Annotated in this window: 56 protein-coding genes and 2 pseudogenes (2 of these 58 cut by a window edge); 52 read left to right on the plus strand and 6 right to left on the minus strand. The window is 39.5% G+C overall.

Annotation, left to right across the window (positions count from 1 at the left end):
- The 3 genes in view from gcvT to gcvPB are tightly spaced (at most 20 nt apart) and all read left to right on the plus strand, a layout consistent with a single transcriptional unit that may run on beyond the window.
- Positions 1-689, plus strand: the 3' portion of a protein-coding gene (gene gcvT, locus SB717_RS08020; RefSeq protein WP_074677480.1) for a glycine cleavage system aminomethyltransferase GcvT. 412 nt of this gene lie to the left of the window's left edge; only the last 689 of its 1,101 coding nucleotides appear in the window; its start codon lies beyond the left edge, outside the window; it ends in the stop codon at positions 687-689.
- A 20-nt stretch (positions 690-709) separates the two neighbouring features.
- On the plus strand, positions 710-2,056 hold the full coding sequence (gene gcvPA, locus SB717_RS08025; RefSeq protein WP_410903550.1) for an aminomethyl-transferring glycine dehydrogenase subunit GcvPA: 1,347 nt from the start codon (positions 710-712) through the stop codon (positions 2,054-2,056).
- Complete coding sequence (gene gcvPB, locus SB717_RS08030; RefSeq protein ID WP_410903551.1) at positions 2,049-3,527, plus strand: aminomethyl-transferring glycine dehydrogenase subunit GcvPB; 1,479 nt, start codon at positions 2,049-2,051, stop codon at positions 3,525-3,527. The genes gcvPA and gcvPB overlap by 8 nt, the downstream gene beginning before the upstream one ends.
- Before the next feature lie 44 nt (positions 3,528-3,571).
- On the opposite strand, the gene SB717_RS08035 is transcribed toward gcvPB, so the two are convergent.
- Positions 3,572-3,955 carry a rhodanese-like domain-containing protein gene (locus SB717_RS08035; protein ID WP_013085006.1) on the minus strand — a complete coding sequence of 128 codons (384 nt, stop codon included), beginning with the start codon at positions 3,953-3,955 and terminating at the stop codon, positions 3,572-3,574.
- Positions 3,956-4,185: 230 nt separating this feature from the next.
- On the opposite strand from SB717_RS08035, the gene SB717_RS08040 reads away from it, so the two are divergent.
- The 5 genes and pseudogenes from SB717_RS08040 (at position 4,186) to SB717_RS08060 (ending at position 9,870) form a co-directional block, all read left to right on the plus strand.
- The gene (locus SB717_RS08040; protein ID WP_410903552.1) at positions 4,186-5,019 is read left to right on the plus strand and encodes a lipoate--protein ligase family protein; all 834 of its coding nucleotides are present in this window, start codon (positions 4,186-4,188) and stop codon (positions 5,017-5,019) included.
- 311 nt (positions 5,020-5,330) lie between these two features.
- Positions 5,331-6,767: pseudogene (locus tag SB717_RS08045) on the plus strand (vitamin B12-dependent ribonucleotide reductase); the annotation flags it as partial.
- Between the two features lie 285 nt (positions 6,768-7,052).
- Positions 7,053-8,174, plus strand: a pseudogene (locus SB717_RS08050) (hypothetical protein); the annotation flags it as partial.
- Between the two features lie 280 nt (positions 8,175-8,454).
- Positions 8,455-8,886, plus strand: coding sequence for a transcriptional regulator MntR (gene mntR / locus SB717_RS08055; RefSeq protein WP_013085004.1), 432 nt, complete (start codon positions 8,455-8,457; stop codon positions 8,884-8,886).
- Between the two features lie 102 nt (positions 8,887-8,988).
- Complete coding sequence (locus SB717_RS08060) at positions 8,989-9,870, plus strand: patatin-like phospholipase family protein (RefSeq protein ID WP_016765549.1); 882 nt, start codon at positions 8,989-8,991, stop codon at positions 9,868-9,870.
- A 30-nt stretch (positions 9,871-9,900) separates the two neighbouring features.
- Here SB717_RS08060 and SB717_RS08065 read toward each other — a convergent pair whose 3' ends face one another.
- Together SB717_RS08065 and SB717_RS08070 are read right to left on the minus strand one after the other, a co-directional pair.
- A complete protein-coding gene (locus SB717_RS08065; protein ID WP_013059160.1) occupies positions 9,901-10,299 on the minus strand; it encodes an SA1362 family protein in 399 nt (132 codons plus the stop codon).
- 48 nt (positions 10,300-10,347) lie between these two features.
- Positions 10,348-11,304, minus strand: a complete 957-nt coding sequence (locus SB717_RS08070; RefSeq protein ID WP_028410652.1) for a DUF1385 domain-containing protein — start codon at positions 11,302-11,304, stop codon at positions 10,348-10,350.
- A 293-nt stretch (positions 11,305-11,597) separates the two neighbouring features.
- Here SB717_RS08070 and SB717_RS08075 point away from each other — a divergent pair, with 293 nt between their 5' ends.
- The 26 genes from SB717_RS08075 (at position 11,598) to spo0A (ending at position 33,772) form a co-directional block, all read left to right on the plus strand.
- Entirely contained in the window at positions 11,598-12,134 is a 537-nt protein-coding gene (locus tag SB717_RS08075) for a YqhR family membrane protein (protein ID WP_074677472.1), read from the plus strand.
- A gap of 121 nt (positions 12,135-12,255) precedes the next feature.
- Positions 12,256-12,693: a type II 3-dehydroquinate dehydratase gene (aroQ, locus tag SB717_RS08080; RefSeq protein ID WP_013059157.1), complete on the plus strand. Its 438-nt coding sequence runs from the start codon at positions 12,256-12,258 to the stop codon at positions 12,691-12,693.
- Position 12,694: 1 nt separating this feature from the next.
- The gene (locus tag SB717_RS08085; protein ID WP_074677471.1) at positions 12,695-13,753 is read left to right on the plus strand and encodes a M24 family metallopeptidase; all 1,059 of its coding nucleotides are present in this window, start codon (positions 12,695-12,697) and stop codon (positions 13,751-13,753) included.
- A 19-nt stretch (positions 13,754-13,772) separates the two neighbouring features.
- Positions 13,773-14,330 (plus strand): elongation factor P, encoded by a 558-nt coding sequence (gene efp, locus SB717_RS08090; protein WP_013059155.1) that lies wholly within the window; start codon positions 13,773-13,775, stop codon positions 14,328-14,330.
- A 139-nt stretch (positions 14,331-14,469) separates the two neighbouring features.
- Positions 14,470-14,751, plus strand: a complete 282-nt coding sequence (locus tag SB717_RS08095) for a YqhV family protein (protein ID WP_028411599.1) — start codon at positions 14,470-14,472, stop codon at positions 14,749-14,751.
- A 65-nt stretch (positions 14,752-14,816) separates the two neighbouring features.
- Positions 14,817-15,764 carry a stage III sporulation protein AA gene (gene spoIIIAA / locus SB717_RS08100; protein WP_410903553.1) on the plus strand — a complete coding sequence of 316 codons (948 nt, stop codon included), beginning with the start codon at positions 14,817-14,819 and terminating at the stop codon, positions 15,762-15,764.
- A gap of 6 nt (positions 15,765-15,770) precedes the next feature.
- Positions 15,771-16,283, plus strand: a complete 513-nt coding sequence (gene spoIIIAB / locus SB717_RS08105; RefSeq protein WP_410903554.1) for a stage III sporulation protein SpoIIIAB — start codon at positions 15,771-15,773, stop codon at positions 16,281-16,283.
- A 19-nt stretch (positions 16,284-16,302) separates the two neighbouring features.
- Positions 16,303-16,509 (plus strand): stage III sporulation protein AC, encoded by a 207-nt coding sequence (gene spoIIIAC / locus SB717_RS08110; protein WP_013059151.1) that lies wholly within the window; start codon positions 16,303-16,305, stop codon positions 16,507-16,509.
- A 20-nt stretch (positions 16,510-16,529) separates the two neighbouring features.
- Positions 16,530-16,913, plus strand: a complete 384-nt coding sequence (gene spoIIIAD, locus SB717_RS08115; protein WP_013059150.1) for a stage III sporulation protein AD — start codon at positions 16,530-16,532, stop codon at positions 16,911-16,913.
- 24 nt (positions 16,914-16,937) lie between these two features.
- A complete protein-coding gene (spoIIIAE, locus tag SB717_RS08120; RefSeq protein ID WP_013059149.1) occupies positions 16,938-18,122 on the plus strand; it encodes a stage III sporulation protein AE in 1,185 nt (394 codons plus the stop codon).
- Positions 18,119-18,748, plus strand: coding sequence for a stage III sporulation protein AF (gene spoIIIAF, locus SB717_RS08125; protein ID WP_410903555.1), 630 nt, complete (start codon positions 18,119-18,121; stop codon positions 18,746-18,748). Before spoIIIAE ends, spoIIIAF begins: the two co-directional genes overlap by 4 nt.
- Positions 18,745-19,407 (plus strand): stage III sporulation protein AG, encoded by a 663-nt coding sequence (spoIIIAG, locus tag SB717_RS08130; protein WP_029714779.1) that lies wholly within the window; start codon positions 18,745-18,747, stop codon positions 19,405-19,407. Before spoIIIAF ends, spoIIIAG begins: the two co-directional genes overlap by 4 nt.
- Positions 19,408-19,414: 7 nt before the next feature.
- Positions 19,415-20,065 (plus strand): SpoIIIAH-like family protein, encoded by a 651-nt coding sequence (locus tag SB717_RS08135; RefSeq protein WP_234483709.1) that lies wholly within the window; start codon positions 19,415-19,417, stop codon positions 20,063-20,065.
- A gap of 352 nt (positions 20,066-20,417) precedes the next feature.
- Positions 20,418-20,924, plus strand: coding sequence for an acetyl-CoA carboxylase biotin carboxyl carrier protein (accB, locus tag SB717_RS08140; protein WP_029714777.1), 507 nt, complete (start codon positions 20,418-20,420; stop codon positions 20,922-20,924).
- Between the two features lie 12 nt (positions 20,925-20,936).
- A complete protein-coding gene (gene accC, locus SB717_RS08145; protein ID WP_098622856.1) occupies positions 20,937-22,289 on the plus strand; it encodes an acetyl-CoA carboxylase biotin carboxylase subunit in 1,353 nt (450 codons plus the stop codon).
- A gap of 29 nt (positions 22,290-22,318) precedes the next feature.
- A complete protein-coding gene (locus SB717_RS08150) occupies positions 22,319-22,720 on the plus strand; it encodes an Asp23/Gls24 family envelope stress response protein (protein ID WP_013059143.1) in 402 nt (133 codons plus the stop codon).
- 221 nt (positions 22,721-22,941) lie between these two features.
- Positions 22,942-23,334 carry a transcription antitermination factor NusB gene (gene nusB, locus SB717_RS08155; RefSeq protein WP_013059142.1) on the plus strand — a complete coding sequence of 131 codons (393 nt, stop codon included), beginning with the start codon at positions 22,942-22,944 and terminating at the stop codon, positions 23,332-23,334.
- 84 nt (positions 23,335-23,418) lie between these two features.
- A complete protein-coding gene (gene xseA / locus SB717_RS08160; RefSeq protein WP_410903556.1) occupies positions 23,419-24,759 on the plus strand; it encodes an exodeoxyribonuclease VII large subunit in 1,341 nt (446 codons plus the stop codon).
- Positions 24,760-24,762: 3 nt separating this feature from the next.
- A complete protein-coding gene (locus SB717_RS08165; RefSeq protein ID WP_013059140.1) occupies positions 24,763-24,996 on the plus strand; it encodes an exodeoxyribonuclease VII small subunit in 234 nt (77 codons plus the stop codon).
- A complete protein-coding gene (locus tag SB717_RS08170) occupies positions 24,996-25,892 on the plus strand; it encodes a polyprenyl synthetase family protein (RefSeq protein WP_410903557.1) in 897 nt (298 codons plus the stop codon). The genes SB717_RS08165 and SB717_RS08170 overlap by 1 nt, the downstream gene beginning before the upstream one ends.
- Before the next feature lie 320 nt (positions 25,893-26,212).
- The gene (gene dxs / locus SB717_RS08175; protein ID WP_029714772.1) at positions 26,213-28,114 is read left to right on the plus strand and encodes a 1-deoxy-D-xylulose-5-phosphate synthase; all 1,902 of its coding nucleotides are present in this window, start codon (positions 26,213-26,215) and stop codon (positions 28,112-28,114) included.
- Positions 28,111-28,938, plus strand: coding sequence for a TlyA family RNA methyltransferase (locus SB717_RS08180; protein ID WP_029714773.1), 828 nt, complete (start codon positions 28,111-28,113; stop codon positions 28,936-28,938). The genes dxs and SB717_RS08180 overlap by 4 nt, the downstream gene beginning before the upstream one ends.
- 161 nt (positions 28,939-29,099) lie before the next feature.
- Entirely contained in the window at positions 29,100-29,549 is a 450-nt protein-coding gene (ahrC, locus tag SB717_RS08185; RefSeq protein ID WP_013059136.1) for a transcriptional regulator AhrC/ArgR, read from the plus strand.
- Positions 29,550-29,565: 16 nt separating this feature from the next.
- A complete protein-coding gene (gene recN / locus SB717_RS08190) occupies positions 29,566-31,293 on the plus strand; it encodes a DNA repair protein RecN (protein ID WP_029714775.1) in 1,728 nt (575 codons plus the stop codon).
- A 182-nt stretch (positions 31,294-31,475) separates the two neighbouring features.
- Entirely contained in the window at positions 31,476-32,756 is a 1,281-nt protein-coding gene (gene spoIVB / locus SB717_RS08195; RefSeq protein WP_029714774.1) for a SpoIVB peptidase, read from the plus strand.
- Positions 32,757-32,983: 227 nt separating this feature from the next.
- Complete coding sequence (gene spo0A / locus SB717_RS08200; protein ID WP_013084985.1) at positions 32,984-33,772, plus strand: sporulation transcription factor Spo0A; 789 nt, start codon at positions 32,984-32,986, stop codon at positions 33,770-33,772.
- 392 nt (positions 33,773-34,164) lie between these two features.
- Here the strand turns inward: spo0A and SB717_RS08205 are convergent, their stop codons facing one another.
- Both SB717_RS08205 and SB717_RS08210 read right to left on the minus strand, forming a co-directional pair.
- Positions 34,165-35,496 carry a peptide MFS transporter gene (locus tag SB717_RS08205; RefSeq protein WP_410903558.1) on the minus strand — a complete coding sequence of 444 codons (1,332 nt, stop codon included), beginning with the start codon at positions 35,494-35,496 and terminating at the stop codon, positions 34,165-34,167.
- Between the two features lie 313 nt (positions 35,497-35,809).
- A complete protein-coding gene (locus SB717_RS08210) occupies positions 35,810-35,962 on the minus strand; it encodes a YycC family protein (protein ID WP_410903559.1) in 153 nt (50 codons plus the stop codon).
- A gap of 124 nt (positions 35,963-36,086) precedes the next feature.
- Between SB717_RS08210 and SB717_RS08215 the strand changes: the two genes are divergently transcribed.
- On the plus strand, positions 36,087-36,815 hold the full coding sequence (locus SB717_RS08215; protein WP_410903560.1) for a glycerophosphodiester phosphodiesterase: 729 nt from the start codon (positions 36,087-36,089) through the stop codon (positions 36,813-36,815).
- 13 nt (positions 36,816-36,828) lie between these two features.
- On the opposite strand, the gene SB717_RS08220 is transcribed toward SB717_RS08215, so the two are convergent.
- On the minus strand, positions 36,829-37,080 hold the full coding sequence (locus tag SB717_RS08220) for a DUF2627 domain-containing protein (protein ID WP_028411584.1): 252 nt from the start codon (positions 37,078-37,080) through the stop codon (positions 36,829-36,831).
- Positions 37,081-37,256: 176 nt separating this feature from the next.
- Between SB717_RS08220 and SB717_RS08225 the strand changes: the two genes are divergently transcribed.
- From SB717_RS08225 to SB717_RS08305, 17 genes are all read left to right on the plus strand, one after another.
- Positions 37,257-39,326, plus strand: a complete 2,070-nt coding sequence (locus SB717_RS08225; RefSeq protein ID WP_410903561.1) for a sigma-54 interaction domain-containing protein — start codon at positions 37,257-37,259, stop codon at positions 39,324-39,326.
- Positions 39,327-39,564: 238 nt separating this feature from the next.
- Positions 39,565-40,476: a phosphate butyryltransferase gene (gene yqiS / locus SB717_RS08230; RefSeq protein WP_074677465.1), complete on the plus strand. Its 912-nt coding sequence runs from the start codon at positions 39,565-39,567 to the stop codon at positions 40,474-40,476.
- A 12-nt stretch (positions 40,477-40,488) separates the two neighbouring features.
- A complete protein-coding gene (gene bcd / locus SB717_RS08235; RefSeq protein WP_013059125.1) occupies positions 40,489-41,592 on the plus strand; it encodes a branched-chain amino acid dehydrogenase in 1,104 nt (367 codons plus the stop codon).
- Positions 41,593-41,688: 96 nt separating this feature from the next.
- Complete coding sequence (gene buk / locus SB717_RS08240) at positions 41,689-42,768, plus strand: butyrate kinase (RefSeq protein WP_372491348.1); 1,080 nt, start codon at positions 41,689-41,691, stop codon at positions 42,766-42,768.
- 28 nt (positions 42,769-42,796) lie between these two features.
- Positions 42,797-44,218 carry a dihydrolipoyl dehydrogenase gene (gene lpdA / locus SB717_RS08245; protein WP_098622861.1) on the plus strand — a complete coding sequence of 474 codons (1,422 nt, stop codon included), beginning with the start codon at positions 42,797-42,799 and terminating at the stop codon, positions 44,216-44,218.
- Between the two features lie 20 nt (positions 44,219-44,238).
- Positions 44,239-45,231, plus strand: a complete 993-nt coding sequence (locus tag SB717_RS08250) for a thiamine pyrophosphate-dependent dehydrogenase E1 component subunit alpha (RefSeq protein WP_074677462.1) — start codon at positions 44,239-44,241, stop codon at positions 45,229-45,231.
- Positions 45,232-45,243: 12 nt separating this feature from the next.
- Positions 45,244-46,227, plus strand: a complete 984-nt coding sequence (locus tag SB717_RS08255) for an alpha-ketoacid dehydrogenase subunit beta (RefSeq protein WP_098622862.1) — start codon at positions 45,244-45,246, stop codon at positions 46,225-46,227.
- Positions 46,228-46,242: 15 nt separating this feature from the next.
- The gene (locus SB717_RS08260) at positions 46,243-47,502 is read left to right on the plus strand and encodes a dihydrolipoamide acetyltransferase family protein (RefSeq protein ID WP_074677460.1); all 1,260 of its coding nucleotides are present in this window, start codon (positions 46,243-46,245) and stop codon (positions 47,500-47,502) included.
- A 157-nt stretch (positions 47,503-47,659) separates the two neighbouring features.
- Positions 47,660-49,696: an acyl-CoA mutase large subunit family protein gene (locus SB717_RS08265; protein ID WP_410903562.1), complete on the plus strand. Its 2,037-nt coding sequence runs from the start codon at positions 47,660-47,662 to the stop codon at positions 49,694-49,696.
- A complete protein-coding gene (gene scpA / locus SB717_RS08270; protein ID WP_193424384.1) occupies positions 49,689-51,839 on the plus strand; it encodes a methylmalonyl-CoA mutase in 2,151 nt (716 codons plus the stop codon). The genes SB717_RS08265 and scpA overlap by 8 nt, the downstream gene beginning before the upstream one ends.
- A 16-nt stretch (positions 51,840-51,855) precedes the next feature.
- Positions 51,856-52,851: a methylmalonyl Co-A mutase-associated GTPase MeaB gene (meaB, locus tag SB717_RS08275; protein WP_098622865.1), complete on the plus strand. Its 996-nt coding sequence runs from the start codon at positions 51,856-51,858 to the stop codon at positions 52,849-52,851.
- 194 nt (positions 52,852-53,045) lie between these two features.
- A complete protein-coding gene (locus tag SB717_RS08280; protein ID WP_013084970.1) occupies positions 53,046-53,483 on the plus strand; it encodes a BrxA/BrxB family bacilliredoxin in 438 nt (145 codons plus the stop codon).
- A 281-nt stretch (positions 53,484-53,764) separates the two neighbouring features.
- Positions 53,765-54,568 (plus strand): transporter substrate-binding domain-containing protein, encoded by an 804-nt coding sequence (locus SB717_RS08285; RefSeq protein ID WP_026106695.1) that lies wholly within the window; start codon positions 53,765-53,767, stop codon positions 54,566-54,568.
- Positions 54,569-54,599: 31 nt separating this feature from the next.
- Positions 54,600-55,259, plus strand: a complete 660-nt coding sequence (locus SB717_RS08290) for an amino acid ABC transporter permease (RefSeq protein WP_013059114.1) — start codon at positions 54,600-54,602, stop codon at positions 55,257-55,259.
- Positions 55,252-55,974: an amino acid ABC transporter ATP-binding protein gene (locus SB717_RS08295; protein WP_057243198.1), complete on the plus strand. Its 723-nt coding sequence runs from the start codon at positions 55,252-55,254 to the stop codon at positions 55,972-55,974. The genes SB717_RS08290 and SB717_RS08295 overlap by 8 nt, the downstream gene beginning before the upstream one ends.
- 160 nt (positions 55,975-56,134) lie before the next feature.
- The gene (locus SB717_RS08300) at positions 56,135-57,085 is read left to right on the plus strand and encodes an aromatic acid exporter family protein (RefSeq protein WP_410903563.1); all 951 of its coding nucleotides are present in this window, start codon (positions 56,135-56,137) and stop codon (positions 57,083-57,085) included.
- A 97-nt stretch (positions 57,086-57,182) separates the two neighbouring features.
- A protein-coding gene (locus tag SB717_RS08305; protein WP_410903564.1) for a L,D-transpeptidase crosses the window boundary here: on the plus strand, positions 57,183-57,671 show its 5' portion. The gene runs 36 nt beyond the window's last position; the window shows 489 of its 525 coding nt (coding positions 1-489); it begins with the start codon at positions 57,183-57,185; its stop codon lies beyond the right edge, outside the window.

Genomic DNA, 57,671 nt, shown 5'->3' on the forward strand with positions numbered 1-57,671 from the left:
TTAATCAATCTGATGAAACTGCGCAGCTAGCTTTACAAGGTCCCGTAGCAGAAAAAGTTTTACAAACGTTAACGAACGAAAATTTATCTTTATTAAAGCCATTTACATTTGCTGATGATGTAGAAGTAGCGAATGTAAAAGCTCTCGTTTCACGTACTGGGTATACGGGGGAAGATGGCTTTGAAATTTATTGTTCTTCAGCTGACGCCTCTCACTTGTGGACGGCTATTTTAGAAGCAGGCAGTGATGAAGGTGTGTTGCCTTGCGGATTAGGAGCTCGCGATACGCTTCGTTTTGAAGCTACTTTGGCTTTATATGGCCAAGAGCTTTCAAAAAATATTACGCCCATTGAAGCTCGAATTGGATTTGCAGTAAAAACGAACAAAGACAGCTTTATTGGAAAAGAAGTGTTAAAAGAACAGCGTGAAAGCGGGGCACCGCGTAAGCTGGTAGGAATTGAAATGATTGATAAAGGTATACCAAGACACGGTTACGAAGTATTTGCAGATGAAGAACAAATTGGATTTGTGACAACAGGTACACAGTCACCGACATTAAAGAAAAACATCGGTCTAGCACTATTGTCAGCGAAGTATACAGAGCTTGGTCAAGAAGTGGAAGTGCAGGTTCGAAAAAAACGCTTAAAAGCAAAAGTGGTTTCAACACCTTTTTATAAACGTTCAAAGTAAGCTTTGGGGAGGAATTTAACATGTTACATCGCTATTTACCAATGACAGAACAAGATCAGCAGCAAATGTTAGCAGCAATTGGTGTTTCATCTGTTGATGATTTATTTTCAGATATTCCGCAGCGCGTTCGTTTTCAAGGAGAATACAATATTAAAAAAGCGGCTTCAGAGCATCAGCTGTTAAAAGAATTAAATAGTATGGCTGCTAAAAATGCTCATTTAAAAGACTATGCTTCTTTTTTAGGAGCAGGAGTTTACGATCATTACATGCCGGTTATTGTTGATCATGTTATTTCTCGTTCGGAATTTTATACGGCCTATACTCCGTATCAACCAGAAATTTCTCAAGGAGAACTTCAGGCCATCTTTGAATTTCAAACAATGATTTGTGAGTTAACGGGGATGGACGTGGCTAATTCTTCTATGTATGACGGAGGAACTGCTTTAGCAGAAGCCGCTATGCTCAGTGCGGGTCAAACGAAAAAGAAAAAAGTACTTGTCTCTGCGGCTGTTCACCCTGAGTCAAAAGATGTTTTAAAAACGTATGCGAAGGGTCAATACATTGAAGTGGTAGAAATCCCTGCAGCAGACGGAGTAACAGATATGATTGCATTAGAAAAAGAGATGGGGAGTGACGTGGCAGCTGTTATTGTCCAGTATCCAAATTTCTACGGACAAATCGAGCCGTTAAAAGAAATTGAAGAAATTACCCATCAAGAAAAATGCATGTTTGTCGTTTCAAGCAATCCTTTATCATTGGGTTTACTTACGCCTCCTGGAGAATTCGGAGCTGACATCGTTATTGGAGATGCACAGCCATTTGGTATTCCAAGTCAATTTGGAGGCCCGCACTGCGGCTACTTTGCAACTACGTCTAAGCTTATGCGAAAAATCCCAGGACGATTAGTAGGGCAAACGGTAGATGAGAACGGTAAGCGAGGGTTTGTATTAACGCTTCAAGCGCGTGAACAGCATATACGCCGCGATAAAGCGACTTCTAATATTTGTTCAAATCAAGCGTTAAATGCTTTAGCGGCATCAGTTGCCATGACAGCTTTAGGCAAGCAGGGTGTAAAAGAAATGGCGCTGCAAAACTTATCAAAAGCGCATTATGCATATGAAGCGTTAAAGGCAAAAGGAGTAAATGTAGCATTTGAAGGAGCGTTTTTTAACGAATTAGTCGTGAAGCTTCCTGTTTCGGTAGCAGAAGCAAACAATCATTTATTAGCATCAAAAATAATTGGCGGTTATGATCTTAGCCGTGATAACCAAGCGCTTGAAAATCACATGCTGCTTGCTTTTACAGAGCTCCGTACAAAAGAGGAAATTGACCAACTTGTAAATGAATTGGGGGATCTTCATGCTTAATCAAAATCAATCACTTATTTTTGAAAGCAGTAAAGAAGGGCGAATCGGCTATTCATTGCCGGAGTTAGATGTGCCGCAAGTAAATGCTGAAGAACTGCTTGGAAAAGCGTATGTGCGTACCGAAGCTCCTGAGCTTCCTGAAGTATCAGAACTTGATATTATGCGTCACTACACCGCGCTTTCAAAACGAAATCACGGAGTGGACTCAGGGTTTTATCCGCTTGGTTCATGTACGATGAAATATAATCCAAAAGTGAATGAACAAGCAGCACGCATTGCTGGGTTTGCGCATATTCATCCGCTTCAAGATGAGCAAACGGTTCAAGGCGCTCTCGAACTTTTATATGATTTGCAAGAGCATTTAACAGAAATTACGGGAATGGATGAAGTAACACTTCAGCCAGCAGCAGGTGCTCATGGCGAGTGGACCGGGCTTATGATGATTCGTGCCTATCACGAAGCAAATGGTGAGACGCAGCGAACAAAAGTCATTGTTCCAGACTCAGCTCATGGAACGAACCCGGCTTCGGCAACAGTTGCGGGATTTGAAACGGTAACAGTAAAATCAAACGAACATGGTTTAGTGGACTTAGAGGATTTACGCCGCGTAGTGGGAGAAGATACAGCCGCTTTAATGTTAACAAACCCAAATACGCTAGGGTTATTTGAAGAAGATATTTTAGAAATGGCTGAAATTGTTCACGCAGCAGGTGGGAAACTTTATTATGATGGTGCAAATTTAAACGCAGTATTAAGTAAAGCTCGCCCTGGAGATATGGGGTTTGACGTTGTGCATTTAAACCTTCATAAAACGTTTACAGGTCCTCATGGAGGAGGCGGTCCTGGTTCTGGTCCGGTAGGGGTAAAAGCAGATTTAATTCCGTATCTGCCTAAACCAGTACTTGTGAAAACAGAACAAGGCTACCAATTTGACTATAACCGTCCTCAGTCAATTGGACGCGTAAAGCCGTTTTACGGCAACTTCGGTATCAACGTTCGCGCTTATACGTATATTCGTTCAATGGGTCCAGACGGCTTAAAAGCCGTAACGGAAAATGCTGTGTTAAACGCCAACTATATGATGCGTCGTTTAGCAGAGCACTATGAGCTGCCGTTTGACCGTCACTGTAAGCACGAATTTGTTTTATCAGGAAAACGTCAGAAAAAGCTTGGCGTGCGCACGTTGGATATTGCGAAGCGACTGCTTGATTTTGGCTATCATCCGCCGACTATTTACTTCCCGCTTATTGTAGAAGAGTGCATGATGATCGAACCAACGGAAACGGAGTCGAAAGAAACGCTAGATGCGTTTATCGATGCGATGATTCAAATTGCAAAAGAAGCAGAAGAAACGCCTGAAGTCGTACAGGAAGCTCCGCACACAACGGTTGTGAAGCGCCTTGACGAAACGCTCGCAGCGAGAAAACCAGTCCTTCGCTATCAGAAAGAACAGGCTGTTCAAAACGTCTAACAAAAAACCTCGCCCAAAGGCGAGGTTTTTCTATATACATACCATTATTTTTTCTTTTTCACTTTACCGTTCCACATTTTGAAGCCGCCTTTTAAATCATAGATTTCTTGAACACCGTGGCGACGAAGCATTTGTGCTGCGCGTCCTGTGCGCATTCCGCTTTGACAATAGATGTAGACAGGCTGATCTGGACGAAATTCTTTAATGCGCATACGAAACTGTGAAAGAGGAATATTTCGTGCGCCTAAAATATGTCCGTTTTCGAATTCATTCGGTTCACGAATATCAACTAGCTGTGCCTTGCGGTAGCCGCTGCGGAATTCTTCTTCAGTTAACGTTTTCATAATGCGACGTTGGACAAAGAACATAACGACAGAGTATATGATGATTACTCCAAGTAAAATGAGTACTGCTGTAATTGCTGACATGCTGATTCTTCCTTTCTTCGACAAAATCCATACTCTTATTATATAAGTGAATGAAATTAGAAGTAAAGCGATTTTGCCTTGAACCTAGCGGATTTCTTCCCGAAAATGAAAAAACTACCACATTTGAATTCGCAGTTTTATGTTGCTCTTTGCTTTTCCTTAGCTCAATCTTTTGGTAGACTAAAAAACGGATTTATTTTTTATATTACATATAGCTGAGGATGAGGTAGATGAAAGCAAAGTGGAGATTTATTGATTCCAACAACCGTTCGCCTTATTACAATATGGCGTTAGATGAAGCGTTATTAGAATGGCATAGTAAAGGAGAAATTCCACCTACGATTCGTTTTTACGGATGGAATCCTCCAACGCTGTCAATCGGTTATTTTCAAAAAGCTGAAAAAGAAATTAACTTTGATAAAGTAAAAGAATTAGGACTAGGCTTTGTGAGACGTCCAACGGGCGGCAGGGGCGTGCTTCATGATGAAGAGCTTACTTACAGCGTCATTGTATCTGAAGAGTACCCTAATATGCCTAAGACAGTTACAGAGGCATATCGCGTCATCTCTGAAGGTTTACTGGAAGGATTTCGTTCGTTAGGGCTCGAGGCTTATTTTGCTATTCCTCGTTCAGAAGAAGAAAAAAATAGCTTAAAAAACCCTCGTTCATCCGTTTGTTTTGATGCTCCTTCTTGGTATGAACTAGTTGTAGAGGGCCGCAAAATTGCTGGAAGTGCCCAAACTAGACAAAAAGGAGTTATTCTACAGCACGGCTCTATTCTGTTAGAGATTGATGAAGATAAATTATTCAGCGTGTTTAATTATCCAAATGATCGCGTGAAGGAAAGAATGCAGCGCGCATTTCGTTCTAAAGCGGTAGCCATCAATGCAATTGCGGGCCGCAAAATCCCTATTGAAGAAGCGAAAGAAGCGTTTTACAAAGGATTTGCTTCGGCTCTTAATATTGATTTAGAACCGTATACGCTGTCTGAAGAAGAGGAAGCATATGTGGAAGAACTAGCGCGCACAAAGTACGGATCGGATGAATGGAACTTTAAGCGCTAAACGAATGCGGATGAGAAATAGATAAAAGTGCAACTTCTATAAGTTGCACTTTTTATTGGAATTTTTAGAAATAATACTTGGCTAATAGAATACATAAGGAAGAAAAGTCAAACACTTTTTTTGCGAAAAAAAAAATATTTCACTTGACATCTTTCTATATGTAGATGTTTGGGTAAGTGTCAAATACTATATATTGAATTCGTCCAAGCCCTGTGGTAAGTTATTGATAGTTGATTGAAAAACTCTTTTTCCTTTAAAAGGAAAAAGAGTTAATAAATTCATAGATGTTCGATAAGTAAGGAGTTGTGAGAATGACTGTTTTGTTAAATCAAAAAGTGAATATGAATGTTGAAAAGCTCAATTCGGATATTGAACGCTTTCCGCAAGTACATCCGATTACACTGGATATGAAGTTGACTCATAAAGGTGTTTCAAGATTGGTAATGTTAGACCGCTATGCGTTTAAAGATACGGAAAAATTAACGTTATCAGAAGGAGATTTTGTTGTTCTAACTGTAAAGGAAGATCCAAAATTTCCAGCACGAGGACTTGGCTATGTGGAAAGCATTAATTTTGAGCAAAAGACCGCTGTTGTCAAGGTAGAAGATGAGTTTAGAGGTGCTTTATCGCCTGAAGAAGCAGAAAACGGGTTAATTACTCGTTCGCTAGATGTCATTGAAAAGCCTCTAGAGGTCTTCTACGAGCAAATTGCAAAGCGTAATGCAACAGGCTTAGCTTCTGTGGAAAAAACAGAAGAAAAGCGCAAAGAGTGGTTTGAAAAGTTCTATCAAGAGCTTGTTCAGCTAAACTTTGTACCAGCTGGCCGCGTTCTTTACGGTGCAGGTGCTGACACAGACGTAACGTACTTCAACTGTTACGTAATGCCTTATGTAAAAGATTCACGTGAAGGTATTTCAGAACACCGCAAACAAGTAATGGAAATCATGAGCCGCGGAGGCGGTGTTGGAACGAATGGTTCAACTCTTCGCCCGCGCAACACGCTGGCTCGCGGTGTAAACGGCAAATCATCTGGTTCGGTTTCATGGTTAGATGATATTGCTAAACTGACGCATCTTGTTGAGCAGGGTGGGTCACGTCGTGGGGCTCAAATGATCATGCTTGCCGACTGGCATCCTGACATTGTAGAGTTTATTATTTCTAAAATGCAAAACCCTCGCATTTTACGTTTCTTAATTGAAAACACAAATGACGAAATGATTAAAAAGCATGCACAAGATAAATTGAAGTTCACGCCGCTAACAGAGTCTGAAGAAGCGATGTACCAAGGAATCATTAACTATAAACAAATTCCTGGTCTTGGTGGGTTCAGTGAAAAAATCATTAAAGATGCAGAAGAAAAGCTGCAAACAGGCGGAACGTACAGCGTTCATAACTCAGAGTTTTTAACAGGAGCAAACATTTCTGTATGCTTAACAAAAGATTTCATGGATGCTGTTGAAAACGACGGTGAATATGAACTTCGCTTCCCAGACGTAGAAAGCTATTCAAAAGAAGAAATGGCTAACTACAATGAAAACTGGCACGAAGTAGGCGATGTGCGCGAATGGGCAAAAAAAGGAAACAAAGTTCGTACGTACCGTACTATTCGTGCGAAAGAGCTATGGAACTTAATTAACATCTGTGCAACGTACTCAGCTGAACCAGGCATTTTCTTCTTTGACAATGCTAATGATATGACAAATGCTCAAGCATATGGTCAGCACGTTGTTGCAACGAACCCATGTGGTGAATAGTTTGCCTCATGTAAAACATTGCGGAATAAAGCAGGAACCCTGAGATGGGAATCTGAACCGAAGGCTAAACGTAAAGGTTTAGTCAGGGGCAACGCATAGAAGCTGATCCTGTATAACAGACTATAATGCTTCCACGAGGCCGCAACGTTACAATTTTAAAGCTCCGAAAGAGTACTTGAAAGAAATGGCTGAATAATTGTAACGAAAACGTATGCTGAACTTACGTAAATATGAAGCGTAAGAGGTAGAGGATAAAAAGCCTTTACGATAACAAATTTGGAACAACCACTTGCACCATTCTCTGTCTGCAACTTAGCTGCTGTTAACTTAGCGCAAATGGCAGATAAAGAAACGAAAACAGTTAACTTTGAAAAGTTACGTCAAACAGTTGAAACTGGCGTTAGAATGCAAGATAACGTTATTGATGCAACTCCTTATTTCTTAGAAGAAAACCAAAAGCAAGCGCTGGGCGAACGCCGCGTTGGTCTTGGTGTAATGGGTCTTCACGATCTTCTTATTTATTGTGAAACAGAGTACGGCTCTGACAAAGGCAATGAGTTAGTAGATAAAGTGTTTGAAACAATTGCAACAACGGCTTACCGCGCGTCTGTAGAGCTTGGAAAAGAAAAAGGAAGTTTCCCGTTCTTAGTGGGCGAAACAGATGCTGAAACGGCTTCTTTACGTGAAGCATTCACCAATACAGGCTTCATGAAAAAAATGCCTGAAGATATTCGTGAAAACATTAAAGAGCACGGTATTCGAAACTCTCATCTACTAACAGTAGCGCCAACAGGCAGTACTGGAACAATGGTTGGAGTATCAACGGGTCTTGAACCTTATTTCTCATTCTCATACTTCCGAAGCGGCCGTTTAGGTAAGTTTATTGAAGTAAAAGCTGATATCGTTCAAGAGTATTTAGATCAGCATCCAGAAGCAGATCCAAACAATCTCCCTGAGTGGTTCATTTCAGCTATGGAACTTGCACCACAAGCTCACGCGGACGTGCAATGTGTGATTCAGCGCTGGATTGACAGCTCAATTAGTAAAACAGTAAACGCTCCTCGTGGTTACACGGTAGAGCAAGTTCAAAAAGTGTACGAACGTCTGTATAAAGGCGGAGCAAAAGGCGGTACGGTGTACGTAGACGGAAGCCGTGATGCACAAGTCTTAACGCTAAAAGCAGAAGAAAATACGTTTGATGAAGAAATTGAAGCGCCAAAAGAAGAAACGAAACCGCACGTGGTGTTAGTTGATACAATTAACGAAATTCGTTCAACTGATGTAACAATCGGTTCTGAAGTAGGCAATACTTGTCCGGTTTGCCGTCAAGGAACGGTAGAAGAAATGGGCGGATGCAACACATGTACAAACTGTGGTGCACAGCTGAAATGCGGTCTTTAATTTTAAACATGATTGACTAGTAAAAGCTGACTCAAATGAGTCAGCTTTTATTATGTATAAAAATGGGGCATAAATAAGAAGCGGGAACGGTTCTTGTATTTGAATAAGCATTGTAGTATGATTTTAATTGAATGTCTTTTATCCAGTTTTATCTTATGACATCGCTTTATTTACACGTTTTTTTCACATAGATTATCAAACATGAACACGATATCACTATAAGAAACAGACATTTATGACTTATTATTAGCAATACATAATATTAATTGGGGGAGATTTCATGCCTACACCGAGTATGGAAGATTATATTGAACAAATATATATGCTAATTGAAGATAAAGGATACGCTCGAGTGTCTGATATTGCTGATGCATTGGCGGTTCACCCCTCATCTGTAACGAAGATGGTTCAAAAACTAGACAAAGATGAGTACTTAATTTATGAAAAATATCGAGGCCTTGTTTTAACAGCTAAGGGGCAGAAGATTGGAAAACGTCTTGTTTATCGCCACGAGCTTTTAGAGCAGCTGCTGCGCATCATTGGCGTAGATGAGAAAAATATTTATGATGACGTAGAAGGAATTGAACATCATTTAAGCTGGAATTCCATTGATCGAATTGGAGATTTGGTTCAATACTTTGAAGAAAATCATAACCGTATTCAAGATCTTCGCAATGTACAAAAACGAAATGAAGAAGAGCAAAAATTATAAGAAAAAAGCAGCGGCCAATAGCGTCACTGCTTTTTTTCTTTTTATCATAACTTGTTGCTGAGTCGACTACAAATGTAGAGTGGGTAGTTTGGAGGAGAGGCTGTGTACGTCGACGGAGTGTTTTCAGGTGGCGGTATTAAAGGGCTTGCACTGATTGGCGCGTTACAAGCTCTAGAAGAAAAAGGCTTGATCTTTCGGCGGCTAGCCGGAACGAGTGCGGGTTCCATTATTTGTGCATTTGTAGCAGCCGGTTATACAAGTGAAGAAATTGTTGAAATGATGAATGAAATTGAGTTATCGTCTTTTTTAGATCAAAGAATGTCTTTTTTACCATCAAGCTTGACAAAGTGGCTGTTTTTATATTGGAAAATGGGATTGTATAAAGGAGAAAGGCTTGAAAAGTGGATTGCTGAGAAATTGCGGAGCAGAGGAATTCGTACATTTGCTGATTTGCCTGATCAGTCGCTGCGTATTATTGCGTCAGATTTGACCAATAGTACGATGCTTGTTCTTCCAGATGATTTGCCTAAATATCAAATCGACCCGAATCGCTTTTCTGTAGCAAGAGCCGTTCGAATGAGCTGCAGCATTCCATATTTTTTTGAGCCGGTTAAATTAAAATCTACCCCAAGCAGTTTAATAGTCGACGGGGGCGTGTTAAGCAACTTTCCAATTTTTCTATTTGATGATGATAAAAGTCTTAAGAAACGACCGGTAATTGGTGTGAAGCTGAGCCCGAAGGACGAAGAGAGAGAACGGAATAAAATTAAAAATGCCGTTGGTTTATTCAGTGCGCTTTTTGAGACGATGAAAGATGCGCACGATGCCAGACATATTTCAAAACGTCACGAAAAAAATATTATTTTTTTACCTGTTAACCAAGTTTTTGCGACAGAATTTACCCTCACAGAAGAACGGAAGGAAGAGCTGATTGCGTTTGGCAAAAAGCGTACAAGGGCATTTTTGAAAAAATGGTGCTATTAAAAAAACAAGGAGGCTTTTCTCCTTGTTTTTTTAAAAGAATGCTCTATTTTTCTTTTTTCCTTTTTTACCTTCGATGACGGTCAAGTGTGAGTTGTTTTTCTTTTTCTTTAGCGGTTTTGTTGATTTGGATACCGGGCGCTTATTTGAGCTTCGGTACGTATGCATATCAACTTTGTTGCTTCCTCGCTCTTTTTCTTTTTGACGCAGTTTTGATTGTTTTACTGCGCGCACATAGCCTCTATCTTGACCTTTTGTCTGAGAAGGGCGGAGAATAAACCGATAAACTAAGTAAAACAAAATGATAAACAGAAAAATATAACCTGCTTGACGTAATAAAACAGCTGGATCTGTAATCAACGTAAATGCAAAGCCAATGACTCCTAACCCGATTAGACCATATACAAGTGGTTTCACGAATGGACGTCTCATTTTGTTCACCTCCTAAAATAGTAAAAAAAGAAAGCAAAACGGTGTGGATTAGACAACTTGTTCGTCAGTGGTAGAAGAAAGTTCATTTTCAACGCGTAAAAGTTCTTTAAATGAAGCAATCGCAACTTCAACTTGATCATCTTTTGGTTCTTTGGTTGTTAAAAGCTGAAGCCATAAACCGGGATAACCTAAAAAGCGAAGAAGAGGGACATGACGAACTTTATTGGTTAACTGTAACACTTCAAATGATAAACCAAGGACAACTGGGATTAATGCAAGGCGATCCACAATTCGTAGCCAAAGAGGATCCGTTGGAACTAGTAGGTAGACAAACATTCCTACAACTACGGTAAAGAGGATAAAGCTACTTCCGCAGCGATAATGAAGTCGAGATTGTGCTTGAACGGCTTCTACCGTAAGTTCAGCATTGTTTTCATATGCATTAATAACCTTGTGTTCTGCTCCATGATATTGAAACACCCGTTTAATAAGTGGCGTTTGCGAAATCACATAAATATAGCCAAGGAGCAACAATAGTTTAAATACTCCTTCAATAAAAACTTGAGCTACACTTGAAGTGAAAACAGGACGTGTCAATTGTGCTAAAAACACAGGAATCAATGTAAATAGTACTTTCCCGAAAAGAAAGGATATTACACCAATAGTTGCAACGCCAAATATTAAAGATAGTTTTGATTCTTTTTTCTCTTTTTGTTGTTCTGCTGCTACTTGAGCATCATCTTCTGGATTCACATCATAGCGTTCAGAGGAAAAGTTCAAGTGCTGCGTACCGTTTGCACTAGCTTCAACAATAGCAGCAATTCCTCGTAAAAAAGGAATTTTTTTAAAAGCAGTGAGTACGGAATTTGATTTTCTTTTTGAATGAAAATAATCAATAGATTGATCTTTGCGGCGAATGGCCGTCACCATCATACGTTTGCCACCGAACATGACACCTTCTATAACGGCTTGACCACCATACGCAGGTTTTTGTAATTTAGACATTTCAGGCACCAACCTAACTTAACTAGACTTCTTAGTATTTTATATTCTACAGCAAAATCAAATAAACCTCTAGGCGGATGCATGTTATCTAGTTTAGCCAATATTTTTCATCTCCACACCCTTGTTATGAATTTTTTTCCTTTCATTTATAAAATTTGTTTATGAAACTCTGTGCGAAGTAGTTTTAAAATATCTCTGCGATATCAGGCTCCCTTCTTGCGTATAGGAAGAGTAATAAACGTAAAAACTTAGAAATGAGAAAAAAGTTCATACTACATCAAGAGGTGATTAATATGTCAGAACCTAAAGAACAGCATGAAAAAAAACAGGATAACCACCCTACGCATAAACAGGAAATGTCTTTTTTATTTAAAGCCATCTTTATTTCCTTTTTTGGAGGGGTTTTCTGGAGCTTTATTGGCTATTTAAATTATCTGTTTAGCTTTAGCGTTATCAATCCAAATATGCTTTTAGATCCATGGGCATTGGGTGATTGGAAGGATAAAGGAATAGGTGTTATCGTCAGTATTTTTCTTATAGGGGTATTATCTATTATTGTCGGGTTGTTATACTACGTCCTGTTAAAGAAGTTTAAAACAATTTGGATAGGTTTCGCCTACGGCTTATTATGGTGGGCAATTGTATTCGTTGTTTTGAACCCGCTCTTTCCCAACTTAAAAACAATTGGAGAGCTTCCAGCTAACACGATTATTTCATCCCTCTGTATTTATATTTTATATGGTGTATTCATTGGATATTCCATTTCTTTTGAAGCGGCAGAGCTTCAAACAAAAGATGAGTCTACAGATTTTCAAACGGCGAATAAGTAGTGTGAATGTTCCAACGTATGCTAATATATTCTGTATAATGATTTAAAAAGAAAAATAAAGTGCAAATTCACATAAGTGAGCTGCATAAAGGGTTCGTAGTAGGGGAGAGTGTTGAAGTAAGATGAATAAGATTTTAGTAATAAACGGTCCTAATTTAAATCGTTTAGGCGTACGCGAACCAGCGGTATATGGGACAGATAATCTTCAAAATCTTGAAGAGAAGCTTCAGCGAGCAGGCAGGGACCACGGAGTAGAAGTTGAGTGCGTACAGTCTAACCACGAAGGTGTAATTATCGACTGGATTCACGAAGCGGATGAGAAGTTTGATGGGATTATGATCAATCCTGGTGCTTTTACTCACTACAGTTATGCCATTCGAGATGCGATTGCTAGTATATCTGTTCCCGTTATTGAAGTGCATATTTCGAACGTACATAAGCGTGAAGAGTTTCGCCACCATTCGGTGACGGCACCTGTTACACATGGTCAAATTGTTGGGTTAGGTTTATACGGATACGAGCTTGCCCTGCAGGCACTTTTACAATTAAGGGGGAAATAAAATGAAAATCGAAAAACTACGCGAACAGTTTTCGAAATTGAATGTAGATGGTGTTGTGATTACAAGCGAATATAACAGACGCTATATGACTAATTTTACAGGATCTGCAGGTGTCGTTATCATTTCTGAAGACAAAGCGGCATTTGTAACAGATTTTCGTTATGTTGAACAAGCAACTAGTCAAATAGAAGGTTTTGATATTGTTCAGCACAAGGGTCCTATTGTAGAAGAAGTAGCAAATGTAGTGAAACAATTTGGAATTAAAAAGCTTGGATTTGAACAGAACTATGTTACATATGGACAGCATCAATTATTTGATAAGCATATCGGCGCGGAACTTGTTCCAATCTCGCACGCAATCGAAAACTTACGCTTGATAAAGAGTGACTCAGAGATTAAGATATTAAAGGAAGCTGCAAAAATAGCAGATGCAGCATATGAACATATTTTAACCTTTGTTCGTCCTGGTTTAACAGAGCTTCAAGTGTCTAATGAACTGGAGTTCTTTATGAGAAAACAAGGCGCAACATCTTCATCCTTTGATACAATTGTTGCTTCAGGGCATCGCGGGGCTTTACCGCATGGTGTTGCTTCTGACAAAGTAATTGAAAAAGGCGAACTTGTAACGCTTGATTTTGGCGCATACTATAATGGTTACTGTTCAGATATCACACGAACATTTGCCGTGGGTGAAGTAAGTGATAAGCTAAAAGAAATTTATAATGTCGTACTGCAAGCAGAGCTTAACGGAATGAACGGCATCAAAGCAGGTATGACGGGTAAAGAAGCAGATGCGCTAACGCGTGATTATATTACAGAACACGGATACGGCCAGTATTTTGGACATTCGACCGGTCACGGCGTAGGGTTAGAAGTACATGAAGGCCCATCACTTTCTGTGAAATCTACAGATGTACTGCAGCCAGGTATGATTGTAACCGTTGAACCAGGTATTTACATACCAGACTTAGGGGGCGTTCGTATTGAAGATGATACGATCGTCACAGCAGAAGGTAATGAGGCATTATCGCACTCATCAAAAGAGTTCATTATTTTATAAAATGTAGGAGGATTTCTTCATGATTTCAGTAAATGATTTTCGTACAGGTTTGACAGTAGAAGTAGACGGAGGTATTTGGCGTGTAATGGATTTCCAACACGTAAAGCCTGGTAAAGGCGCTGCATTCGTTCGCTCAAAACTACGTAACCTTCGTACAGGAGCTGTGCAAGAAAAAACGTTCCGTGCAGGTGAAAAGGTAGGAAAAGCTCAAATTGATAATCGTAAAATGCAATATCTATATGCAAGCGGCGATCAGCACGTATTCATGGACAACCAGTCTTATGAGCAATTAGAGCTTCCGGCAAGTGCAATTGAATATGAACTAAAATTCTTAAAAGAAAATATGGAAGTAGCAATTATGATGTACCAAGGTGAGACATTAGGCGTTGAACTTCCAAACACAGTTGAGCTTAAAGTAACAGAAACTGAACCTGGTATTAAAGGTGACACAGCTTCTGGCGGTACAAAACCGGCAACTGTTGAAACTGGTTTAACAGTAAACGTTCCGTTCTTCGTAAATGAAGGCGACGTATTAATTATCAACACAACAGACAGCAGCTACGTATCACGCGCGTAATTCGGTTGTGTAAGCAAGCTGCAAACACACAAAAAAGGCAGAGAATGATTCTCTGCTTTTTTTTGTGTGTTTTTTTGTGCTAACCCTTCCTTATTTTGCATAGGTTGTACTAAACAACGCAGAGATATAGGAGGGGCTTATGAAGCAGTGGTTGGATCATTTAAACGGTACGGTATTAACGATGGCGTGCCTTCGATTTATTTCTTCATTTATTGAGTTTATTGCCGCTATTTTAATTGTAACAAACAATGATGTGAAAAAAGCGTTAATGATTAATGGGATGCTAGCGCTTGTTGGTCCGATTGTAATGGTGAGTTCTTTCACCATTGGTTTAGTGTCCGTAGCAGATCAATTATCTTTTGGAAAATTAATCATGATTGTAATAGGGGTGCTCTTCATTTTAATCGGTGTTTTTAAATAAAAGGTAGGCATAAAATGGTCAAGCTCATAATACATTGAAGTGAGTTCAAATATGAGGGGATGAATATGTTAAACGAAATACTTGCAATTTTTCCGCCTAATTTAAAAAAGACTGTTGAATTTTATGTCACAAACCATTCTCATGTACTAGAAGAAATTCGAGTGCGCATAGGAAGACCTGTCGAATTTACAATCAACAATCAGCCTTATTTTGAATCGTATCTTCCAAGTGCAGAAGATGCTTTATTTATCTTAAATAAATTAAGCCAGTTTTCGATTTATATGATTGAAGAAGAATTAAAAAAAGGATATGTCACCATTGAAGGCGGACACCGGGTTGGACTAGCGGGAAAAGTTGTAACGGAAAATGGACAGGTTCGTGTGATTCGAGATGTATCATCCTTTAACATACGGATTGCGAAACAAAAGATTGGCATTTCGAATCAGCTTATTCCTTTTTTATACAATCGCTATTGGCAGAGTACGGTCATTATAGGACCTCCTCAAACAGGAAAAACAACCATGATTCGTGATTTAGCCAGAGTAATAAGTACTGGCATAGAGCGCTCTAAGATTCCTCCGTTTAAAGTAGGGATTGTAGATGAACGATCAGAAATTGCTGGGGCTGTTAAAGGGGTTCCTCAGCATACATTCGGATCTAGAATGGATTTATTAGATAGCTGTCCGAAAGCTGAAGGCATGATGATGATGATTCGCTCCATGAGTCCCGATGTACTGATCGTGGATGAAGTGGGAAGTGAAGAAGATTGTAAGGCCGTACTTGAAGCCGTTAATGCTGGCGTTCGTGTCATTATGACTGTTCATGGGTATGACATTGACGATTTAATGAAGCGTCCCACTTTGCAAGCTTTAATTAAACTTCATGTATTTAAAAGGTATGTTGTGCTATCGAACAGCCGAGGTCCTGGAACACTTCAGGCTATCTATGATGAGCATTATAACTCCATGAAAACGACCGCTGAAAAGTCGCTTATTGAAAATAGTAAAGGGTGATGGTGTATGAAACTGTTTGGTGCCATCTTTATCTTATTTGCTTCCACTTACACAGGATTTGAGTTTGCAAAGCAGCTTAGCGAAAGACCTAGGCAGCTCAGGCAATTAAAAATGGCTCTTCGGTCGTTAGAAGCGGAAATTATGTACAGCAACCGGCCTCTTCAAGAAGTTGCTCATTTGTTATCTTTACAGCTTCCTAACCCTTTATCTTCTTTATTTAGCGAGTTTTCAATGAAATTAAAAGAAGGTACTGAAAGTGTCAAGGGAGCTTGGGAAAAGACGTTGGACCAATTTTGGAAACAAACCGCACTTAAAACAGGAGAACTGGAAATCTTAAAACAATTTGGTGAAACGCTTGGTCAGCATGATCGTTATTCGCAGCAAAAGCATATCTTGCTGACGCTGAACCATCTTGAACGCGAAGAACAAGATGCAGTTGATAAGCAGAATCGCTATGAAAAAATGGTTAAAAGTTTAGGCTTTCTATCTGGATTGCTACTGGTCATCCTATTGATGTAGCGATGGAGGAGGATTGAATGTGGGAATTGATATGAACACCATTTTTCAGATTGCTGGGATTGGTATCGTCGTAGCTTTTTTAGTCACCGTACTCGAACAGATGGGAAAAAAAGATTACGCGAATTGGGTTACCCTCATCGGTTTTATTTATATTTTATTTATGGTTGCTTCAATTGTGGAGGACTTATTTCAAAAAATCAAATCGGTTTTTTTATTTCAAGGGTAGAGGGGTGATTTGCCATTGAAATGCTTCAAATTGTGGGCTTAGGATTAGTAGCGACATTTTTGGCACTTATTTTAAAAGAACATAAATCACCTATTGCTTTTTTACTTGTCGTATTCGTGGGATCCGTGATCTTTCTTTTTTTAATTGATCAAATCTACGAGATTATTAAGATGGTCGAGCGGCTGTCGATCAATGCCCACGTTAACATGATTTATGTGGAAACCATTTTGAAAATCATTGGCATTGCCTATATCGCCGAATTTGGTGCTCAAATTACGAAAGATGCAGGACAAGGTGCCATTGCTTCTAAAATTGAATTAGGTGGAAAAGTGCTGATTCTCTCCATGGCAATTCCTATTTTGACGGTCATTATTGAAACGATTATTTCAATGCTGCCCAATTAATTTTACTTAATATGAGGTGACGAAATGAAGCGGTGGACGTTTAAAGTGAATATACTCGCTCTTCTTTTGTTCCTCTTTTTTTTCTTTCCAGAAAATGTACAAGCTTCCGAACCCCCGAAGCAGCAAGAACTTGTCAATGAACAAATTGATAAGCTCGGTATCGATGAAGTCAAACAGTTTTGGGACGATATTATTACCCAATACGGTGGCTTTTTACCCGAGAGTCAGAAGGGAAGTTTAGTCGATTTTTTAAAAGGAGAAAAAGAGTTCTCTCTTAAAGAATGGCTAGGAGGTCTTGTAAAGTTTTTATTTCACGAAGTATTAGCGAATGGAAAGCTCCTCGGTACGCTCATTATGCTAACGGTTTTTAGCGTGTTTTTGCAAACGCTCCAAAGTGCTTTTAATCAGCAAACCGTAAGTAAAGTAGCGTATGCGCTTGTATATATGGTCTTGATCATCATTGCTCTTAATAGTTTTCAAATTGCTATCTCTTATGCAACGGGAGCGATTGAGACCATGACCAAATTTATTTTAGCTCTGGTGCCACTGCTGCTGGCCTTAATGGCATCATCAGGAGGAGTTGTATCGGCAGCCTTTTTTCATCCTATGATTTTGTTTTTAATGAACACAAGCGGTTTGCTTATTCAATACGTAGTAATGCCGTTACTCTTTCTTTCAGCACTGCTTAGCATTGTAAGTACGATTTCAGATGAGCATAAGGTTACACAGCTTGCTCAGCTGTTAAGAAATATAAGCATTGGCGTGCTTGGAATATTCTTAACCGTCTTTTTAGGTGTGCTGTCCGTTCAAGGTGCCACATCAGCTGTTGCTGACGGTATTACGATTCGAACGGCAAAGTTTGTCACAGGGAACTTTATACCTGTTGTAGGGCGTGTGTTCACAGATGCGGCTGATACAGTCATCAGTGCCTCGCTTCTATTAAAGAATTCAGTAGGGATTGCTGGAGTAGCAGTCTTACTGTTAATCGTCGCGTTTCCGGCTATTAAAGTGTTAACGCTCGCTTTTATCTATAAGCTAGCAGCAGCTCTTCTTCAACCCATTGGAGGAGGACCGGTTATTTCCTGCTTAAGCATTATCAGCAAAAGCGTCATCTATATTTTTGCGGCGCTTGCGGTTGTCTCGCTTATGTTTTTCTTATGTTTAACGGTCATCATTACAGCGAGCAACGTCACAATGATGGTGAGGTGAAGAAATTGCAGGCCTTAACGACGTGGATTACTAATATCGTTCTTTTTATCTTATTAGCTACCATTATTAATTTACTGTTGCCCAATTCTAGTTTTCAGAAGTATACGAAGCTGGTGGTTGGACTTCTTTTGATGCTGATTATTATTACACCCGTTTTTCAAATTTTTAAAGTGGATGTTAATCAAATGCTGAAATCACTTAGCTTATCATCTATTCGATCCGGTCAGCAGGTAGAAAATTCAATAGAAAATCAGAAAAAAGAAATACAAGCTTCACAACGTGCATATATTTTAGAACAAATGGCTGTCCAAATGGAGGCAGATGTAAAAGAGGAGTTGATGGATCAGTATGGTGTAGCAATTGATCGAATTCACATTGAAACAAAAAAACCGAACGACGAACCTATCGCTGATAATATTAAATCCATTTCAGTTGCCGTAAGTAAAAAAGCATCGGATGATTCCAAGGTTGTTTCAGCTGTGAAAGTTATTTCTATTGATACCTCCACACCGATCGAAACAAACAAACCAACAGAATCCAAGAAATTATCCAACTACTTAGCAGCAAAATGGGATGTAAAACAAGGCCAAGTTGTTGTGAATATGGAGGAGGGAGACACAAAATGAGTCAAAAGCCAGAAAAAGGTGACCCATCATTTTTTCAGCGATTCTTTTCACTTAAACAGTCATCAACTACGAAGAAACCTTCAAAGTTAATGTATATAGGCATTTTACTAGCTGCAGGCGTTATCTTTATGGTATTTAGCAACTCACTCACAGCATCTATGAATTCAGGCGGATTATTAAAGAGTGCAAGCAAAGAAACCAGCGCACCACCGGTATCACAGGATGTTCCCGCTTTTAGCTCCAAAAAGACAACAACGATGACAGGTTATGAAGAGCGGTATGAGGAAGAATTGAAAGATATTTTGGATCAAGTTAGAGGCGTAAGTAAGGTAAAAGTAATTGTGAACCTAGATGCAACAGAATCCAAAATATATGAAAAAAACAGCGTGACAAAATCGCAAACGACCAACGAAACGGACCGTGAAGGAGGGACTCGTAAAGTTGAAGATTCCTCAACAGATGAACAGCTGGTCATTGTAAGAAGTGGAGAACAAGAAAAGCCTGTTGTAGTTAAAACCGAAAAGCCAAAAGTAAGAGGTGTGTTAGTTGTCGCTAAAGGAGCTGATAATATCGAGGTAAAGAAATCTATTATTGAAGCTGTGACAAGAGCGCTCGATATACCAAGTCATAGAGTAGCAGTATTAGCGAAAAAAGGATGAGGGGGAAATGAGTATGTTATTAAAAAAGCAAACGGTTTGGTTATTAACGATGTTAAGTTTAGTTGTTGTGTTATCGGTGTACTATATGACAACGCCAGAAAATCCTCAGAGTAATGTTGCGCTAGTAGACAATGAAAAACAAAACGAAAAGCAGGCTGATGACAAGGCTCCTGCAGAAGATACAAAACAACAGGCAGATGAGAAATCAGGAACAAAAGAGGATTCAAAAACTGAAGGCTCAGCAGAAGATGTAAAGAAGGAAACGGCTAAAAATGCAAAAGAATCAGCGGTTGTATCAAGCACAGATAGCGACGAGTTATTTACGGCGCTTCGCTTGGAATTAAATGATGAAAGAAGTCAATTAAAAGAAGAGTATCAGGAAGTAGCGGCATCAAAAAATGTGACGCCTGCAGAAGTAAGCAAAGCAATGGATAAAATCGATGAATTATCAAAGCTCGGTGAAAAAGAAGCAACGCTGGAAACATTAATTAAAGCAAAAGGATACAGCGACGCGCTAGTAAGAGCAGATGGAAAACAAGTGCAAATTACCGTTAAGACAGAAAAACACTCAAAAACAAAAGCAAATCAAATCATTCAGCTAGTCAAAAAAGAAATGGGTCCAAAAGAAGTAGCGGTAGAGTTTCAGCCAACTAAATAAAGGGAATAAAAGAAGTGTAAAACAGCCGAAAATTGGGGTTGTTTACACTTCTTTTTTTATGGAATGACTAAAATCTAAGCGAGACGGTAAAAATTTTAACATGGCTTTCTTTTTTTACTTCGGTTATAATAGGTTTCATAATCTTATATTAGTACTAGGTGACAAATGTTTTCATACGTATTGTCATCTGTAAAGCTATGTTTCCATTTATAAAACGATAACCCTAAAAAGTTATTATAGAGTAAGTGGAACTTCTTTTTAATGTTTGCCAAACGAATTGAATGGCTGTAGCCATTTATCGTATTATTAACATTGTAGAGAATTCTATTTTCATGAGGTAGGAGTGTTCAATATGTTAAAAATTCAAGAGATCCGTGAGATCATTAAACTAGTTGATCAATCATCAATCGAGGAGTTCACCTATGAGCACGAAGGCTCCAAAATCAAGATGAAGAAAAAAGACGCAATTGTTTCCAAACAAGCGCAGCAAGTAGTGGTTTCGGCACCTGAACAAGTGGCAGCACCTGCACCGCAGGCAGCAGCGGCTCCAGCGCCAGCCCCGGCAGCACAGTCTGCACAGCCAAAAGAAGAACAAGCGGCCCCAGCGGTTGATGAAAGCTTACATAAAATTACATCTCCGATGGTAGGGACATTCTATGCGTCATCATCGCCAGAAACAGATGTATACGTAACGCCTGGAGATAAAGTACAAAAAGATTCGGTTGTATGTATCGTAGAAGCAATGAAATTATTTAATGAAATCGAAGCAGAAGTTAAAGGTGAAATCGTTGACGTATTAGTTGAAAATGGACAACTTGTAGAATACGGTCAACCTCTTTTCTTAGTAAAGCCTGAATAAGGAGCGGTAAATATGATTAAAAAGCTATTAATTGCGAATCGAGGAGAAATTGCGGTTCGAATTATTCGAGCGTGTAAAGAGTTAGGTGTAGAATCAGTAGCTGTTCATTCTCAAGCTGATCGCGAATCTTTGCATGTACAATTAGCAGACGAAGCGTATTGTATTGGACCAACGTCATCTAAAGACAGCTATTTAAACTTTACAAACATTATGAGCGTTGCGATGCTAACGGGCTGTGACGCCATTCATCCTGGATACGGCTTTTTAGCTGAAAACGCTGATTTTGCAGAGCTATGCAGAGAGTGTAACGTTACATTTGTAGGCCCAAGTCCTGAAGCCATTAACAAAATGGGAACAAAAGACGTAGCGAGAGAAACGATGCGTGAAGCCGGTGTCCCAATTGTTCCTGGTTCAACTGGAATTGTAGAGTCAGTGGAAGACGGTATGTCAATCGCTAATGATATTGGCTATCCTGTTATTATTAAAGCAACGGCAGGAGGCGGAGGAAAAGGAATCCGCGTTGCGAAAAATGAACAAGAGCTTGTTAAAGGTATTACAATTACGCAGCAAGAAGCTGCTACAGCTTTCGGTAACCCTGGTGTGTACATTGAGAAGTTCATTGAGGATTTCCGTCACGTTGAGATCCAAGTGTTGGCTGATTCTCATGGAAATACTGTACATTTAGGAGAGCGTGATTGCTCGATTCAACGCCGTCTTCAAAAATTAATTGAAGAAACGCCTTCTCCAGCGTTAGACGAAAAAACGCGTGAATTAATGGGCGACGCTGCTGTTAAAGCCGCGCAAGCCGTTAATTACACAGGAGCCGGAACCGTGGAATTCATTTATGATTACCGTGAAAACAAATTTTACTTCATGGAAATGAATACGCGTATCCAAGTAGAACATCCTGTTACAGAGATGGTGACAGGAGTTGACTTAATTAAAGAACAAATCAAAGTAGCAAATGGTGAAACTTTACCGTTTAAGCAAGAAGAAGTGACATTTAACGGATGGGCAATTGAGTGCCGAATCAACGCAGAAAACCCAGAGAAAAACTTTATGCCATCACCAGGTACGATTCAAATGTACTTGCCGCCAGGTGGCTACGGAGTGCGCGTAGACTCTGCTGCGTACCCGGGCTATGCAATCCCACCTTACTATGATTCAATGGTGGCTAAATTGATTGTTCATGCGCCAACTCGTGAGGAAGCTATTGAACGAATGAAGCGCGCGTTAGATGAATTTGTTATCGATGGCGTTGCGACCACTATTCCTTTTCACCAAAAGCTATTAAATCATGAAAAATTTGTTAGCGGTGAATTCAACACGAAGTTTCTTGAGCTATATGACGTAATGAATTCTTAGTATAATATAAACTATAGGAGGTGCTGTACATGAATGAAAATCATGTATTAGAAATGGAAGAACACCCAAATTCTCTTGGCAAAGTAGAAATTGCTCCTGAGGTTATTGAAGTCATTGCGGGTATTGCTGCTTCTGAAGTAGAAGGCGTTTCTGCAATGAGAGGAAATTTTGCAGCTGGCGTTGTGGAGAAACTAGGAAAGAAAAACCACGGTAAAGGTGTAAAAGTGGACTTAACAGAAAACGGGATAAAAGTAGACGTATTTTGTATGATGAAGTTTGGTGTGTCTATTCCAAACGTAGCGCAGCAAGTACAAGATAACATTCGTCAAGCCCTTAAAAATATGACAGCTATTGATCTCGATGAAGTAAACATTCATATCGTAGGGATTCAGTTTGATACGCAAAAAACTGATATTGAAGAAGTTGAATAAAACAAATGTTTACCTAACGGCTGTTGCTAAAATGGAATAACGTATGATTACTTGTTCCTTTTCAACACAAGCTATGGTAAAGTGAAAAAGACTGTCTCGTCATAAAGACGGTCTTTTTCGTGTTCTACAAACTTCGTATAAGAACAATGAAGTATCGTTTCATAAACTATGCTATTATCTAGGTATACTAGTTGAAGAAGATAAATAAAGGAGCAAAAATAATGAAAAGACATACAGCACGCCAAAAAGCATTACAAGCACTATTTCAGCATGATTTAGGGCAAACCGAGCCAATGGAGGCAATCGGAAATGTTGTACAAAACGAAAAGTCTGATCAATTTTTAGAAAGTCTTGTGCTAGGTGTGGTTGAGCATCAGCAAGAAATTGATGAACTTTTACGCAATCACTTAGAAAAATGGACGTTAGATCGCGTAGCTACTGTAGACCGCGTTATCCTGCGTATTGCCGTATACGAAATGAAGTATGAAGAAGAAATTCCTACGAGCGTTACGTTAAATGAAGCGATTGAATTAGCAAAAACGTTTGGCGATGATCAATCAAGCAAGTTTATCAATGGCGTATTGTCTAAAGTGTTAACAACTTTATCTAAATAAACGTTCATCTTGCCAAATCAAGTGACTAACATGCTTCTCTCCTTTATATAAAGGGGAGAGGGTGACTGCAAAGGAGGCAAAAGGATGAGTGAAGTGCGTTATCTAACCGTTACGGCTCTTACACGATACATCAAGCGTAAGTTTGACGTAGACCCTCACATGCAAGATGTATGGATTAAAGGAGAAATTTCTAACTTTAAACGTCATAGTCGAGGACATATGTATTTCACCTTAAAAGATCAAAATGCTCGTATCGCAGCCGTTATGTTTGCTGGGCATAACCGTCAGCTTAATTTTCAGCCTGAAGAAGGAATGAATGTACTTATTCGAGCTGAAATTTCGGTTTATGAACCAAGCGGAAATTATCAAATGTACGTAAAAGAAATGCAGCCTGACGGCGTTGGAAACTTATACTTGGCCTACGAACAGCTGAAAAAAAAGCTGGAAAAAGAAGGCTTGTTTGATCCTGCTAGAAAACGGAAACTTCCGAAGTATCCAACAACAATAGGTGTGATTACATCTCCTACTGGAGCCGCCGTACGTGATATTATTACGACATTAAAGCGCAGATATAACGCGAACATTATTGTTATGCCCGCTCTCGTTCAAGGAGTGAATGCGGCACCGTCTATCATCAAGGCAATTGAAGAAGCGAACCGTCGTAAAGAAGCAGACGTATTAATTGTCGGCCGCGGTGGCGGGTCAATTGAAGAGCTTTGGGCGTTTAACGAAGAAAGCGTAGCTCGTGCAATTTTCACTTCTACTATTCCCGTTATTTCAGCGGTTGGACATGAAACCGATTTTACAATTGCAGACTTTGTAGCAGATTTGCGAGCCCCTACTCCAACGGGTGCTGCGGAGTTGGCTGTACCTCATATCAGTGAAATTACAGAAAGATTGACTCAGCGAAATATCCGTCTCCTTCGTTCGATGAAAGAAGCGCTTCAGTCTAGTAGCCGCAGGCTTGAACGGTCTCAGAAATCGTATGCTTTTCGTTACCCTCAAAAGTTGGTCGAGCAAAAAGAGCAGCAGTTAGATCAGCTGATGGAGCGTTTTTATCGTGAAGGTAGAAGGTACATTGAGCATAAACGGACGAACTACGAGCAGCTAACAGCCGCTTTGTTGCGCAATCACCCTGAGCATCAGTTAACGAAAGCGGCAGACCGTCAACAGCAGCTGACGAAAATGCTGACAAAAGAGATGCAGCAGCTGCTAAAGCAAAAACAGCTTTTATTTGCCACGGCAACGTCAAAATTACATACGCTTAGTCCATTAAAAACAATGGAAAGAGGCTACAGCTTAGTATACGATAAAGAAAAAGAGTTAATTAAATCAACTAAACAAGTATCCAAAGGTGATGTGGTAAACGTTCGTTTGACCGATGGACAGTTGCAGTGTGAAGTTTCGAAAATAGAGGAGCGATGAAAAATGGCGACAAATAAAGAGTATACGTTTGAAGAGGCGATGGAGCAGTTAGAAACCATCGTAAACAAGCTAGAAGAAGGCGACGTGCCTTTAGAAGAAGCAATTCAACAATTCCAAGAAGGAATGACTCTTTCAAAATTCTGTCACGATCGTCTTCAGCATATTGAAAAGCAAATGGAAACTATTTTACGTGAAGACGGAACGCTTGAGCCATTCTCGGTACAGGAGGAAGAGTGATGGTGAATGAAATGAATTTAAAAGAGTATATTTCTTTTACAAAAGATCGAGTAGAAACACGCTTGCCTGAAGTGGTAAAAGCATTACATGCTCCGGTTAACTTAAAGGAATCCATGCTTTATTCGCTTACGGCAGGAGGGAAGCGACTTCGCCCAGTGCTGTTGTTTGCAACGCTGCATGCGTTTGGAAAAGACGAGAACATGGGGTTAGAAACAGCCTGTGCAGTGGAAATGATTCATACATATTCGCTCATTCATGATGATTTACCTAGTATGGATGATGACGACTTAAGAAGAGGTAAACTGACGAATCACAAAGTGTACGGCGAAGCAACGGCTATATTAGCTGGAGATGCTCTCTTAACAAATAGCTTTCAGCTCATTTCTGAAGCGGCACATCCTGAGATTACATCACATATGAAACTTCAGCTCATTACAGAGCTGGTAAAAGCAAGCGGAACAGAAGGGATGATCAGCGGACAGGTTGCAGATATGGAAGGTGAAAAAAAGCAGCTCACGCTAGATGAGCTTGAATATATTCACCTTCATAAAACGGGGAAGCTGCTAGGATTTTGTGTAAAAGCAGGAGCTATTCTTGCAAAAGCAACGCCTCTACAGCAAGAATTATTAGAAGAATTCAGTAAGCATGTAGGGTTAGCGTTTCAAATTCAAGATGATATCTTGGATGTGGAAGGGTCTGAAGAAAAGTTAGGAAAGCCAATTGGCAGTGATACAGAAAATGAAAAAACGACATACCCTTCTTTATTAGGTATGGAAGCGGCCAAAGAAAAGTTACAGTATCATGTTGAACAAGCACTTCTCTCGTTACGTCAAGCTCAAATTAAGCACGGATTACTAGAAGAAATTTGTTTATATATAGCAAAACGTGATAGTTAATGACGATTTCTGTCAGGTTTTTTGAGTGATACAGTAAAATAAGATTGAGTCCCAATAGGGGCTATGCTATAATAATTTTACTACTGTATAAAAGCGTAGTGCATAGGTTTGAAAGACATATACAATATCTTGGTGGCCGTTATCACATTTGTGTTAGCGGCTATTTTTTCACTATTTTCCTTTGAATATCACTGGTTTACTGATAGAATATCAAAGGTATTGTAAGTAATAAGGAAATACTAAAAATTGACTATACGTATAAAACAATAGACAATGTATTAAGGTAACTTTATAACAAGTACGAAAGTGAGTGATCCACCTTGGATCTTACAACGATAAAAAATCCTGAGTTTTTAAAGAAAATGTCAGTAACACAATTAGAAGAACTAAGTGAAGAGATTCGTCGTTTTTTAATTACAAAGCTTTCTGCAACTGGTGGTCATATAGGGCCAAATTTGGGGGTTGTTGAGTTAACGCTTGCACTCCATAAAGTGTTCGACAGTCCAAAAGATAAATTTTTATGGGACGTCGGGCATCAGTCATATGTCCATAAAATTTTAACAGGACGAGCGGGAGAGTTTGATACAATCCGTCAATATAAAGGGTTATGCGGTTTTCCGAAGCGAGATGAAAGTGAGCATGATGTATGGGAAACGGGACATAGTTCTACATCTCTTTCAGCCGCAATGGGAATGGCTGCAGCAAGAGATTTGCAAAAAACAAAAGCTCACATTGTTCCTATCATTGGTGACGGAGCTTTAACAGGTGGTATGGCTCTTGAAGCACTCAACCACATCGGGCACGAGCAAACGGATATGACCGTTATTTTAAATGACAATGAAATGTCTATCGCTCCTAACGTGGGGGCTGTACACAGCATTCTGGGGCGTTTGCGCACGGCGGGCAAATACAATTGGGTAAAAGATGAGCTTGAAGTCTTACTGAAAAAAGTGCCTGCGGTAGGCGGTAAGCTCGCGGCAACGGCAGAACGTGTAAAAGATGGCCTAAAGTACATGGTTGTGTCAGGCATGTTCTTTGAAGATCTTGGCTTTACGTATTTAGGACCGGTTGACGGCCATAGCTATGACGATTTATTGGAAACGTTACAATATGCAAAGAAAACAAAAGGACCGGTACTGATTCATGTGATTACGAAAAAAGGGAAAGGGTACTTGCCAGCGGAAAGCGATAAAAGCGGAGCGTGGCATGGTACAGGCCCTTACAAAATTGAGTCCGGTGACTTTATTAAAGACAAAAATGTTCCGATTGCTTGGAGTAAATTAGTAAGTGATACGGTATTGAAAATGGCTAGAGAAGATGAGCGTATCGTAGCAGTAACGCCAGCAATGCCTGTAGGTTCAAAACTTGAAGCGTTTCAAAAAGAGTTTCCGCATCGCATGTTTGATGTTGGGATTGCAGAGCAGCATGCAACAACAATGGCCGCTGGTCTTGCAACTCAAAATATGAAGCCCTTTTTAGCTATTTATTCTACGTTTTTACAGCGTGCATACGATCAAGTGGTTCATGATATTTGCCGCCAGAAGCTAAATGTATTTATTGGAATTGATCGCGCTGGGCTAGTAGGTGCTGATGGTGAAACGCATCAAGGCGTGTTTGATATTGCATTCTTACGTCATTTGCCTAACCTTGTTATTATGATGCCAAAAGACGAGAATGAAGGCCAGCACATGGTTCACACTGCTTTGACTTATGAAGAAGGTCCGATTGCCATGCGCTATGCGAGAGGAAACGGATTAGGTGTTGAACTAGATTCAGAACTGAAAAACATTCCGATCGGTACATGGGACGTATTAAAAGAAGGTTCAGATACAACCATTTTAACGTTTGGTACAACGATTTCAATGGCGATGGATGCAGCAGAAGAACTTGAGAAGCAAGGAATCAGCGTCAAAGTGGTCAATGCTCGTTTTATTAAACCGCTGGATGAAAAAATGCTTCACGAAATTTTCCAAACAAATAAGCCTGTGATTACGGTGGAAGAAGCGGTACTTCAAGGTGGTTTTGGAAGCGCGGTGTTAGAGTTTGCATCAGAGCACGGCTATTATGATACGCGCGTTGAACGTATGGGGATTCCAGATCGCTTTATCGAGCACGGCAGTGTAACAAAACTTTTAGAAGAAATTGGCTTAACCAAAGAAGAGATTATAAATCGAGTTAAAAAACTCGTAACACCAACACAAAAGAGGCTTGAAGTTAAGTGACAAAAAAAGAACGAGTAGATGTATTATTAGTAGAACGAGGTTTGATTGAAACAAGAGAAAAAGCAAAGCGTACAGTGATGGCAGGACTTGTTTATGCGAATGAAGTCCGTTTGGATAAGCCGGGAGAGAAAATTGAACGCGATACGCCGCTGACAATTAAAGGTGCAGTGATGCCTTATGTCAGCAGAGGCGGCTTTAAGCTTGAAAAAGCAATTAAAGAATTTAATGTCCATGTAGCGGATAAAATCATGATTGATATTGGTTCTTCTACTGGAGGCTTTACCGATTGTGCGCTTCAAAATGGAGCGAAGATGTCCTATGCGCTAGACGTAGGCTATAATCAGCTAGCTTGGAAGCTTCGTCAAGATGAACGAGTAGAAGTGATGGAACGAACAAATTTCCGTTATGTGACCCCAGCTGATTTATCAAGAGGCTTGCCTGAATTCGCTTCTATTGATGTATCATTTATTTCCTTAAGACTCATTCTCCCTGTGTTAAAAACACTTCTTGTTCCACACAGCGATGTTGTTGCGCTCGTTAAGCCACAGTTTGAGGCGGGAAGAGAGCAAGTTGGGAAAAAAGGAATCGTGCGTGATTCAAAAGTGCATGAAGAAGTCCTTCAAGGAATGGTGGATTTCTCGCTTCGTCAAGGATACGATGTATATAACATGTCGTATTCACCGATAACAGGAGGAGATGGAAATATCGAATTTCTTCTTCACCTGCGCTGGAAAGGCGAGCGTGAACTTGGTGACAATCAAGCCCCGCTTACTGTGCGTGAAGTGGTCGAAGAAGCACATAAGACGTTAAAAGAGAAAAAGTAATAATGGCCAATGTTAAGCAAAGACTTAGCATTGGCGATTTGATTATGACTCTTTATACAAAAGGTGCATAATCAAGTTGAACACATTATGATACTTAATTAGTGAAAGACTTATAAACAACAAAACAAAAAGAAGATTACATATTAATGTGAGGTGCCAACATGAATAAAGGGCAAAGACATATTAAAATTCGTGATATTATCACGAATAATGATATTGAAACACAGGATGAATTGGTAGATATTTTAAAAAACCAAGGTTTTAATGTAACACAGGCAACAATCTCTCGTGATATTAAAGAACTGCACTTAGTCAAAGTGCCTTTGATGGACGGTCGATACAAATACAGCTTGCCTGCAGATCAGCGTTTTAATCCCTTACAAAAGTTAAAGCGCTCTCTTATGGACGCATTTGTAAAAATTGATTCAGCCGGGCATATGTTGGTGATGAAAACATTGCCGGGAAATGCAAATGCGATTGGCGCATTAATTGATCATTTGGACTGGGATGAAATATTAGGAACAATTTGTGGAGACGATACATGTTTGATTATTTGCCGTACTCCTGAAGATACGCAAATTATATCAGACCGATTCTTAGAAATGTTATAAAGGTGAGTGAAGCAGGTTGTTAGCTGAATTATCCATTAAAAATTTTGCGATTATTGATGAACTTTCTGTTTCATTTGAAAAAGGCTTAACGGTATTAACAGGTGAAACAGGAGCGGGAAAGTCAATTATTATTGATGCCATTTCATTGTTAGTAGGTGGAAGAGGCTCTTCGGAGTTTGTCCGCCACGGAACAGACAGAGCCGAAATTGAAGGGCTTTTCTTATTTGATGAAAAACAGCATCCAAGTCATGAAAAAGCTAAACAAGTCGGTTTAGAAGTGGAAGATGGAATGATTGTGCTTCGCCGAGACATTACCACAAATGGGAAAAGTATTTGCCGGATCAATGGTAAGCTCGTCACGTTAGCTATCCTACGTGAAGTCGGACAAACGTTAATTGATATACATGGACAGCACGAGCACCAAGACTTAATGAATCAAGATCGTCACTTAACTCTTCTTGATCAATATGGAGGAGAAAAAGTAGAAGAGGCTTTGACCGAGTATCGAGAGGTATTCTCGAGGTATACATCGCTAAAAAAACAGTTAGATCAATTAACTGAAAATGAGCAGCAGATGGCGCATCGCCTAGATCTTATTCAATTTCAATTAGATGAAATCAAAGCGGCAAATTTGCAGCTGAACGAAGATGAGGAACTAAATGAAGAGCGTTTGAAGATTTCTAACTTTGAAAAGATCTATACGTCACTAAACGATGCGTACAATGCGCTGCACGGGGAGCATCAAGGTTTAGATTGGGTAGGCGTAGCCATGAATCATACGGAGGATATTTCGTCATTGGAAAAAAACTATGCCGAAATTTCTGAAATCATTTCATCGAGCTTCTATCAGCTAGAAGACGCGTCTTATAAAATTCGCCAGCAGCTTGATTTATTAGAATTTGATCCCAAACGCTTAGACTTTATTGAAGCGCGCTTAAATGAAATTAATCATTTAAAGCGTAAATACGGTCAAAGCGTAGATGAAATTCTAGAATATGCTGCACAAATTGAAGATGAAATTGATCGTATTGAAAATCGAGATACGCATGTGAGCAAGATCAAAGAACAGTTAAACAGCGTAGCGCAGGATTTATTAGTAGAAGCTAACAATGTTTCAACTATTCGAAGAAAACTTGCTCAAGAGTTAACGGACAGCATCCATCATGAGCTTCAAGAACTTTATATGGCTAAGACTGTATTTCAAATTAAATTCTCTGTCGTAAATGCAGGTAAAAATGACGTTGAAGTAAATGGAGAAAGAATAAAATTCACCAAAGACGGCATTGACAGCGTAGAATTTTATATTTCTACCAATCCAGGTGAACCGTTAAAGCCTCTTGCAAAAGTAGCTTCAGGAGGAGAACTGTCAAGAATTATGCTGGCGTTAAAGAGCATTTTCTCTAAGCATCAAGGCGTGACGTCCATTATCTTTGATGAAGTTGATACAGGCGTAAGTGGAAGAGTAGCTCAATCGATCGGTGAAAAAATACATGCTATTTCTGTTGATTCACAAGTTCTCTGTATATCTCATCTGCCTCAGGTAGCAGCTATGGCAGATACTCACCTCTTTATCGCTAAAGAGATAAAAGGTGATCGTACAACGACGTCTGTTCTGCCATTAACTCTTGATGAAAAAGTAAAAGAAATTGGTCGAATGATTGCAGGAGCTGAAATTACAAGCTTAACGAAGGAACACGCCAAAGAGCTTTTAGATTTAGCGGATAAGATGAAGCAGACCATTTAAAAAAACACCTTTTAACACGTAACAGTACGTGTTAAAGGTGTTTTTTTATACAAAATAAAGGAACTGAAAATGTTTCCTTGCACTTCTTTTCATTTTTCTCTGAACTTCTGTTATAAATGCGCTCTAAGAAGGCTAAATTAAATGTGTAGCCATTTAGGCGAGGAAGCGAGGAGAGTGAAAACATGCAAAATCGATACAGACATATAATTGGTGCGATTCTCCTTGTTTCGTTCATTTTTGTAGGATTTATTCCAGTTGTGCAACAATATATACACATTCCAAAACAAATCGTCTTATTTGAACAGCAAAAAGAAAAAATTAATACGACATTACCGCTTAGCGTAGAAGCTTCATCACCTGTTTACGATGTAACAAGTAACAAGGCGAAGCTGACCGTAGCAGGCAAACAGGTAGGCAAAGAAGAGTTGATGCTTCATTTGGCCGGTATTCCTGTAAAGCGTGTAGATGTGCAGGTATTATCTGATTTTAAAGTCATTCCAGGTGGACAATCAATCGGTGTGAAATTAAATTCAAAAGGTGTTCTTGTTGTAGGCTATCATCAGGTAGATACAGCAAAAGGTAAAAAATCTCCTGGCGAGATTGCAGGTATTCAAGTTGGAGATATGATTACGAAGATTAATGGTAAAACCATTGAAAAAATGAGTGATATTACACCGTTTATTCAGCAGGCAGGGAAAACGGGTGAACCATTAAATCTGCATATTTTAAGAGAAAAAAATCAGTTTGACACTAAGCTGTATCCGTTAAAAGATAAGCAGGATTATGCTTACAGAATCGGTTTATACATCCGTGATTCAGCTGCAGGAATTGGCACAATGACTTTTTATGATCCAAAATCTAAAAAATACGGCGCTTTAGGCCATGTTATTTCGGATATGGATACAAAAAAGCCAATCGTAGTAGAAGATGGACAAATTGTCCGTTCGACTGTTACATCAATTGAGAAAGGTTCGAACGGCGTTCCCGGCGAAAAGCTAGCGAGGTTTTCTGAAGATAGACAAATCATTGGAAATATTACACGAAATAGTCCTTTTGGTATTTTTGGAAAATTGTCTTCAACGATGGAAAACGGAATAATGGATAAAGCAATGCCAATTGCTCTATCTCATCAAGTAAAAGAAGGACCGGCTAAAATTCTAACGGTAGTAGATGATGATCAAGTGGAAGAATTTGATATTGAAATTATGAGTACTATACCTCAAAAGTTTCCGGCTACTAAAGGAATGGTTATTAAAATTACAGATCCTAAATTGTTAAAGAAAACAGGTGGAATTGTTCAAGGAATGAGCGGGAGTCCGATTATTCAAAACGGTAAAGTCGTTGGAGCGGTTACCCATGTTTTTGTAAATGATCCTACCTCGGGTTACGGTGTCCATATTGAATGGATGCTTAACGAAGCAGGAATCGATATTTATAAAAATAATCGAAAAAAAGCGAGCTAATGTTGTCATTAGTTCGCTTTTTTTGATAAAAATTATTGTCGTAAATATACGAGAAAAACGTCGAAAAACAAAGAAAATAAGAGAAAATCGAATAAATTCCATTTAAAAGACTTTTTTCTAAAAAAATAAAGGAAATAATGTTGCATTGTCGAATTTGTCCTTTAGAATAAAGAATAGAGACACGTAGGAAACGACGTATAACATAAAGGACTGAGGAGGAAGCTGCATTGAAAAAAATTAAAGTATGCTTGGTTGATGATAATCGGGAACTAATTGGTTTGCTTGAAGATTATATTTCAGAGCAAGAAGACATGGAAGTAATCGGAGTAGCTTACAATGGACAAGAGTGTTTATCCATTTTAAAAGATAAAGATCCGGATGTTCTTGTATTAGACATTATTATGCCGCATCTAGATGGATTAGCAGTTTTAGGTCAGTTAAAAGAAATGAAAAAAGAAAATTATCCAAATGTCATTATGCTAACAGCATTTGGGCAAGAAGACGTAACGAAAAAAGCGGTTGATTTAGGAGCTGCTTATTTTATTCTAAAGCCGTTTGATATGGAAAACTTAGTGAATCATATTCGCCAAGTTAGCGGACAAACATCTTCATTTATGCAACGTTCATCTTCTTCCATGCGTTCACATCGCGACAGCAAACCAGCAAATTTAGATGCAAGCATTACGAGCATCATTCACGAAATTGGCGTGCCTGCTCATATCAAAGGCTATTTATATTTGAGAGAAGCCATTTCAATGGTATATAAGGATATTGAGCTGCTTGGGTCGATTACAAAAGTACTGTATCCTGACATTGCAAAAAAATATAATACAACAGCAAGCCGCGTTGAGCGCGCCATTCGCCATGCCATTGAAGTAGCATGGAGCCGAGGAAATATTGATTCCATTTCTTCATTATTCGGATATACTGTCAGCATGTCAAAAGCGAAGCCGACAAATAGTGAATTTATCGCCATGGTTGCGGATAAATTACGCCTTGAACATAAAGCGAGTTGAAAGGGATAGGACTGCTGGAATTACGGGGTTTTGAGTGAGTTTATACCTTTTGTAATACAGAGTACATGCCGATAAACTTTTGGAATTTATACTAGATATGAAACTGAAAACCAATAAACTTTTTACTGCAGGGCCGATGAATTTTAATCATTCATTGGTCTTTTTATTTTGGTTTGAGAGATGAAGGTATTGAGGTTAACGGAACGTGTATCTTGTTTCTCTTCCTATCAATAGTGGTGTATTTTATTGGAATAATTTATTTAATTGTTATGAGGGCTGTGTGTTTGAAAGAAGATTTAGAAGATGCATAAAAAAATTTATCTACATATCTTAAATGGGATATGCATAAGTAAAGTATAAAAAAAAGCAGCCTTCAGAAAAGGCTGCTTTTTTTAATCCATTAATTTAGCAATCGGTTTTGAAAGGAATAAAACAATAATTCCAAGTACAATTGTCACAGCACCAATTAAGCTGAAGATGTCGAAATAACCTAACGACTGTGTATAAGATGCAAGAACACCCGCTAGTTTATTAGCAACAGCAGAGCTTGCCATCCATACGCCCATTAAAAGCGAAGCAAGCTTTAATGGAGCCAGTCTACTTACCATAGACAACCCTACTGGGGAAATCATAAGCTCAGCTAGCGTGTGCAGGAAGTAAGTGAAAATCATGAACAGGATATTTACTTTTAAAGCTGGGTCATTACCAGTATACATAACGGCTGGAATTAAAATTAAGAATCCTAATCCAACTGTTACAAGTCCCATACCCATTTTTGTTGGTGTTTTGAAATCACCGCGTTTTGAATTTCCTAGCTTGTACCAAACAAGTGACATAATTGGTGCTAAAATCATGATAAACAGTGGATTCAACGATTGGAACCACTCTGTTGGAACCGTGAAACCGCCTATTTGACGATTAATTTGATCTTGAGCATATAGCGTTAAAGAACTTCCAGCCTGTTCAAAAGCTGTCCAGAAAGCAATAACAACAAAGGCTAGAATAACGATAGCAACCGTTCTTTTCTTTTCTCGTGCTGTCAGCGGAGCAGTTGATGTTTGAGATGCTGCTGCATGAACTTTTCCTGTAGGTTCTTTCCCAATATCACCTAAATAGCGATTAGCCAGTAGGTTAAACAAAATTTGTCCAACAACCATTCCAATAGCTGCTGTTAAAAATCCGTATTTGTAACTCATTAATCCAACAACTAGCGGCGCGAAAAATGCACCAAAGTTAATACCCATATAAAAAATAGTGAAAGCACCGTCACGGCGAGGATCATTTTCTTCATACAGATCTCCGACCAATGTGGAGATATTTGGTTTAAAAAATCCATTTCCGATAATTAATAAAGCAAGTCCGATATACAAAGCGGCTACGCTTTGATGAATGAAGATGGAAAAATTCCCGAGTGCCATAATCACACCACCGATCGTGATGGCTAGCCTTCTTCCGAGGAAGCGGTCTGTTAAATATCCGCCAATCATCGGCGTAATATAAACAGCACTAGTGAATGTTCCATATAAGCTCAGTGCTGTTGCTTTATCTACCCCGAGTCCACCTTGAGCAGCGGTAGCAGTTAAATAAAGAACCAGAATGGCTCTCATTCCATAATAACTAAATCTTTCCCATGCTTCAGTAGCGAATAATAAGTACAGTCCAGGAGGGTGTTTTTTCCTAGACTCATTTGGCTGCTGATTTTCGTGTTGTACAGCTGCTTGCATAATGAAGTCCCCCTAAAATTTTTCTCATACTATTTAATTCTTTTATTTGAATTAATCAAAAAATCAGAATATAAGTATTGGAATAAATATAATGTATTTTTATTTTAGTAGAAAAACAATAATTTCGTCAATGAAATTATATGGAAAAATCAAAAAATAATTAAATATACACAAAAAAGTATTAAATTACTTACTTAAAAGCATTTTTAAAAATACATTTATATTATTAAATATTCTAATATATGTTATAGGGAATGAAAGGAGAAGGTAATACTATTTTTGGAAATGAAAATTCGAAAGAAAAAAGGATCTGTTATTCAGATCCTTTTTTGTTTTCGCTCGCATTTAATTCAGCGAGTTTTTGCAGTAAAATATGCTGAGGCATATGCATTAATTGCTCGAGAGGGATATTCAATTGTTCGGCTAATTTTACGGCTGTATCCGGTGAAATTTGCAGTGGTCTCATACACAACGACCTCCTTTTGCATATAAAGTAATGAAAGTGAAAAAGTATAAACAGTAAATTCGTGCTTTCACTATTAAGTAATGCTAAAGTTAATAATAAGTGATAATAGAGGAGTTGAGCAAGTATGTTTGTAATAGGTCATCGCGGCGCAGCTGGAACGTTCCCTGAAAATACGATGATTTCCTTCAAAGAAGCAGCGAGAGTCGGAGCACATGGAATTGAACTTGATGTGCATATGACAAAGGATGGAGAACTTGCTGTAATTCATGATGAAAAAGTAGATCGAACGACGAATGGAAAAGGGTATGTAAAAGATTTTACGTATCAAGATTTACAAAAATTAGATGCGAGCTACAAGTTCAAAAAAAAGTATGGAGTATGTAAAATCCCCACGTTAAATGAAGTAATGGAGTGGGCTTCAAATAAAGGAATTAGTGTAAATATTGAGTTGAAAAACAATATATTTGACTATCCATACTTGGAAATGAAAGTTTTGGATTTAATTTATTTATACAAGATGAAGGACCGAACGATGATTTCATCTTTTAATCATAACAGCTTAGCCCGAATTGGTTCTTTGGATTCTACGATTGAAACAGCTATTTTATACTCTTATCCGATGTATGAGCCTTGGGTATATGCGCAGCATCTTGGTGCAAAAGCTCTTCACCCTAATCAGCGTACCGTGAATGAAGTAAATGTAGCCGCTTCAAAAGATTGTCAGATTCCAGTGCGACCTTACACAGTAAATGATGTAAAAGTAGCTGAGCAGCTTCGTAAATATGGATGTGAATCCATTATTACTGATTATCCTGAAAAAATGGTGAAGCAGTTTGGAGGGCGCTTTTCGTAAAAAAAACATCGCATTAATGCGATGTTTTTTTATCTTTTTGAAATCTGTTTTGAACTTTGTTTCGCTTGCGGTCTCTGTGCAGAATAAAGCCAGCAACAAATCCAAGGCCGATTACAAATAACAGAAGTCCGACTGAAAATTGCAAAAATAAAGAAGGGAACGGGGATTGCAGGATGCCAAAAATCATATCTCTCATGAGTTTAATACCATATCCAGCGAGTATACCAGGAATAAGTAAGATTAGCAGTGCGATAATTCGAACCATAACTGCTCCTTTCGCTTCTCTTTTTTGAAAATGAATGCGTTTACATTATAAAACCGCTATACTTGAATCATAAAAGAACTAAATAAATTGTCAAGAGCGTTTCTTTTTTTATATGATAGGTATATGCAATATTTTGCACGGAATATGTACATATTAAGTAGAAAAGGTGAAAAAATATGCAAAATGTGTTGATCGTTGGAGGAGGAAAAGGCGGATTAGCTATTCTGAAAATCTTGTTGGAAACCGAATTTATGAAAGTGATTGGTGTAGTAGACGTACGAGCTAACGCGCCGGCTGTTTTGCATGCGCAAGAAAACGGTATTTCAACCGGAATGAAATGGGAGCATTATATGACAAAGCAGCTCGATGTCATTGTTGAAACAACAGGTAAACAAGGCGTTTTTCAACAATTGCAGAGAAGCAAACCTGCTGATGCATTGGTAGTGCCTGGATTGGTTGCTGAAATTATGGCCAATCTGATGGAGGAAAAAGAAGAATTAATTCAGCGGTTAAAGCAAGAATCGTATAAATATGATCTTATTTTTAACGCGGCTCATGATGCGATGGTCGTGATTGATAGGAATGGATATATTACGCTATTTAATCAAAGTGCCGAGCGTTTGACGAACTTTTCACACAGAGATGTAATTGGTAAGCATCTTCATGAAGTCATTCCAAATAGTAAACTTGTTGATGTTCTTCATACAAAAACGATTGATCAAAATAGTGAATTTGTGTTAGACAGCGGACGGAAGGTAATTACGACTAGAATACCAATACTCGACGAGAATAGAGAGCTGTTTGGGGCCTTTTCGATTTTTAAAGATATTACGGACGTTGTCGGATTGGCAGAAGAAGTTACGAACTTAAAAGAAGTACAAACTATGCTTCAGGCTATTATTCAATCTTCTGAAGAAGCTATTTCGGTTGTCGACGAAGAAGGAAGAGGGATTTTAATTAATCCTGCTTATACGAGAATTACGGGTTTAAAAAAGACGGATATTATTGGTCAGCCGGCGACTGCCGATATCTCTGAAGGAGACAGTATGCACATGAAGGTGCTGCAAACAAGACGTCCCGTTCGAGGTGTAAGAATGAGGCTTGGTCCGAGTAAAAGAGACGTCGTTGTCAATGTTGCCCCCGTTATTGTCGATGGGAAATTAAAAGGCAGCGTTGGCGTTATTCATGATATGTCTGAAATTCAAGAGCTTACAAATGAACTCAAAAGAGCGCGTCAAATTATCCGAACGCTTGAAGCGAAATATTCATTTGCTGATATCATTGGTCAGTCTGAAGAATTTCAGCTAGCAATTGAGCAGGCTAGACTTGCTGCTAAAACACCAGCTACTGTTTTGCTTAGAGGTGAATCTGGAACGGGTAAAGAGTTGTTTGCACATGCGATTCATAATGCGAGCAGCCGAAAGTTTAATAAATTTGTCCGCATCAACTGTGCTGCGCTTTCTGAGTCTTTGCTTGAAAGTGAGCTATTTGGTTATGAAGAAGGAGCTTTTTCCGGGGCAAAACGAGGCGGGAAACGAGGCGTGTTTGAAGAAGCCAATAACGGTAGCATCTTTTTGGATGAAATTGGGGAGCTTTCAGCTCATATGCAGGCTAAGCTGCTTCGGGTGCTTCAAGAAAAAGAGCTTATTCGCGTTGGAGGAACGACTCCTATTCCAGTGAATGTTCGCGTTATTGCAGCTACGAATGTGAATTTAGAAAAAGGAATGGCTGATGGAAGCATCAGACAGGACTTGTATTATCGGCTCAACAAAATTCCGATTCACATACCTCCTCTTCGGAAGAGAAAAGAGGATATTGGAGCGCTTGTTACACACTTAATTACAAAAATTAATCAAGATTACGGCCGGCATGTTGAAGGGGTAACAGAGCGGGCTTTACAATCATTAAGATCATACGACTGGCCAGGAAACGTCAGAGAGCTTGAAAATATATTAGGCAGAGCTATTATTTATATGCACTATACGGAAACAATGATTGATTCTGTTCATCTCCCTTCACTTGAAGGCAAGGGCAAAAAAGAAAGAAAACAGGTGAAAGAAGAGGTAGTATTCGAAGGGAAGACTTTGGCGCACATGATGGAAAATTATGAAGCTGAACTTATTCAAAAAGTACTGCTTGCAAACGAGTATAACCGAACGAAAACAGCAAAACAGCTCAATATTTCCCTGCGTTCTCTGTATTATAAGTTGGAAAAATACAATCTTGCAAATAACAGCATGCAATAAAATGCATGGTGTGCAATTTATTGCATATAAATAGAGAGGTATTCTTTTTTTCTGTTTGTCGTTAGAATCAACAAAAAAAATTTTTTGTGCGTAAGAACGGATATAAGCAGCTATATTATGTAATATATGCAGTGGATGGCACAAATCTTGCATGTATTTTAGGTGACTGCATAAACGCGCAGTATGCTCTTTAAAACGGAGCAAAAGAAAGAATGAAAAAGGAGAGGTCGAACATTCCATGACTCTTGCTACCATCTTATCTCGGATTGCTAAGCAGTCTTCTTTGACTGTTGCCGTTGCTGCAGCTGAAGACTTAGAAACAATTGAGGCAGTGTATGAAGCTGTGTCAAGGGAAGTTTCTGAATTTATTCTGTTTGGCAACGAAACGACAATTAATGAATTATTGAGGCAGTACCGCCCATCCTTACTCACTCATAAGGCTGTGACGGTCGTACATACGGAGGCCGTTTTAGAAGCGGCTCAATTGGCTGTGCGTTCAGTTCAGCAAGGTCAAGCTCATATCGTAATGAAAGGGAATTTATCCACATCGCTTATTTTAAAAGCTGTGTTAAACAAAGAGCATGGTTTGCGTACGGGAAATGTTTTATCACATGTAGCTGTGTTTGACGTTCCTCACTATGATCGTCCGATTCTTGTAACAGATGCAGCTATGAATATTACGCCGTCTCTGGAAGAGAAAGTTCAAATCATTCAAAATGCGGTGAACGTTGCCCACTCGATTGGGATCGAGATGCCAAAGGTAGCTCCTATTGCAGCGGTTGAAGTTGTGAACCCTTTGATGCCTGCAACAGTAGAGGCTGCACTTCTTGCACAGATGAACCGCAGAGGACAAATTAAAGGCTGCGTTATTGATGGACCTTTAGCACTCGACAATGCCATTAACATAGAAGCAGCCAAGCAAAAAGGCATTCAAAGTGAAGTTGCCGGTCAAGCAGATATATTACTCGTTCCAGCAATTGAAACAGGGAACGTCTTATATAAATCCCTTATTTATTTTGCTAAAGCAAAAGTTGGAGCTATTCTAGCGGGGGCAAAAGCTCCGGTCGTCTTAACATCCAGAGCAGATTCATCAGAAAGTAAATTATACTCACTGGCGCTTGCTATCAGCGTCGCTCAACAGAATTCTTAGGAGGCACTAACAATGAAAATTTTTGACTATATGGAAACATACGATTATGAGCAGTTATTATTTTGCCAAGATAAAGATTCAGGCTTAAAAGCCATTATTGCGATTCATGATACAACAATTGGACCAGCTCTAGGCGGTACGAGAATGTGGACATATGAATCAGAAGAGGCTGCAATTGAAGATGCGCTTCGTTTATCACGCGGAATGACTTATAAAAATGCAGCAGCAGGCTTGAATTTAGGCGGAGGGAAAACGGTTATTATCGGAGATCCTCGTAAAGACAAAAACGAAGCGATGTTCCGTGCATTTGGTCGCTTTATTCAAGGATTAAACGGTCGATATATTACAGCAGAAGATGTGGGCACAACGGTAGAGGATATGGATATTGTATATGAGGAAACGGATTATGTAACGGGTGTATCTCCTGCTTTTGGTTCATCAGGCAATCCATCACCAGTCACAGCCTACGGTGTATACCGAGGAATTAAAGCAGCAGCAAAAGAAGCATTTGGAACAGATATGCTTGAAGGAAAAGTAGTAGCTGTCCAAGGCGTAGGAAACGTAGCATATAATTTATGCCGCCACCTTCACGAAGAAGGAGCGAAACTTATTGTAACGGATATTAATAAAGAAGCTGTTCAGCGTGCGGTAGAAGAATTTGGTGCGCAAGCAGTAGACCCGAATGATATTTATGGTGTAGAATGTGATATCTATGCTCCTTGTGCACTCGGAGCAACGATTAACGATGAAACGATCCCTCAAATAAAAGCAAAAGTTATTGCAGGGGCAGCTAATAATCAATTGAAAGAAACGCGTCATGGTGATCTAATCCATGAATTAGGCATTGTATATGCACCGGACTATGTTATTAACGCAGGAGGCGTTATTAATGTAGCTGATGAGCTAGTTGGATATAACCGTGAGCGTGCGCTGAAAAAAGTTGAAGGTATTTATGATAATATTGAAAAGGTAGTTGAAATCTCAAAGCGAGATGGCATTCCAACCTATCTAGCAGCAGATCGCTTAGCTGAAGAAAGAATTGAAAAGCTGCGTCGTTCACGCAGTCAATTTTTACAAAATGGGCAGCATATTTTAAGTAGACGTCATACGCGCTAATGTTTGAGCTGAAGGCTAGGCAAAAGGAATAAATGAAATCCTTTCGACCTAGCCTTCGTTTATGAGAATGATAAGGTAGGAGGACATGTGTTGGATATGCACGAATATCGAATGCTGATAATAAATCCGGGTTCAACGTCTACAAAAATTGGGGTGTTTCACAACGATAAACCAATTTTTGATCGAACAATCCGCTACGATTCACAGCAAATGAATCAGTTTGAGACGATATATGCACAGTATGAGTTCCGTAAAAATTCGATTTTAGAGGCACTTGATGAAGAAGGGATTAATTTATCTAAATTAAGTGCAGTATGTGGAAGAGGAGGGCTTTTACGCCCGATTGAAGGCGGCACATACGAAGTAAATCAAGCCATGCTCAAAGATTTAAAAGACGGTTATGCCGGCCATCATGCTTCAAATTTAGGCGGGATTTTAGCGTTTGAGATTGCGTCTGGATTAAATATTCCAGCGTACATTGTTGATCCAGTGGTGGTAGATGAGCTAAGTGACATCGCTCGTATCTCAGGAACGCCTTTTATGGAAAGGAAAAGCATCTTTCACGCGCTGAATCAAAAATCGGTTGCTCGAAAAGTGGCTAAAGAAATGAATAGCACATATGACCAAATGAACGTTATTGTTACCCATATGGGCGGAGGCATTACAGTTGGAGTTCATCAACGCGGAAAAGTAATTGATGTGAATAATGGCCTGCACGGCGACGGTCCTTTTAGTCCAGAGCGCGCTGGCGGTGTACCGGTTGGTGAATTAGTTCGTCTTTGCTTTTCAGGTCAGTATTACCGCGAGGAGATTATGAAAATGCTTGTAGGAAAAGGCGGTCTTGTCGGTTATTTGGGCACATCTGACGTGCAGAAAGTCGAAGCGCTAGTGAAAAATGGAAACGAAAAAGCTAAGCTTATCTACGAAGCAATGGCTTATCAAATTTCGAAGGAAATTGGAGCTGCCAGTACGGTTTTGCATGGAAAAGTAGATGCCATTATTTTAACGGGAGGCATTGCTTATTCAAAGGCGTTTGTTGAGCTGATTATTAATCATGTAAAGTGGATTGCAGATGTCATTGTTTATCCTGGAGAAAATGAGCTTCAAGCGCTAGCTGAAGGGGCTCTCCGAGTGCTTACAGGTGAAGAAGAAGTGAAGGAATATAAAGGCGCTTAATAGCGTTTGCAGAAAGGTGTGAAGCAGTGTGGCAAAAGAATATGATTTGGTCATTCTCGGCGGTGGAACCGGAGGGTACGTAGCAGCTATTCGTGCCTCTCAGTTAGGTCTATCGGTAGCGGTTGTGGAAAAAAATAAGTTAGGCGGCACATGCCTGCACGCAGGGTGTATCCCAAGCAAAGCTTTACTAAGAAGTGCAGAAGTCTATCAAACGGCTAAGAAAAGCAGTGAATTTGGCGTAGAAACGTCCAATGTACTATTGAACTATGCACGTGTACAAGAACGAAAGTCAGAAATTGTTTCACAGTTACATAATGGTGTCAAACAGCTAATGAAAAAAGGTAAAATTGACGTATATGAAGGAATTGGCCGTATTTTAGGACCTTCTATTTTTTCTCCTATGCCAGGAACCATCTCCGTTGAATTAAAAAGCGGTGAAGAAAACGAAATGCTTATTCCAAAGAATGTAATTATCGCAACGGGATCTCGTCCTAGAACATTACCTGATTTAACAATTGACGGAGAGAAAGTAATCACTTCAGATGAAGCATTAAAGATGGAAACACTTCCTTCTTCTATTATTATTGTGGGAGGCGGCGTCATCGGAATTGAATGGGCGTCAATGCTCACAGATTTTGATGTTGATGTAACGGTTGTTGAATACAGCGATCGAATTTTACCAACAGAAGATCAAGATATCTCCCGTGAAATGACGAAGCTTTTAAAAGCAAAAGGAGTTACCATTATTACTTCTGCTAAAGTAATGGCTGATACACTGTCTATTGATGATCAGGTTAAAATATCGGCTCAAGTAGGAGACGATATGCAAGAATATGAAGCGGAAAAGCTGCTTGTATCTGTAGGGCGTCAAGCGAATGTCGAAGGAATTGGTCTCGAGAATACCGATATTGTAGTAGAAAACGGTGTGATTGCCACAAATGATTTTTATCAAACGAAAGAATCTCATATCTACGCAATTGGAGATGTGATTGGCGGACTGCAGCTTGCACACGTAGCTTCTCACGAAGGAATTGTAGCTGTGGAGCATTTACATGGTGAAAAGCCTTTGAAGATTGATTATACAACAATCTCTAAATGCGTATACAGCAGCCCGGAGGCAGCAAGTGTAGGATTAACAGAACAAGAAGCAAAACAGCAAGGGTTTCAGCTGAAGGTTGGAAAGTTTCCGTTTAAGGCCGTTGGAAAAGCTCTTGTGTATGGAGAGGCAGAGGGATTTGTTAAAATTATTGCTGATGCCGACACAAATGATGTCCTTGGTGTGCATATGATTGGACCTCACGTGACGGATATGATCTCTGAAGCGGGTCTTGCAAAGGTATTGGATGCTACACCATGGGAAATTGCTCATACCATTCATCCTCACCCTAGCCTTTCAGAAGCGATGGGAGAAGCTTCATTAGCTGTAGATGGAAAAGCGATTCATTTTTGATGATTAAAGGAGGTTTAAACATGACAAAAAACCGTCATGAATCATTAGGATTAACTGATGAACAAGTACTTGAAATGTACCGCACTATGCTGCTTGCACGAAAAATTGATGAGCGTATGTGGCTCTTAAACCGTGCAGGGAAGGTGCCTTTTGTTATTTCATGTCAAGGTCAAGAAGCCGCTCAGGTTGGCGCAGCTTTTGCCTTAAACAGAGACAATGATTACATATTACCTTATTACCGCGATCTGGGTGTTGTGCTAGCATTTGGAATGACCGCGCGCGATTTAATGCTTTCTGGGTTTGCTAAAGCAGAAGATCCAAACTCAGGAGGTCGTCAAATGCCAGGTCACTTTGGCCATAAAGAAAAGCGAATTGTAACAGGATCTTCTCCAGTTACAACACAGGTGCCTCATGCAGTAGGAATCGCTTTAGCAGGACGATTGGAGAAAAAAGACTTAGTAACGTTTGTTACGTTTGGAGAAGGATCTTCTAACCAAGGAGACTTCCACGAAGGCGCGAACTTTGCAGGTGTTCATAAGCTTCCTGTTATCTTTATGTGTGAAAATAACAAGTATGCGATTTCTGTTCCGGTTGAAAAGCAGCTAGGGTGCGCAAAAGTATCTGATCGTGCGATTGGATATGGTATGCCAGGCTACACAATTGATGGAAACGACGTCCTTGAAGTATACCGAGTGGTAAAAGAAGCAAGAGATCGTGCATCCAGAGGAGAAGGGCCTACTCTTATTGAAACTGTTTCAGAGCGTTTGACTGCCCATTCAAGTGATGACGATGATCGTGCATATCGCGGAGCAGAAGAATTGTCTGAAGCTAAAAAGAGTGATCCGCTTGCGTACTTTGCGACTTATTTAAAAGAGGTTAACGTGTTAACCGATGAACGAGAAAAACAAATGCTTGATGATATTATGAACATCGTTAATGATGCAACAGATTATGCTGAAAACGCTCCTTATGCAGAAGCGGAATCGGCTTTAAAATACGTGTACGGTGAGTAAGGAGGAGAACATATGCCGGTTATTTCATATATTGATGCAGTAACAATGGCCATTCGTGAAGAAATGGAAAGAGATTCCCGCGTGTTTGTATTAGGAGAAGACGTAGGGAAAAAAGGCGGCGTATTTAAAGCAACCAACGGACTGTACGAACAGTTCGGAGAAGAAAGAGTTATTGACACCCCTCTTGCAGAGTCTGCTATTGCAGGCGTAGGAATCGGAGCGGCAATGTACGGTATGCGTCCGATTGCTGAAATGCAGTTTGCTGATTTTATTATGCCTGCAGTCAATCAAATTGTGTCAGAAGCAGCAAAAATTCGCTATCGTTCTAATAATGATTGGAGTTGTCCAATTACAATTCGAGCTCCTTACGGCGGCGGAGTTCACGGCGCTCTTTATCATTCTCAATCTGTTGAAGCACTATTTGCCAATACGCCAGGGTTAAAGATTGTGATGCCTTCTACGCCTTATGACGTAAAAGGATTATTAAAAGCAGCTATTCGTGATGAGGATCCAGTTCTTTTCTTTGAGCATAAGCGTGCGTACCGTTTGATTAAAGGAGAAGTCCCTGAAGATGATTATGTACTTCCGATTGGCAAAGCAGATGTAAAGAGAGAAGGAGACGACATCACGGTTATTACTTATGGTCTTTGTGTACACTTTGCTCTTCAAGCTGCTGAAAAACTGGAAGCAGACGGTATTTCAGCACACATCTTAGATTTAAGAACGGTCTATCCGCTTGATAAAGAAGCTATTATAGAAGCAGCCTCTAAAACAGGTAAGGTTCTGCTTTTAACGGAAGACAACAAAGAAGGCAGCATCATGAGCGAAGTAGCAGCTATTATTGCTGAACACTGCTTATTTGATTTAGATGCGCCAATTCAGCGCCTTGCTGGCCCTGACGTTCCAGCTATGCCGTATGCACCAACAATGGAAAAATATTTTATGGTGAATCCAGATAAAGTAGAAAAAGCAATGAGAGAATTAGCTGAATTTTAAAAGGAGTTGTATCAATTGGCTATTGAAAAAATTACGATGCCGCAGCTCGGTGAAAGTGTAACAGAGGGTACAATTAGCAAATGGCTCGTTTCTGTTGGAGATCACGTAAATAAGTACGACCCGTTAGCTGAAGTCATGACGGATAAAGTAAATGCTGAAGTGCCTTCTTCTTTTAGCGGAACAATAAAAGAGTTAATTGCAGGTGAGGATGATACTTTACCCGTGGGAGAAGTGATTTGTTTAATTGAAGTAGAAGGAACTGTACCTCAAAAAGAACAGAAAACGTCTGATAAGACTGTAGAAGAATCAGCGCCAAAAACAGCGGACAGTCAATCGAATAAAAGCCGATACTCTCCAGCTGTTATGCGTCTGTCACAAGAGAATAATATTAATTTAGATACCGTGACTGGAACAGGTGCGGGCGGCCGCATTACAAGAAAAGATATTTTAGCTGTTATTGAAAAAGGTGGAGCTGCTGAAGTGAAAGAAACACCTGCATCAACAGTTCAGCCAGAAGCACCTGTAGCAGCTGCTGCTCCGAAAACGAAGCAGCCCGCGCCGGTTGTGTCTGCAGCAGGAGATCAAGAAATCCCTGTTTCAGGCGTGCGTAAAGCTATTGCAGCAAATATGCTTCGCAGTAAACATGAAATTCCGCATGCATGGACAATGGTTGAAGTTGATGTAACGAACTTAGTTTCTTATCGTGATTCATTAAAGACGGAGTTCAAACAAAAAGAAGGTTTTAACTTAACTTATTTTGCGTTCTTCGTAAAAGCAGTGGCTCAGGCTTTAAAAGAATTCCCTCAAATGAATTCAATGTGGGCAGGAGACCGTATTGTCCAGAAAAAAGATATTAATGTATCCATTGCTGTTGCAACAGACGATGCTTTATTTGTGCCGGTTATTAAACAAGCCGATGAAAAGACAATCAAAGGCATTGCGCGTGAAATTACAGAGCTCGCGCAAAAAGTTCGTACGGGTTCATTGAAGTCTGAAGACATGCAGGGCGGAACGTTTACTGTTAACAACACAGGCTCATTTGGTTCCGTGCAATCAATGGGGATTATTAATTACCCGCAAGCGGCTATTTTACAAGTGGAATCTATTGTAAAACGTCCGGTTATTATTGATAACATGATTGCTGTTCGAGATATGGTTAACTTATGTTTATCACTTGATCACCGCGTGTTAGATGGCTTGGTGTGCGGCAGATTCTTGGCAAGAGTTAAAGAGATTTTAGAATCTACGTCTAAAGAGAATACGTCCGTCTATTAAAAAAAGCAAATGGAGCTTTCTCCATTTGCTTTTTTATTTTGAAGCAATGATTGAACAATTTGTAAAAGATGTATTAAAATAAAAGAAGAATCGTCAAACTTCAAAGTGTAATCATCTAGGTCTAGCAGGCAGCTATTAACTGTAAAGGGGCATGGAAATGAAAACAAATACATTATCATTTCATGAATTTACACGTACACCTAAAGAAGATTGGGCACAGGAAGTTAGCAAAAACACCGCGCTCCGCTCAAAAGAAACGTTAGAAAACATCTTTTTGAAACCGCTTTATTTTGAAAGTGATACGGCACATTTGGACTACTTGCAGCAGAGTGCGGCGGGAATAGATTGTTTAAGAGGAGCGGGTAAAGAATCATACATACCAGGGGAATGGGAAGTCACCCAAAAAATTGACTTACCTTCTATTAAAGAAAGCAATAAACTTCTTTTACACAGTTTGAGAAATGGACAAAATACGGCCGCATTTACGTGCAGTGAAGCAATGAGGAAAGGAAAAGACGTGGATGAAGCAACTGAAGCTGAAGTAGCCTCAGGCGCTACAATTTCTACTTTAGAGGATGTTGCTCATTTGTTTCAGCATGTAGCTCTTGAAGCTGTGCCTTTATTTTTAAATACGGGATGTACATCCGTTCCACTTCTTTCTTTTCTAAAAGCATACTGTGCTGATCATAACTTTGATATGAGACAGCTAACAGGTACAGTTGGAATGGATCCGCTCGGCAGCCTTGCTGAATACGGGAGAGTTCCACTTTCTACTCGAGATTTATACGATCATTTAGTTTACGCAACGCGTTTGGCTCACAGTAATGTCCCAGAGCTCAAAACGATCATTGTATCAAGCATTCCTTACCATAACAGCGGTGCAAACGCTGTTCAAGAACTAGCTTATATGCTTGCTACAGGGGTGCAGTATATTGATGAATGCATGAAACGCGGTTTGTCCTTACATCAAGTTTTACCTCACATGACCTTTTCTTTTTCAGTTAGCTCACATTTATTTATGGAAATATCAAAAATTCGTGCTTTTCGCATGCTTTGGGCAAATGTGGTTCGTGCTTTTGATGACACGGCCGTTTCAGTGCCGTTTATCCATACGGAAACGTCACATCTTACACAGTCTAAAGAAGACATGTATACAAATGCATTAAGGAGCACGGTTCAAGCATTTGCTTCTATTGTAGGAGGGGCGGATAGTCTGCATATTGAACCATATGATTCCGTCACATCCTCATCTTCTCAGTTCGCTCATCGCCTTGCACGTAATACTCACTTAATTTTGCAGCACGAAACACATATATCAAAAGTAATGGACCCTGCCGGAGGCTCTTGGTACGTTGAAGCTTACACACATGAATTAATGACAAAAGCTTGGGAGTTATTTGGCAAAATTGAAGACCACGGCGGAATGGAAGAAGCTTTAAAACAAGGGCGAATTCAAGATGAAGTTGAACAAATGAGAGTAAAAAGACAAGGAGATATAGAATGCCGAATTGAGCGCTTGATCGGAGTCACACACTATGCTCCTAAGCAACACGCTGCATCTGAAGAGATAAAAAGCACTCTGTCTAAAAAAGAAGAAAGAAAAATGAATAAATACAGTGACCAGAACACTTCGGAATTTTCATCAAATCTTTCGTTAGAGGACTATATAAAGCTAGCATCTAAAGGGGTAACAGCAGGGTGGATGCTAAAACAAATGGCGAAGCAGTCACAGCCTGACAGTGTTGTGCCGCTCACTAAGTGGAGAGCAGCAGAGAAGTTTGAAAAAATACGGGTTTATACAAAGGGAATGAGCATTGGCATTATGGAGCTCACCGATCCTAGCAGCCATAAAAAAGCTGAGATTGCCCGGTCTTTATTTGAAAGCGCAGGCTTTGCGTGTGAAACAATTAAAAACATAGATTCCTACGTCGAGATAGCAGATTGGATGAATGAACAAAAGCACGAAGCATATGTGATCTGTGGAAGTGATGAACTCGTGGAAAAGCTCTTAACAAAAGCGATGACTTATTTTGAGGAAGATTCGGTTTATGTGTACGTAGTGGGAGAAGAACATGTATCACGCAAAACGCAGTGGCAGCAAAAAGGTGTAATGAGCGTCATACATCCTAAGACGAATGTTATTCAATGCGTTAAGAAGTTATTATGTGCTTTGGAGGTAGAAGTTCATGTATAAAAAGCCTTCTTTTTCTAATATTCCATTATCATTTTCAAAGCAGCAAAGAGAAGATGACGTGACTCAAAGTTCATTCACTGCTTTTCAAACAAATGAACAAATTGAATTAAAATCATTATATACAAAAAAAGACAGAGATAACCTCGACTTTATTCACTTTGCACCTGGTATTCCACCGTTTGTGAGAGGACCGTATGCAACGATGTATGTAAATCGGCCTTGGACTATTAGACAGTATGCAGGATACTCAACGGCGGAGGAAAGCAATGCCTTTTACCGCCGAAACCTAGCTGCAGGACAGAAAGGGCTGTCTGTTGCTTTTGACCTGGCTACCCACCGCGGCTATGACTCTGATCATCCAAGAGTTGTGGGAGATGTAGGGAAAGCAGGCGTGGCAATTGATTCAATGATTGATATGAAGCAGCTGTTTGAAGGGATTCCGCTTGATCAAATGTCCGTGTCGATGACGATGAACGGGGCGGTGCTTCCTATTTTAGCTTTCTACATCGTAACAGCTGAAGAACAAGGCGTAAAAAAAGAAAAGCTGGCTGGAACCATTCAAAACGATATTTTAAAAGAATATATGGTGCGCAATACGTATATTTATCCTCCTGAGATGTCAATGCGAATCATTGCGGATATTTTTAAATATACAGCGGAGTACATGCCGAAATTTAACAGTATCAGTATATCAGGCTATCATATGCAAGAAGCAGGTGCTCCAGCAGACTTAGAGCTTGCTTATACGCTTGCAGACGGACTTGAATATGTACGAACCGGCTTGAAAGCGGGAATTACAATTGACGCATTTGCTCCGCGGCTATCCTTTTTCTGGGCAATTGGAATGAACTATTTTATGGAAGTAGCGAAAATGAGAGCAGGGAGGCTGCTGTGGGCAAAACTAATGAAGCAGTTTGAGCCGGATAATCCTAAATCTCTAGCTCTTAGAACGCATTCTCAAACGTCCGGATGGAGCTTAACGGAGCAGGATCCATTTAATAATGTTATTAGAACATGCGTCGAAGCTTTGGCTGCAGTGTCAGGTCATACGCAGTCGCTTCATACAAATGCACTGGATGAAGCGATTGCTCTTCCAACTGATTTTTCAGCCAGAATTGCTCGAAACACGCAGCTTTATTTGCAAAATGAAACGGAGATTTGTTCCGTTATTGATCCTTGGGGAGGCTCTTATTACGTGGAATCATTAACGAATGAATTAATGATAAAAGCGTGGAAGCACCTTGAAGAAATAGAGCAGCTCGGCGGAATGACAAAAGCAATAGAAGCAGGCGTACCTAAAATGAAAATAGAAGAAGCAGCTGCGCGCAGACAAGCAAGAATAGACTCGCAGGCAGAAATTATTGTAGGTGTGAATCAGTTTGAGCCGGAGCAAGAAGAACCGCTTGATATTCTTGATATTGATAACACAGCAGTTCGAATGAAGCAGCTGGAAAAGTTAAAGAAAATACGCAGTGAACGTAATGAACAAGCGGTAATCGAAGCGCTTAATCGACTGACCACTTGTGCCAAAACAGGTGAAGGAAATCTCCTTGCTTTTGCGGTTGAAGCTGCAAGAGCTAGAGCTACACTAGGTGAAATTTCAGAAGCTATTGAGAAAGTGGCTGGAAGACATCAGGCTACTTCTAAGTCAGTGAGCGGTGTATACAGTGCGGAGTTTGTGCATCGAGATCAAATCGAAGAAGTTCGAGAGCTCACGGCTGAATTTTTAGAGGAAGAAGGAAGACGCCCAAGAATTTTAGTTGCGAAAATGGGGCAAGACGGTCATGATAGAGGATCGAAAGTGATTTCAACAGCCTTTGCTGACCTTGGATTTGATGTGGATATTGGTCCTTTATTTCAAACGCCTGAAGAGACAGCAAGGCAAGCTGTAGAAAACGACGTACATGTGATTGGCATAAGTTCTTTGGCAGCCGGGCATAAAACGTTACTGCCGCAGCTTGTTGATGAGTTAAAGAAATTAGAGCGCGACGATATCGTTGTTATTGTCGGAGGCGTTATTCCTAAACAAGACTATTCATTTCTTTTAGAACACGGCGCTTCTGCAATCTTTGGACCTGGAACAGTAATCCCAAAAGCGGCCGTTTCCGTCTTACATGAAATAAAGAAACGGTTAGAAGAATAGTTGGTGAAGACAATTGATGAAATTAAAAACGGTACAAGATTATAAACAAGGGCTGCTTGAAGGGAAAAGAACAGCGTTAGCTCAAGCCATTACTTTAATTGAAAGTAAAGCGCCGAAGCATAAAGCAATAGCACAACAGCTGATTAAAGAAATCTATCCTCATACGGGGCATTCAGTGCGCATTGGTTTTACAGGCGTACCAGGAGCAGGAAAAAGTACGCTGATTGACAAATTTGGATCGTACCTATGCAAAAACGGCTATTCCGTTGCAGTTTTGGCAGTCGATCCAAGCAGTACTTTGTCTGGAGGAAGTATTTTAGGAGATAAAACCAGAATGGAGCTGCTTGCCAAACAAGAGAACGCTTTTGTCCGTCCTTCACCTTCTCAAGGAACGCTTGGAGGTGTCCATCTTAAAACGAGAGAAGCCATTTTTCTTTGTGAATCGGCTGGGTATAACATCATATTTGTCGAAACGATGGGTGTTGGCCAAGGTGAAATGATTGTAAAAGAGATGGTAGACTTCTTTGTTTTGCTTGCTTTAACCGGAGCAGGAGATGATTTGCAAGGAATTAAAAAAGGGCTGCTTGAATGGGTTAATTTGATTTGTGTAAATAAAGCAGACGGAGATAACCGGCTAAAAGCAGAAGTGACTGCAAAAGAATACAAAAGTGTCATCGGTTTTCTTCACGGTCATTCCGGAGGATGGAAACCACAGGTCATCACAACTTCTGCTTATGAAGAAGCATCATTTCAAAACTTGTGGAAGATAATTTGTGACTATAAGGAATGGATGAATAAAAAAGATCTGTTTTATGCAGTAAGACAAAAGCAAATGAAGGCATGGTTACAGGCAAGTGTTAATGAATATTTGCAAGAATCATTTTATGAACATCCTTTAGTTAAGCAAACATTAGGGGATGTTGAAAAACAAATGATGACGGGAGATGCCACAATGGCTGAAGCTCTCGAACACTTGATTAAAATCTATCAGCAGGCGATGAAAGAAATATAAAAAAGGATCCTGCATTTTATACGGATCCTTCTACACTAGGGAGTTAAGAGTATGGTTTTCTAGCTGTAAAAATAGTATTGCCATTTCTTTTCTTGTTTAATCTTGATTACCAAGAAAAAAATGAGTCAAAGCAATCGCCTTTTTAGTTTTCGTTTGCTATGATAAAGAATAGATAGCAAAAGGGAGGTATGAAAATGAATATCGATTTTAACTTGTTCATGAACGACGTTGTTCGTCAAGCCCGTAAAGAAATTACAGCTGCTGGTTATACAGAATTAACGACGGCTGAAGCGGTAGATGAAACGTTTAAACAGCCTGGTACAACGCTTGTAATGGTGAATTCAGTTTGCGGTTGTGCAGGAGGTATTGCAAGACCTGCTGCAGCGCACGCTGTACATTATGATAAACGTCCAACAAACTTGGTTACAGTATTTGCTGGCCAAGATAAAGAAGCAACTGCACGTGCACGCGAATACTTTGAAGGTTATCCGCCTTCATCGCCGTCTTTCGCCTTATTAAAAGACGGAAAAATTATCACAATGGTAGAGCGTCACGAAATTGAAGGCCATGAGCCAATGTCAGTTGTGATGAAGCTGCAAGAAGCGTTCGAACAGCACTGTGAAGAAGTGTAAGAGAGAAGCCGTTTTGAACGGCTTCTTTTTTTATGCGTTTTTTTACCTATCTGTATGCAGGCTTTCTAACGAGTGGAAAATGTTGAGAAAAGGTATTTTCAAATAGTGAAACTTATATTTAAAAAAGATATTGCATATTTATAACGTTGTGTTAAAATACATTTATATGAATATATATTTAAATTTCGACATTTACTTGCAATAGTAAAAAACTTATTTCATAATATTATTAATTTTTAAAAAATAATGTAAGGAATAAACTAGGGGGAACGAAGATGAAATTGAAAAAGTGGTTATCGGTAACGGCAATTGGTCTCTTAACAGCAGGCGTTTTAGCTGCATGCGGAGCAGGAGAAGGAACGTCTAATGGCGGAGCAAGCAGCGACGACAAAGATAAAAAAGTACTTGTAATGGGAACATCAGCAGATTACCCGCCATTTGAATATATTGATACGGCAAAAGGTGATAGTGAAGCAATCGGATTTGACGTAGATTTAGCAAAAACAATCGGTAAAAAGTTAGGCTATGACGTACAGGTAAAGGATATGGAATTTGGCGGATTAATTCCAGCTTTACAATCTAATAAAGTCGATTTAGTTTTAGCCGGTATGACGCCAACTGAAAAGCGTAAAAAGAACGTGGACTTCTCAGACGTATACTACGAAGCAAAAAACATGATTGTATCGAAGAAAGATGCGCCAATTAAAAACGCAGAAGAACTAAAAGGAAAAACAGTCGGTGTACAAACTTCTTCTATTCAAGCAGACGAAGCAAAAGAAATTGCAAAAGAAGTTGACGGAGTAAATGTAACAACGCGTGACCGTATTCCAGAACTAATTCAAGAAATGAAATCAAATCGTATCGATGCAGCGATTATTGAAGATACAGTAGCTAAAGGGTATGTGAACAAAGACAAAAGCTTGCAAATGTCTGATACAGGACGTCCAGATTCAAGTAAAGGATCAGCAATCGCATTTCCTAAAGACAGCAAGCTAACGAATGACTTTAACCGTGAATTAAAGAAAATGAAAGAAAACGGTGAATTGGATAAATTAATCGTTAAGTGGTTTGACGACCAAAAATAAGAATGATAGTTAGAGAGGAATGGAACTAGGCATGAATTTGGATTTTTCGCAAATCGTGCCTTCTATGCCTTATATTTTAAAAGGGATAGGGGTAACGATACAGATAGTCCTAGCTTCAGCAATTTTAGGGTTTGTGCTGGGAGTTATTTTATCTTTATGTAAAATCAGCCGCAATAAACCTCTTCAATGGTTTGCGGATGCATATACGTCCGTGTTTCGCGGAACACCGCTTGTACTGCAATTATTATTAATATACTTTGGGTTGCCTCAGCTGCTTGGGTTTGATATTGCCCCGTTTCCTGCGGCCGTTGCTGCGTTCGGGCTAAACTCTGCAGCATATATATCTGAAATTATTCGCGCTGGTATTTTAGCTGTTGATAAAGGACAGCGTGAAGCGGCATTAGCGTTAGGAATTCCTTATCGCCGCATGATGGGACAAATTATTTTGCCACAGGCACTTAAAAATATTTTACCTGCTTTAATGAATGAGTTCATTACATTAACAAAGGAATCAGCTATCGTTACAGTTATTGGAGCACTCGACATTATGCGCCGTGCTTACATTGTAGGGGGAGAAAAATTCGCCTACCTTGAACCGTTAATTTTTGCAGGGTTGATTTATTATGTAATGGTAATGGGCTTAACGCTCCTTGGTAAAGCAGTCGAGAGGAGAATGAGAAAAGGTGATTAACGTTGAAAATTTACACAAATCATTTGGTAAGAATGAAGTTTTAAAAGGTATTTCAACTACGATTAAGGAAAAAGAAGTCGTAGCCGTTATTGGCCCTTCTGGTTCTGGTAAATCTACTTTTTTACGCTGTATGAACCTGCTTGAAGAACCGACGAGCGGATTAGTTTCAATTAACGGTCAAGTGATTACAGATAAAAAAACAAACATTATGCGTGTGCGTGAAAACGTAGGAATGGTATTTCAGCATTTTCACTTGTTTCCACATATGACCGTGCTTGAAAATTTGACGTATGCTCCGATGACGGTAAAAGGCGTGTCAAGAGAAACGGCTGTTGCTAAAGGCAAAGAATTACTCCAAAAAGTTGGACTTGCTCAAAAAGCCAACGAGTTTCCAAGTCGCTTATCGGGCGGTCAAAAGCAGCGTGTAGCTATTGCAAGAGCATTGGCAATGGAGCCGAAAGTGATGCTGTTTGACGAACCAACCTCAGCATTGGATCCAGAGATGGTAAAAGAAGTACTAGATGTAATGAAGTCGCTAACAGAAACAGGAATGACGATGGTCATTGTAACGCATGAAATGGGATTTGCACGAGAAGTAGCGGATCGCGTGCTGTTTTTAGACGGCGGTGTGCTTGTTGAAGATGCGCCTCCGGCGGAATTTTTCTCAGCGCCTAAAAGCAAGCGTGCTAAAGATTTCTTAGAAAAGATTTTATAATAAAAAAAGTGCAGGAAGAGTACGATCTTTTCTGCACTTTTTTTATTGGAATTTATACGGTACAGCAAGATTTAAGGTTGTGTTATTTTTCTATTCGTGTTAATAAAGAATAGAGTATTTTATCACACTAAAAAGAAACCAACATGTAGGAGTCTAGAAAATGAAATTTAAAATTGGGTACCGGACAATTAAAACAGCCGTCGGTACATCACTGGCTATTATTATAGCTCAGTTCTTTCACCTCGAGTTTTTTGTATCAGCTGGAATTATCACCATTTTGTGCATTCAAAATTCAAAGAAAAAATCGTTGCGGAGTGCAAGCGATCGTTTTATTGCTTGTTCTTTATCCATTCTGTTTTCGTTTATATTCTTTGAAGGGATTGCTTATCATCCACTTGTTATAGGACTGATGATGCTTTTGTTTATCCCCGTTACGGTTATATTCAAAGTTAATGCAGGCATTGTGACAAGCTCCGTTATTTTGCTTCATATTTACTCCAAAGGCAATATGACATGGGGAATCGTCTTTAATGAACTTGGCTTAATTGTAATTGGGATAGGTGTTGCCCTGCTTGTGAATTTATATATGCCAAGTTTAGATCAAGAGCTTCGCACGTATCAGCAAGAAATTGAAGAGAATTTCCGGTCGATGTTAAAAGAAATTGCCCAGTATCTCAGAACCAATGACAGCAGTTGGGACGGTAAGGAAATTGCAGATACGGTAAAAATTTTAGAAAAAGCAAAAAGCCTTGCGTTTCGTGATGTAGAAAATCATTTTGTGCGTGGGGAAAATTATTATTACCGCTATTTTAAAATTCGTGAAAAACAGCTTGAAATTATTGAGCGTACGCTTCCTCTCATTACCGCTATTGATTTGGTGTTAGAACAGCGATACATGATTGCCGATTTCATTGAAGAATTAAGTCTATCCATTCACCCCGGTAATACAGCAAAATTATTTTTAGCCAAACTTCAGCATTTACGAGAAGCGTTTGCGGAGATGCCGCTTCCTAAAACGCGGGAAGAGTTCGAAGCGCGGGCCGATTTACTGCACGTAGTCAAAGAAATTGAACAATATTTGGTTATTAAACAAACCTTAAAAATAAGTTAAAACAGCATGCATGTTGTTTATCTTGCTTACGAACACTAAAAAAGACAAGAGATCTCTCTTGTCTTTTACTTAGGACTAACGTAAGGTGGTGGATTACGTGCATGTGTTTGCTTTTATCCTTTTACTACTATCTCCGGTTTGGCCATTAGGAGAAAATCCGTTGCCAAATGATCCTTATATTATTATTAATAAACAAAGCAATGAGCTTGCTTATATCCAAAATAAAGAAATTAAACAAGTTATTAAAGTAGCAACGGGGAAAACAGTTAATCTGACGCCCGAAGGGGAATTCACGGTAACAGTAAAAGCTGTTAATCCTTATTATCGGAGAAGTAACATTAAAGGAGGCGCTCCTCAAAATCCTCTAGGTGTAAGGTGGATTGGATTTGATGCAAGAGAGACTGACGGACGTATTTATGGCATTCACGGTACAAATCAGCCGGACTCCATCGGTAAATATGTATCAAATGGCTGTATTCGCGTAGAAAATCGTGAAGTAAGCCATTTATATGATCAAGTCCCGTTAGGTACAAAAGTATGGATTGTATCTACAGATCAATCTTTCGAAGAGTTAGCTGCTCAAAAA

Origin of the sequence: Priestia sp. SIMBA_032 (assembly GCF_046535215.1) — a bacterium.
GTDB lineage: Bacteria > Bacillota > Bacilli > Bacillales > Bacillaceae_H > Priestia > Priestia aryabhattai.

Bases quoted from the DNA above. Each gene is read 5' to 3' on its own strand.
- gcvPA (WP_410903550.1), top strand. From the start codon at position 710: ATGTTACATCGCTATTTACCAATGACAGAACAAGATCAGCAGCAAATG.
- gcvPB (WP_410903551.1), top strand. From the start codon at position 2,049: ATGCTTAATCAAAATCAATCACTTATTTTTGAAAGCAGTAAAGAAGGG.
- SB717_RS08035 (WP_013085006.1), bottom strand. From the start codon at position 3,955: ATGTCAGCAATTACAGCAGTACTCATTTTACTTGGAGTAATCATCATA.
- SB717_RS08040 (WP_410903552.1), top strand. From the start codon at position 4,186: ATGAAAGCAAAGTGGAGATTTATTGATTCCAACAACCGTTCGCCTTAT.
- mntR (WP_013085004.1), top strand. From the start codon at position 8,455: ATGCCTACACCGAGTATGGAAGATTATATTGAACAAATATATATGCTA.
- SB717_RS08065 (WP_013059160.1), bottom strand. From the start codon at position 10,299: ATGAGACGTCCATTCGTGAAACCACTTGTATATGGTCTAATCGGGTTA.
- SB717_RS08070 (WP_028410652.1), bottom strand. From the start codon at position 11,304: ATGTCTAAATTACAAAAACCTGCGTATGGTGGTCAAGCCGTTATAGAA.
- SB717_RS08075 (WP_074677472.1), top strand. From the start codon at position 11,598: ATGTCAGAACCTAAAGAACAGCATGAAAAAAAACAGGATAACCACCCT.
- aroQ (WP_013059157.1), top strand. From the start codon at position 12,256: ATGAATAAGATTTTAGTAATAAACGGTCCTAATTTAAATCGTTTAGGC.
- SB717_RS08085 (WP_074677471.1), top strand. From the start codon at position 12,695: ATGAAAATCGAAAAACTACGCGAACAGTTTTCGAAATTGAATGTAGAT.
- efp (WP_013059155.1), top strand. From the start codon at position 13,773: ATGATTTCAGTAAATGATTTTCGTACAGGTTTGACAGTAGAAGTAGAC.
- SB717_RS08095 (WP_028411599.1), top strand. From the start codon at position 14,470: ATGAAGCAGTGGTTGGATCATTTAAACGGTACGGTATTAACGATGGCG.
- spoIIIAA (WP_410903553.1), top strand. From the start codon at position 14,817: ATGTTAAACGAAATACTTGCAATTTTTCCGCCTAATTTAAAAAAGACT.
- spoIIIAB (WP_410903554.1), top strand. From the start codon at position 15,771: ATGAAACTGTTTGGTGCCATCTTTATCTTATTTGCTTCCACTTACACA.
- spoIIIAD (WP_013059150.1), top strand. From the start codon at position 16,530: ATGCTTCAAATTGTGGGCTTAGGATTAGTAGCGACATTTTTGGCACTT.
- spoIIIAE (WP_013059149.1), top strand. From the start codon at position 16,938: ATGAAGCGGTGGACGTTTAAAGTGAATATACTCGCTCTTCTTTTGTTC.
- spoIIIAG (WP_029714779.1), top strand. From the start codon at position 18,745: ATGAGTCAAAAGCCAGAAAAAGGTGACCCATCATTTTTTCAGCGATTC.
- SB717_RS08135 (WP_234483709.1), top strand. From the start codon at position 19,415: ATGAGTATGTTATTAAAAAAGCAAACGGTTTGGTTATTAACGATGTTA.
- accB (WP_029714777.1), top strand. From the start codon at position 20,418: ATGTTAAAAATTCAAGAGATCCGTGAGATCATTAAACTAGTTGATCAA.
- accC (WP_098622856.1), top strand. From the start codon at position 20,937: ATGATTAAAAAGCTATTAATTGCGAATCGAGGAGAAATTGCGGTTCGA.
- SB717_RS08150 (WP_013059143.1), top strand. From the start codon at position 22,319: ATGAATGAAAATCATGTATTAGAAATGGAAGAACACCCAAATTCTCTT.
- nusB (WP_013059142.1), top strand. From the start codon at position 22,942: ATGAAAAGACATACAGCACGCCAAAAAGCATTACAAGCACTATTTCAG.
- xseA (WP_410903556.1), top strand. From the start codon at position 23,419: ATGAGTGAAGTGCGTTATCTAACCGTTACGGCTCTTACACGATACATC.
- SB717_RS08165 (WP_013059140.1), top strand. From the start codon at position 24,763: ATGGCGACAAATAAAGAGTATACGTTTGAAGAGGCGATGGAGCAGTTA.
- SB717_RS08170 (WP_410903557.1), top strand. From the start codon at position 24,996: ATGGTGAATGAAATGAATTTAAAAGAGTATATTTCTTTTACAAAAGAT.
- ahrC (WP_013059136.1), top strand. From the start codon at position 29,100: ATGAATAAAGGGCAAAGACATATTAAAATTCGTGATATTATCACGAAT.
- spoIVB (WP_029714774.1), top strand. From the start codon at position 31,476: ATGCAAAATCGATACAGACATATAATTGGTGCGATTCTCCTTGTTTCG.
- SB717_RS08205 (WP_410903558.1), bottom strand. From the start codon at position 35,496: ATGCAAGCAGCTGTACAACACGAAAATCAGCAGCCAAATGAGTCTAGG.
- SB717_RS08210 (WP_410903559.1), bottom strand. From the start codon at position 35,962: ATGAGACCACTGCAAATTTCACCGGATACAGCCGTAAAATTAGCCGAA.
- SB717_RS08215 (WP_410903560.1), top strand. From the start codon at position 36,087: ATGTTTGTAATAGGTCATCGCGGCGCAGCTGGAACGTTCCCTGAAAAT.
- SB717_RS08220 (WP_028411584.1), bottom strand. From the start codon at position 37,080: ATGGTTCGAATTATCGCACTGCTAATCTTACTTATTCCTGGTATACTC.
- SB717_RS08225 (WP_410903561.1), top strand. From the start codon at position 37,257: ATGCAAAATGTGTTGATCGTTGGAGGAGGAAAAGGCGGATTAGCTATT.
- yqiS (WP_074677465.1), top strand. From the start codon at position 39,565: ATGACTCTTGCTACCATCTTATCTCGGATTGCTAAGCAGTCTTCTTTG.
- bcd (WP_013059125.1), top strand. From the start codon at position 40,489: ATGAAAATTTTTGACTATATGGAAACATACGATTATGAGCAGTTATTA.
- buk (WP_372491348.1), top strand. From the start codon at position 41,689: ATGCACGAATATCGAATGCTGATAATAAATCCGGGTTCAACGTCTACA.
- SB717_RS08250 (WP_074677462.1), top strand. From the start codon at position 44,239: ATGACAAAAAACCGTCATGAATCATTAGGATTAACTGATGAACAAGTA.
- SB717_RS08255 (WP_098622862.1), top strand. From the start codon at position 45,244: ATGCCGGTTATTTCATATATTGATGCAGTAACAATGGCCATTCGTGAA.
- SB717_RS08265 (WP_410903562.1), top strand. From the start codon at position 47,660: ATGAAAACAAATACATTATCATTTCATGAATTTACACGTACACCTAAA.
- scpA (WP_193424384.1), top strand. From the start codon at position 49,689: ATGTATAAAAAGCCTTCTTTTTCTAATATTCCATTATCATTTTCAAAG.
- meaB (WP_098622865.1), top strand. From the start codon at position 51,856: ATGAAATTAAAAACGGTACAAGATTATAAACAAGGGCTGCTTGAAGGG.
- SB717_RS08280 (WP_013084970.1), top strand. From the start codon at position 53,046: ATGAATATCGATTTTAACTTGTTCATGAACGACGTTGTTCGTCAAGCC.
- SB717_RS08290 (WP_013059114.1), top strand. From the start codon at position 54,600: ATGAATTTGGATTTTTCGCAAATCGTGCCTTCTATGCCTTATATTTTA.
- SB717_RS08300 (WP_410903563.1), top strand. From the start codon at position 56,135: ATGAAATTTAAAATTGGGTACCGGACAATTAAAACAGCCGTCGGTACA.